60 protein-coding genes (1 of these 60 only partly in view) are annotated in these 56854 nt (G+C 49.8%); 46 read left to right on the plus strand and 14 right to left on the minus strand.

Features of this window, described 5'->3' with window-relative positions; translation table 11 throughout:
• Positions 1–56: 56 nt before the first annotated feature.
• The gene (locus A3849_RS30495; protein ID WP_306010725.1) at positions 57–1106 is read left to right on the plus strand and encodes a PocR ligand-binding domain-containing protein; all 1050 of its coding nucleotides are present in this window, start codon (positions 57–59) and stop codon (positions 1104–1106) included.
• Here A3849_RS30495 and A3849_RS30500 read toward each other — a convergent pair.
• Complete coding sequence (locus A3849_RS30500; RefSeq protein ID WP_074114815.1) at positions 1093–1698, minus strand: TetR/AcrR family transcriptional regulator; 606 nt, start codon at positions 1696–1698, stop codon at positions 1093–1095. The two genes, A3849_RS30495 and A3849_RS30500, sit on opposite strands and share 14 nt — an antisense overlap.
• Before the next feature lie 175 nt (positions 1699–1873).
• On the opposite strand from A3849_RS30500, the gene A3849_RS30505 reads away from it, so the two are divergent.
• The 13 genes from A3849_RS30505 (at position 1874) to A3849_RS30565 (ending at position 15813) form a co-directional block, all read left to right on the plus strand.
• Positions 1874–3874, plus strand: coding sequence for an oxidoreductase (locus A3849_RS30505; RefSeq protein ID WP_074114816.1), 2001 nt, complete (start codon positions 1874–1876; stop codon positions 3872–3874).
• 113 nt (positions 3875–3987) lie between these two features.
• Positions 3988–4410 (plus strand): MarR family winged helix-turn-helix transcriptional regulator, encoded by a 423-nt coding sequence (locus A3849_RS30510; protein ID WP_074114817.1) that lies wholly within the window; start codon positions 3988–3990, stop codon positions 4408–4410.
• A gap of 82 nt (positions 4411–4492) precedes the next feature.
• Positions 4493–5074, plus strand: a complete 582-nt coding sequence (locus tag A3849_RS30515; protein ID WP_074114818.1) for an NAD(P)H-dependent oxidoreductase — start codon at positions 4493–4495, stop codon at positions 5072–5074.
• Positions 5075–5306: 232 nt separating this feature from the next.
• Positions 5307–5948: a universal stress protein gene (locus A3849_RS30520; RefSeq protein WP_074114819.1), complete on the plus strand. Its 642-nt coding sequence runs from the start codon at positions 5307–5309 to the stop codon at positions 5946–5948.
• A 32-nt stretch (positions 5949–5980) separates the two neighbouring features.
• Positions 5981–8839 carry a Na+/H+ antiporter subunit A gene (locus A3849_RS30525; protein ID WP_074114820.1) on the plus strand — a complete coding sequence of 953 codons (2859 nt, stop codon included), beginning with the start codon at positions 5981–5983 and terminating at the stop codon, positions 8837–8839.
• 1 nt (position 8840) lies between these two features.
• A complete protein-coding gene (locus A3849_RS30530) occupies positions 8841–9176 on the plus strand; it encodes a Na(+)/H(+) antiporter subunit C (protein WP_074085169.1) in 336 nt (111 codons plus the stop codon).
• On the plus strand, positions 9173–10648 hold the full coding sequence (locus tag A3849_RS30535; RefSeq protein WP_074114821.1) for a Na+/H+ antiporter subunit D: 1476 nt from the start codon (positions 9173–9175) through the stop codon (positions 10646–10648). The genes A3849_RS30530 and A3849_RS30535 overlap by 4 nt, the downstream gene beginning before the upstream one ends.
• Positions 10649–10654: 6 nt before the next feature.
• Positions 10655–11134, plus strand: a complete 480-nt coding sequence (locus tag A3849_RS30540; RefSeq protein ID WP_074114822.1) for a Na+/H+ antiporter subunit E — start codon at positions 10655–10657, stop codon at positions 11132–11134.
• The gene (locus A3849_RS30545; protein ID WP_074114823.1) at positions 11131–11424 is read left to right on the plus strand and encodes a Na(+)/H(+) antiporter subunit F1; all 294 of its coding nucleotides are present in this window, start codon (positions 11131–11133) and stop codon (positions 11422–11424) included. The genes A3849_RS30540 and A3849_RS30545 overlap by 4 nt, the downstream gene beginning before the upstream one ends.
• The gene (gene mnhG, locus A3849_RS30550; protein ID WP_074114824.1) at positions 11408–11785 is read left to right on the plus strand and encodes a monovalent cation/H(+) antiporter subunit G; all 378 of its coding nucleotides are present in this window, start codon (positions 11408–11410) and stop codon (positions 11783–11785) included. The genes A3849_RS30545 and mnhG overlap by 17 nt, the downstream gene beginning before the upstream one ends.
• 76 nt (positions 11786–11861) lie before the next feature.
• Positions 11862–13097 carry a cation:proton antiporter gene (locus A3849_RS30555; protein WP_074114825.1) on the plus strand — a complete coding sequence of 412 codons (1236 nt, stop codon included), beginning with the start codon at positions 11862–11864 and terminating at the stop codon, positions 13095–13097.
• A 111-nt stretch (positions 13098–13208) separates the two neighbouring features.
• A complete protein-coding gene (locus tag A3849_RS30560) occupies positions 13209–13916 on the plus strand; it encodes a glycosyltransferase family 2 protein (protein ID WP_074114826.1) in 708 nt (235 codons plus the stop codon).
• A gap of 28 nt (positions 13917–13944) precedes the next feature.
• A complete protein-coding gene (locus A3849_RS30565; protein WP_074114827.1) occupies positions 13945–15813 on the plus strand; it encodes an LTA synthase family protein in 1869 nt (622 codons plus the stop codon).
• A gap of 66 nt (positions 15814–15879) precedes the next feature.
• Here A3849_RS30565 and A3849_RS30570 read toward each other — a convergent pair whose 3' ends face one another.
• Together A3849_RS30570 and A3849_RS30575 are read right to left on the minus strand one after the other, a co-directional pair.
• Positions 15880–16353 carry a MarR family winged helix-turn-helix transcriptional regulator gene (locus A3849_RS30570; protein WP_074114828.1) on the minus strand — a complete coding sequence of 158 codons (474 nt, stop codon included), beginning with the start codon at positions 16351–16353 and terminating at the stop codon, positions 15880–15882.
• A 276-nt stretch (positions 16354–16629) separates the two neighbouring features.
• Positions 16630–17400 carry a DeoR/GlpR family DNA-binding transcription regulator gene (locus tag A3849_RS30575; protein WP_074085178.1) on the minus strand — a complete coding sequence of 257 codons (771 nt, stop codon included), beginning with the start codon at positions 17398–17400 and terminating at the stop codon, positions 16630–16632.
• Positions 17401–17623: 223 nt separating this feature from the next.
• Here A3849_RS30575 and A3849_RS30580 point away from each other — a divergent pair, with 223 nt between their 5' ends.
• From A3849_RS30580 to A3849_RS30620, 9 genes are all read left to right on the plus strand, one after another.
• Complete coding sequence (locus tag A3849_RS30580) at positions 17624–19390, plus strand: L-fucose isomerase (RefSeq protein ID WP_074114829.1); 1767 nt, start codon at positions 17624–17626, stop codon at positions 19388–19390.
• A gap of 26 nt (positions 19391–19416) precedes the next feature.
• On the plus strand, positions 19417–20859 hold the full coding sequence (locus A3849_RS30585; RefSeq protein ID WP_074114830.1) for a rhamnulokinase: 1443 nt from the start codon (positions 19417–19419) through the stop codon (positions 20857–20859).
• 3 nt (positions 20860–20862) lie between these two features.
• Entirely contained in the window at positions 20863–21513 is a 651-nt protein-coding gene (locus A3849_RS30590) for a class II aldolase/adducin family protein (RefSeq protein WP_074114831.1), read from the plus strand.
• 15 nt (positions 21514–21528) lie between these two features.
• Positions 21529–21960 (plus strand): L-fucose mutarotase, encoded by a 432-nt coding sequence (fucU, locus tag A3849_RS30595; RefSeq protein ID WP_074114832.1) that lies wholly within the window; start codon positions 21529–21531, stop codon positions 21958–21960.
• A gap of 316 nt (positions 21961–22276) precedes the next feature.
• On the plus strand, positions 22277–23323 hold the full coding sequence (locus A3849_RS30600; protein WP_074114833.1) for an aromatic ring-hydroxylating oxygenase subunit alpha: 1047 nt from the start codon (positions 22277–22279) through the stop codon (positions 23321–23323).
• 359 nt (positions 23324–23682) lie between these two features.
• Positions 23683–24210: a GNAT family N-acetyltransferase gene (locus tag A3849_RS30605; protein WP_083613749.1), complete on the plus strand. Its 528-nt coding sequence runs from the start codon at positions 23683–23685 to the stop codon at positions 24208–24210.
• A gap of 74 nt (positions 24211–24284) precedes the next feature.
• Positions 24285–25193, plus strand: coding sequence for a hypothetical protein (locus A3849_RS30610; protein WP_074114834.1), 909 nt, complete (start codon positions 24285–24287; stop codon positions 25191–25193).
• A gap of 159 nt (positions 25194–25352) precedes the next feature.
• Positions 25353–27266, plus strand: coding sequence for an AAA family ATPase (locus A3849_RS30615; RefSeq protein ID WP_074114835.1), 1914 nt, complete (start codon positions 25353–25355; stop codon positions 27264–27266).
• On the plus strand, positions 27263–28273 hold the full coding sequence (locus tag A3849_RS30620; protein ID WP_074114836.1) for a hypothetical protein: 1011 nt from the start codon (positions 27263–27265) through the stop codon (positions 28271–28273). The genes A3849_RS30615 and A3849_RS30620 overlap by 4 nt, the downstream gene beginning before the upstream one ends.
• A gap of 166 nt (positions 28274–28439) precedes the next feature.
• Here A3849_RS30620 and thiD read toward each other — a convergent pair whose 3' ends face one another.
• The 3 genes from thiD to A3849_RS30635 form a co-directional block, all read right to left on the minus strand.
• Complete coding sequence (gene thiD, locus A3849_RS30625) at positions 28440–29252, minus strand: bifunctional hydroxymethylpyrimidine kinase/phosphomethylpyrimidine kinase (protein ID WP_074114837.1); 813 nt, start codon at positions 29250–29252, stop codon at positions 28440–28442.
• Between the two features lie 108 nt (positions 29253–29360).
• On the minus strand, positions 29361–30812 hold the full coding sequence (locus A3849_RS30630; RefSeq protein ID WP_074114838.1) for a DUF4850 domain-containing protein: 1452 nt from the start codon (positions 30810–30812) through the stop codon (positions 29361–29363).
• The gene (locus A3849_RS30635) at positions 30809–31345 is read right to left on the minus strand and encodes an RNA polymerase sigma factor (RefSeq protein ID WP_074114839.1); all 537 of its coding nucleotides are present in this window, start codon (positions 31343–31345) and stop codon (positions 30809–30811) included. Before A3849_RS30635 ends, A3849_RS30630 begins: the two co-directional genes overlap by 4 nt.
• Before the next feature lie 180 nt (positions 31346–31525).
• Here A3849_RS30635 and A3849_RS30640 point away from each other — a divergent pair, with 180 nt between their 5' ends.
• A complete protein-coding gene (locus A3849_RS30640; protein WP_074114840.1) occupies positions 31526–32638 on the plus strand; it encodes a glycosyltransferase in 1113 nt (370 codons plus the stop codon).
• 102 nt (positions 32639–32740) lie between these two features.
• On the opposite strand, the gene A3849_RS30645 is transcribed toward A3849_RS30640, so the two are convergent.
• A complete protein-coding gene (locus A3849_RS30645; RefSeq protein WP_074114841.1) occupies positions 32741–34093 on the minus strand; it encodes a glycoside hydrolase family 30 protein in 1353 nt (450 codons plus the stop codon).
• Positions 34094–34255: 162 nt separating this feature from the next.
• Between A3849_RS30645 and A3849_RS30650 the strand changes: the two genes are divergently transcribed.
• Positions 34256–35050, plus strand: coding sequence for an AraC family transcriptional regulator (locus A3849_RS30650; RefSeq protein WP_074114842.1), 795 nt, complete (start codon positions 34256–34258; stop codon positions 35048–35050).
• Positions 35051–35111: 61 nt separating this feature from the next.
• On the opposite strand, the gene A3849_RS30655 is transcribed toward A3849_RS30650, so the two are convergent.
• The 3 genes from A3849_RS30655 to A3849_RS30665 form a co-directional block, all read right to left on the minus strand.
• Positions 35112–35879: an SGNH/GDSL hydrolase family protein gene (locus A3849_RS30655; RefSeq protein ID WP_074114843.1), complete on the minus strand. Its 768-nt coding sequence runs from the start codon at positions 35877–35879 to the stop codon at positions 35112–35114.
• Between the two features lie 146 nt (positions 35880–36025).
• Positions 36026–37132 (minus strand): glycosyltransferase family 4 protein, encoded by a 1107-nt coding sequence (locus A3849_RS30660; RefSeq protein ID WP_083613738.1) that lies wholly within the window; start codon positions 37130–37132, stop codon positions 36026–36028.
• 158 nt (positions 37133–37290) lie between these two features.
• The gene (locus A3849_RS30665; RefSeq protein WP_256701117.1) at positions 37291–38067 is read right to left on the minus strand and encodes a sugar phosphate isomerase/epimerase family protein; all 777 of its coding nucleotides are present in this window, start codon (positions 38065–38067) and stop codon (positions 37291–37293) included.
• A gap of 171 nt (positions 38068–38238) precedes the next feature.
• Here A3849_RS30665 and A3849_RS30670 point away from each other — a divergent pair, with 171 nt between their 5' ends.
• Entirely contained in the window at positions 38239–39210 is a 972-nt protein-coding gene (locus A3849_RS30670) for an acetylxylan esterase (RefSeq protein ID WP_074114845.1), read from the plus strand.
• Positions 39211–39315: 105 nt separating this feature from the next.
• Here A3849_RS30670 and A3849_RS30675 read toward each other — a convergent pair whose 3' ends face one another.
• Positions 39316–40404, minus strand: coding sequence for a low temperature requirement protein A (locus tag A3849_RS30675; protein ID WP_074114846.1), 1089 nt, complete (start codon positions 40402–40404; stop codon positions 39316–39318).
• Between the two features lie 135 nt (positions 40405–40539).
• On the opposite strand from A3849_RS30675, the gene A3849_RS30680 reads away from it, so the two are divergent.
• Positions 40540–40920 carry a YkvA family protein gene (locus tag A3849_RS30680; protein WP_074114847.1) on the plus strand — a complete coding sequence of 127 codons (381 nt, stop codon included), beginning with the start codon at positions 40540–40542 and terminating at the stop codon, positions 40918–40920.
• A gap of 99 nt (positions 40921–41019) precedes the next feature.
• On the opposite strand, the gene A3849_RS30685 is transcribed toward A3849_RS30680, so the two are convergent.
• The gene (locus A3849_RS30685) at positions 41020–41403 is read right to left on the minus strand and encodes a winged helix-turn-helix transcriptional regulator (RefSeq protein ID WP_074114848.1); all 384 of its coding nucleotides are present in this window, start codon (positions 41401–41403) and stop codon (positions 41020–41022) included.
• Between the two features lie 315 nt (positions 41404–41718).
• On the opposite strand from A3849_RS30685, the gene A3849_RS30690 reads away from it, so the two are divergent.
• Together A3849_RS30690 and A3849_RS30695 are read left to right on the plus strand one after the other, a co-directional pair.
• Positions 41719–42129: a CidA/LrgA family protein gene (locus tag A3849_RS30690; protein ID WP_074114849.1), complete on the plus strand. Its 411-nt coding sequence runs from the start codon at positions 41719–41721 to the stop codon at positions 42127–42129.
• Positions 42126–42815 carry an LrgB family protein gene (locus A3849_RS30695; RefSeq protein ID WP_074103672.1) on the plus strand — a complete coding sequence of 230 codons (690 nt, stop codon included), beginning with the start codon at positions 42126–42128 and terminating at the stop codon, positions 42813–42815. Before A3849_RS30690 ends, A3849_RS30695 begins: the two co-directional genes overlap by 4 nt.
• A gap of 65 nt (positions 42816–42880) precedes the next feature.
• Here A3849_RS30695 and arfA read toward each other — a convergent pair whose 3' ends face one another.
• The gene (arfA, locus tag A3849_RS30700) at positions 42881–44389 is read right to left on the minus strand and encodes an arabinosylfuranosidase ArfA (RefSeq protein WP_074114850.1); all 1509 of its coding nucleotides are present in this window, start codon (positions 44387–44389) and stop codon (positions 42881–42883) included.
• 150 nt (positions 44390–44539) lie between these two features.
• On the opposite strand from arfA, the gene A3849_RS30705 reads away from it, so the two are divergent.
• The 14 genes from A3849_RS30705 (at position 44540) to A3849_RS30765 (ending at position 52715) form a co-directional block, all read left to right on the plus strand.
• Positions 44540–45442, plus strand: a complete 903-nt coding sequence (locus A3849_RS30705) for an ArsR/SmtB family transcription factor (RefSeq protein WP_074085200.1) — start codon at positions 44540–44542, stop codon at positions 45440–45442.
• An 84-nt stretch (positions 45443–45526) separates the two neighbouring features.
• Positions 45527–46066, plus strand: a complete 540-nt coding sequence (locus A3849_RS30710) for a hypothetical protein (protein WP_074114851.1) — start codon at positions 45527–45529, stop codon at positions 46064–46066.
• A gap of 96 nt (positions 46067–46162) precedes the next feature.
• On the plus strand, positions 46163–46336 hold the full coding sequence (locus A3849_RS33260; protein ID WP_167374635.1) for a hypothetical protein: 174 nt from the start codon (positions 46163–46165) through the stop codon (positions 46334–46336).
• 191 nt (positions 46337–46527) lie between these two features.
• Complete coding sequence (locus A3849_RS30715; RefSeq protein ID WP_074085202.1) at positions 46528–46713, plus strand: hypothetical protein; 186 nt, start codon at positions 46528–46530, stop codon at positions 46711–46713.
• Between the two features lie 230 nt (positions 46714–46943).
• Positions 46944–47252 (plus strand): PadR family transcriptional regulator, encoded by a 309-nt coding sequence (locus A3849_RS30720; RefSeq protein WP_306010727.1) that lies wholly within the window; start codon positions 46944–46946, stop codon positions 47250–47252.
• The gene (locus A3849_RS30725; RefSeq protein ID WP_074114853.1) at positions 47249–47596 is read left to right on the plus strand and encodes a DUF1048 domain-containing protein; all 348 of its coding nucleotides are present in this window, start codon (positions 47249–47251) and stop codon (positions 47594–47596) included. Before A3849_RS30720 ends, A3849_RS30725 begins: the two co-directional genes overlap by 4 nt.
• A gap of 12 nt (positions 47597–47608) precedes the next feature.
• Positions 47609–47959, plus strand: a complete 351-nt coding sequence (locus A3849_RS30730; RefSeq protein ID WP_074114854.1) for a DUF1048 domain-containing protein — start codon at positions 47609–47611, stop codon at positions 47957–47959.
• A 15-nt stretch (positions 47960–47974) separates the two neighbouring features.
• The gene (locus A3849_RS30735) at positions 47975–48742 is read left to right on the plus strand and encodes an ABC transporter ATP-binding protein (RefSeq protein ID WP_074114855.1); all 768 of its coding nucleotides are present in this window, start codon (positions 47975–47977) and stop codon (positions 48740–48742) included.
• On the plus strand, positions 48735–49496 hold the full coding sequence (locus tag A3849_RS30740; protein ID WP_074114856.1) for an ABC transporter permease: 762 nt from the start codon (positions 48735–48737) through the stop codon (positions 49494–49496). The genes A3849_RS30735 and A3849_RS30740 overlap by 8 nt, the downstream gene beginning before the upstream one ends.
• 177 nt (positions 49497–49673) lie before the next feature.
• A complete protein-coding gene (locus A3849_RS30745) occupies positions 49674–50201 on the plus strand; it encodes a putative ABC transporter permease (RefSeq protein ID WP_074114857.1) in 528 nt (175 codons plus the stop codon).
• 163 nt (positions 50202–50364) lie between these two features.
• A complete protein-coding gene (locus A3849_RS30750; RefSeq protein WP_074114858.1) occupies positions 50365–50820 on the plus strand; it encodes a DUF4362 domain-containing protein in 456 nt (151 codons plus the stop codon).
• 58 nt (positions 50821–50878) lie between these two features.
• Positions 50879–51352, plus strand: coding sequence for an NUDIX domain-containing protein (locus tag A3849_RS30755; protein WP_074114859.1), 474 nt, complete (start codon positions 50879–50881; stop codon positions 51350–51352).
• Positions 51353–51385: 33 nt separating this feature from the next.
• Positions 51386–51781, plus strand: coding sequence for a ribosomal maturation YjgA family protein (locus A3849_RS30760; protein WP_256701119.1), 396 nt, complete (start codon positions 51386–51388; stop codon positions 51779–51781).
• A gap of 142 nt (positions 51782–51923) precedes the next feature.
• On the plus strand, positions 51924–52715 hold the full coding sequence (locus A3849_RS30765) for a lipid II flippase Amj family protein (protein WP_074114861.1): 792 nt from the start codon (positions 51924–51926) through the stop codon (positions 52713–52715).
• A gap of 100 nt (positions 52716–52815) precedes the next feature.
• On the opposite strand, the gene A3849_RS30770 is transcribed toward A3849_RS30765, so the two are convergent.
• Positions 52816–53631, minus strand: coding sequence for a hypothetical protein (locus tag A3849_RS30770; RefSeq protein WP_083613741.1), 816 nt, complete (start codon positions 53629–53631; stop codon positions 52816–52818).
• 391 nt (positions 53632–54022) lie between these two features.
• Here A3849_RS30770 and A3849_RS30775 point away from each other — a divergent pair, with 391 nt between their 5' ends.
• The 3 genes in view from A3849_RS30775 to A3849_RS30785 are tightly spaced (each overlapping or abutting the next) and all read left to right on the plus strand, a layout consistent with a single transcriptional unit that may run on beyond the window.
• Complete coding sequence (locus A3849_RS30775; RefSeq protein ID WP_074114862.1) at positions 54023–55024, plus strand: beta-ketoacyl-ACP synthase III; 1002 nt, start codon at positions 54023–54025, stop codon at positions 55022–55024.
• Entirely contained in the window at positions 55014–56243 is a 1230-nt protein-coding gene (locus A3849_RS30780) for an ATP-grasp domain-containing protein (protein WP_083613742.1), read from the plus strand. The genes A3849_RS30775 and A3849_RS30780 overlap by 11 nt, the downstream gene beginning before the upstream one ends.
• Positions 56243–56854, plus strand: partial view of an NAD-dependent epimerase/dehydratase family protein gene (locus A3849_RS30785; protein ID WP_074114863.1) — the 5' portion only. 381 nt of this gene lie beyond the right edge of the window; the window shows 612 of its 993 coding nt (coding positions 1–612); it begins with the start codon at positions 56243–56245; its stop codon lies off the right edge, out of view. The genes A3849_RS30780 and A3849_RS30785 overlap by 1 nt, the downstream gene beginning before the upstream one ends.

The raw sequence follows: 56854 nt of genomic DNA on the forward strand, positions 1-56854 counted from the left end.
TCGATATAATTCAAGAATAGAACAGGTGTAATTCTGCCAGAGATGGGGACCGGATTATGATGCAGTCGAAATATGATCTAAAGTCAATTATTGATCTAGAGAAATGGAATGCGCTTCAGGATTCCCTGTCTCTTGTCACACAAATGGCTATAATCACAGTGGATTATAAAGGGGTTCCGGTCTCCCGGCACAGCCGCTGCCAATCCTTCTGTCAGGTGGTGCGCCAGGATGCGGAGCTATCCTCTTACTGTCAGAAATGTGATGCGCGCGGGGGACTGGAGGCCGTCCGGCTGAATGAGCCTTATGTGTATTTATGCCACTTCAATATTCTGGATATAGCGATTCCCATAACGGTTGACAACCAGTATGTTGGAGCTGTGATGGCGGGGCAGGTTAGGCTGGCCGGGAACGATGACTCGCGGCTGGAGCAAATTGTATCCCGTCCGGATACGCCGGGGAGCACTGGCACATTCGCAGCCTTAAGAGAGGAATATGCTCAGCTGCCCGTGATGCCATATTCACAAGTGGAGTCTATAGCCGGGATGCTGTCCCATCTGTGCAATTATATTGTTGAAGAAGCGAGCCGGAAGAATGAAATTATGGATTTGTACCAGCAGACCCAAGCTGCACCATCAGCTGATATTATGTCCAATAAGGCACTGGCAGATTCGGGGTATATAGCTGTTCAAGCGGGGGATAAGGAGCAGAGCGGTGCAGGTGTACTTACTGGAAGCGGAGTTCCATCATTAGCGACTCCAGCCGTTCCCATGGCAAGCTGCTCCAATCCAGTCCTGCAACCGGCCTTCGATTATATCTACAGCCACAAGCATGAGAATTTCACGCTGGAGAAGATGGGGCAGCTCTGCCATATCAGTCCCAGTTATTTTAGCCGGTTATTCGTTAGAGAGAGCGGAGAGAACTTCTCCGTCTATATCTCCCGGCTCAAAATGAATTGGGCCAAACAGCTTCTGGAAACGACGGAGCTGTCGATCAATCAGATCAGTGATCAGCTCAGCTTTTGCGATGCCGGATATTTCATCAAAATCTTCAAAAAACACGAGCAGCTGACACCGGCAGCCTACCGCTCATTAGTCAGGGCAAAGTAGGGACTTTTAACAAAACTACTACCAGCCGGGCCATGTATTCTTCCATTTTCCGCTCCAGATCGTAGCCGCCTTCATGCAGACACCAATTGTAGATGACGCCGCGCGCGGCGATGAACAGATACTCCGTCATTTCCTCGGCTGACATGCTGTCTATGAGCTGCCTGTGTGCTTGCCCTTTCTCCAGCAGCGCCTGCAGAACATTCTGCATATAGCGTCCCTTGGCGATGAACAACTTGTTGTTGCAGGTGTACAGTTGCTTTATCGTTTCGATGCCCACATTCAGATTGTATTCCGCATAGATTTTGAAATAGTCCACAATATCATTCTGTATTGAAGCCGAAGGCTCAAGTCCTCTGAATTTCTGGTCAAAAAATCCGTCAGCCTGCTCGTACATTTCAACGAGAATGTCACTTTTGGTGGAGAAGTAGTTATAGAAGGAACCTACGGAAACATTGGCACCACGGCAAATCTCAGCGATCGTAATGTCCTCCAGGGAGTGCTGCTGCATTAGCTTAACGGCACTTTCGAACAAGTTGCTTTTGGTCTGGATACTCTGCAGCTGCCTGGAGGTTAAAGGTTTATTCTTAAGCATTTTGGTACACTCCGTCCTGGATAATCTATTTTTAATGTAGGGGTTTGGCTTTCTTTTGTCAATTCAACTTAGTGAAAATAATCACATTATTTAGTGTGTTATGGATCTATAATGAATATATTCAGTGAATGCATTCACCGAAAATAACCTGATATGATTTCTGGGAGGACTTACAGTGAAGGACAGCCACAGAATTTTATTTGAACCGTTCAAAATCGGCAAGCTGGAGTTGAAAAACAGATTCGTGATGGCCCCGATGGGACCCGGCGGACTCTGCAATGCGGATGGAACATTCAATGAGCGCGGCGTGGAATATTATGTGGAACGTGCCAAAGGCGGCACCGGCCTGCTGATGACAGGTGTGACGATGGTCGAGAATGAGATTGAGAAATGCGCATTGCCGTCCATGCCTTGTCCAACGCTCAACCCGTACCATTTCATCAAGACCGGCAAGATGATGACCGAACGGATTCATGCCTATGGGGCAAAAATCTTTCTGCAGCTGTCCGCTGGCTTCGGGCGTGTAAGCATTCCTTCGATTGTAGGCAAGACTGCTGTAGCACCTTCACCGATTCCTCACCGTTGGCTGCCGGATGTAACCTGCCGTGAGCTCACGATTGAGGAAATCCATACCTATATAAGAAAATTTGCTGAATCTGCTGCGATTGCCAAAAAAGCCGGGTTCGACGGAATAGAGATTCATGCCGTGCATGAAGGCTACCTGCTCGACCAATTTGCTATTTCCTTCTTCAACCAGCGGACCGATGAATATGGGGGAAGCCTGCGCAACCGTCTGCGGTTCGCCACCCAAGTTGTCCAGGCGATCAAAGCGGAATGCGGTCAGGATTATCCGGTCTCGCTGCGCTACAGCATCAAGAGCTTCATCAAGGACTGGCGGCAGGGCGGGCTTCCCGGCGAGGAATTCACCGAGCAGGGCCGGGATATTGAAGAAGGGATTGAAGCGGCACTGATCCTGGAAGAAGCCGGATACGATGCATTTAACGGGGATGTGGGCTCCTATGATTCCTGGTATTGGGCGCATCCGCCTATGTATCAGGAGAAGGGACTCTACCTGCCATACAATAAAATTCTAAAAAGCATTCTTAAGGTTCCTGTAATCACCGCCGGAAGACTGGATGATCCGGACCGGGCCAGCGATGCCATCCGTGACGGAGCAACCGATATGATCGCGCTGGGCCGTCCGCTGCTGGCGGATGCCGATATTCCCAACAAGATCTGGGCGGGTCAAATCGAGCGGATTCGTCCGTGCCTGTCTTGCCAGGAGGGCTGTATGGGCCGGCTTGCTTCCTATGCTGCGATCTCCTGTGCCGTTAATCCGGCCTGCGGACGCGAGAAGGATTATGCCATCGGCAAGGCTGAGCAGCCGAAGCGTGTGCTGGTCATCGGCGGCGGTCCCGCTGGTTGTGAGGCAGCGCGCGTGGCTGCAACCCGCGGGCATCAGGTCACATTGCATGAGAAGAGCAGCCGTCTGGGCGGCAATCTGATCCCCGGAGGCGTACCAGGGTTCAAAGAGGATGACCATTTGCTGGCCGACTGGTATGGAGTTGAACTGAAGGCGCTGGGTATTGACCTTCGTCTGAACAGTGAGGTTACTTCGGACATTATCGCAGCGAGCGGTGCGGATGCTGTCATCTTTGCCACAGGCTCAACGCCAAAAAGCTTCACCATCGGAGATTCCTCCAACGTGTATACTGCGGAAGAGGTTCTGCTGGGTCAAAAGGATGCGGGAGATTCCACGATTATCATCGGCGGTGGACTGGTTGGCTGCGAAACGGCATTATGGCTCGAAGAGCAAGGAAAGAAAGTCACTCTCGTAGAAATGCAGGATGACATTCTGACGATTGGCGGCCCGCTATGCCATGCCAATGAAGATATGCTCCGTGATCTGGTGGCATTTAAAGATATCGAATTGCTTACGGATACCGTGGTAGCCGGCGCGGATGCAGGGGGCTTTGTGCTGAGAAATAAAGCAGGCGAGGAAAGAGTAGTTGCCGCAGATTCAGCGATTCTGGCCGTAGGCTATGCCCCACAGAAGAAGTTGTATGACGAGCTGAGTCAAGAGCTTCCGGAAACGTATCTGCTGGGAGATGCCAAGCAGGTTCAGAATATTATGTATGCGGTCTGGGATGCTTATGAAGTGGTCAAAAATATTTAATCGCCGAATTTAATGTGAAAGTAAGCTGAAGGACGCCCCCGCTGAGGAAGACGGGAAGTTCTTCAGCTTATTTTTTACTTGAAAATATATAGATATCTATGTATAATAGAGCCATGCCTAACTATAACGCACTGTCACTTATCGGCAAGATCCGCTCCGAGGCCCACAAGCTGATCGTCTCTGAGCTTGAGAAGCGCGGCATCAAGGATATCGTTCCTTCCCACGGAGATGTTCTGGTGCATCTGTATCAGCAGGACAGCCTCTCTATTAAGGAGCTTGCGCTTAAGGTTCATCTCACACAGCCTACAATAACAGTTCTGGTCAACAAGCTGGAGCGGCTGGAATATGTCTGCAGATTCAAGAACGGGGAGGATAGCAGAATTACTTTTGTTAAGCTTACAGATAAAGGCATTGCCTTACAGCAAGCGTTCCAGGAAATATCCGATACGCTGAATGAGGCGCTGTATGGAGGTCTGAATCCTGCACAGCAGGAAGATCTCGAATTTCTTTTGGAGCATATCTATAGAAGATTCTAAATTTTTTTGTATATAAATATAGATATCTATGTAAACTAAGAATAAGCCGTTCAACCCAACCATAAAACCGGAGGTAATCAAAATGAAACATTTAGTTGTCTATGCCCATCCTAGTGCTGAGAGCTTTAACCATGCAATTCTGGAAACCACTGTCCAGGCACTGAAGAAAAAGGGGCATGAAGTTGTTGTGCGCGATTTGTACGCCCTTAACTTTCAGCCCGTGCTGAAGCCTGAGGATACTGAAGCGATGCGTAACGGGAACACTCCAGTTGACATTCTTACCGAACAGAAGTTTATTACTGAGGCGGATGTCGTGACCTTTATTTACCCGATCTGGTGGACCGGGCTGCCTGCCATTCTCAAAGGTTACGTGGACCGGGTATTTTCCTACGGATTCGCATATGCCTATGGGGCAACTGGTATAGATAAGCTGCTCACTGGCAAGAAAGGGCTCATTATCAATACACACGGCACGCCAAAAGAAATCTATGACTCAATCGGAATGACAGCGGGACTCAAAATCACATCCGATACCGGGATTTTCGACTTTACAGGCATCGAAATGGTGGAGCATCTGCTGTTTGGCAGCATTCCTTCGGTCGGACAGGCCGCTCTGGATGAAATTCTGGTTCAGGTGGAGGAGACGGTAACCGCTCTGTTCTAATCTCTGAGTAACTCTATAATAGATCATAATTATCCGGGGAAAGGGTATATTACAGGCGTGGAAAGACAGCGACATCTGATCTTAAAGCTGGTAGCTGACCCGCCTGTTCCTTTACAATCATCCCAGTAACCTATATAATCAATGTAATTGTATACGGATATACCCGGAGGAGCCTGCCAACAGCGGGCTCTTTTTGCGTTTTTTATGGAAATTTAAGGCAGGAGGAAGAGGGATGACCCTTAGACCGAGCAGCGAAAGCATTATGGTATGTGTCCACTATGGCCCGCACGGACAGCGGCTGATTCAAAGAGGAAGCCATTTATCTAAGTTACTGAGCGCCCCTTTATGTGTGCTCACTGTAGATTCGTCTAAGGATAATGAGTACAACCTGGAGAAGGAGCGATATCTCTCCGGGTGGGAGACACTCGCCAAGGAAGCCGGGGGAGAATTTCTGGTCCGGAAATGCCAGGGGAGGAAACCCGCCGAAGTGATTATGGAAACCGCGCGGGAGCGGGGAGTCACGCAGATTATTATCGGTAAGTCTGGTCAGACTTTATGGCAGGAGATTACCCGGGGAAATTTTATCAATGATTTGGTTGAACTGCTTGGCCCTATTGATCTCCATATCGTCGCTGTACAGCGCTATCCGGATCTCTTGGAACAGTCCCACGAACAAGGCTTTACCGCTTATCTGGTGAAGCAGGGGGAAACGTATGTGCTTGCGGATGAGTCTGAAGGGGAAGAAACAGTTAAAGGCATGTTTTTCCGTGAACTGGATACCGATTTTAATAGCGGCCTGTTCAAAAGGGTCGAGGACGGTGAAGCGCAGTATTTGCGGATTGTGCAGGGTGTCTGGGTAAAGCCGGGCAAATAGATTACTTAAGTGAAGAGGGGGAGTGCTAAGCTGTGCTGCATGCTGTGATCTTGATTCCATTTCTGCTGGCTGTTCTGATCCCGCTCGTTAAACGTATTCCGCGTCTTCATACAGGCTGGGCGGTACTGCCAGTTCCAGCAGCTCTTTTTGTGTACTTCCTGATGAAGGTACCCGGCGTCCGAGCTGGAGACAATACGGTTGACACGGTATCCTGGATACCTTCGCTGGGAATGGATATTACCCTGGTGCTGGATGGACTGAGTCTGTTATTCGCCCTGCTAATCACAGGGATGGGTGCTCTCGTAGTTCTATATTCCATCTATTATCTAGATAAGCGGATGGAATCGATCCGTAACTTTTATATGTATCTGCTTATGTTCATGGGAGCAATGCTGGGCGTAGTGTTGTCTGACAACCTGATGGTGCTCTACGGGTTCTGGGAGCTGACCAGTATTACTTCTTTTCTGCTAATTGCCTTCTGGCACCGCCGGGAAAGATCCCGCTATGGAGCGCTCAAATCGATGCTGATCACCGTGTTCGGCGGACTGGCGATGTTTGCCGGGTTCAACCTGCTCTATGTGATGAGCGGAACCTACAGCGTCCGGGAGATTATCGGAGTTGCCAGCCAGCTGTCAGAAGAGCCGATGTTCCTGCCCGCCATGCTGCTGATCCTTTTGGGGGCTTTTACCAAATCGGCGCAGTTTCCGTTTCATATCTGGCTTCCTGACGCAATGGAGGCGCCGACTCCGGTCAGTGCATATCTCCATTCGGCAACGATGGTCAAAGCAGGCCTGTATCTGGTAGCGAGGCTTACTCCTGTATTTGCCGGACAACCGGAATGGTTCTGGCTGGTCTCACTGGTAGGCCTGGTTACTCTCTTATTTGGCTCGTTCAAAGCCATCAGGCAAACCGATCTGAAGGCCATGTTGGCCTTTTCTACCGTCAGCCAGCTGGGATTAATTATGTGCCTGCTGGGGCTTGGTTCTGCCGCAGCCTTTTTCTCCGGTACAGAGGAGTCAGTATTCTATGCGATGGCTACTGCGGCCGCTGTCTTTCATCTGATCAACCATGCCGTGTTCAAGGGTACCCTGTTTATGGTCGTTGGGATTGTAGACCATGAGACGAATACAAGGGATCTGCGCAAGCTGGGAGGCTTAATGTCCCTTATGCCGGTCACCTTTTCCGTTGCGCTCATTGGAGCCTTTTCCATGGCCGGGCTTCCGCCGTTCAGCGGCTTCCTGAGCAAGGAAATGTTCTTCACCGCCGTGATGGATATTCGTGAGCTGGATATTTGGAGTACACAGTCCTGGCTTGTGCTGTTTCCCGTCATTGCCTGGATAGCGAGCGTATTTACCTTTGTGTACAGCATGATTCTGGTCTTCAAAACGTTCACCGGCAAGCTGCAGCCCGGGAAGCTGGATAAAGTGCCGCATGAAGCTCCGCCGGGGCTGTTGTTCTCCCCGGTACTGCTTGTTTCCCTGGCTGTCTTCTTTGCCTTCTTCCCGGATCTGCTGAGCTCATCCTTAATTGAACCGGCAGTAGCTTCGATTCAATACGGGCTGTTGCCGCCGGAAGAGAGTCTACATGTCCCGATTCATTTCTGGCATGGCTGGACACCGGAAATCTTCATGACTCTGGGTGTGGTCGCTGCCGGTATGCTGTTGTATAGAGGCTATGGAAGATTGCGGATACTGGATCGTGAGTGGAGCGGACGGGATTCGCTTAACCGCATGTATGATCTTGGACTTCGCACCTTAGAAAGCGGGTCAGCCCGCCTCACTAATCTGTATATGACCGGGAGCAACCGGAATTATCTGTTGTATATCTTTGGGTTTTTCATTATTGCCCTCGGAAGTACACTGCTAGGAGCACAGGGGGTCACCCTGGGAATGAAGGACTACGCTCCCATCTCCATGTACGAAGTGGCAGTAGTTGCAGTCATGCTGGTTGCCGCCTTCGCTGTCCCTTTTGCGAAGTCGAGAGTCAATGCCATTCTGTTCACAGGTGCGGTCGGCTACATGGTGACCTTGCTGTTTGTGATCTTCCGAGCTCCAGATCTTGCCTTGACACAAATGATTGTGGAGACCGTATCAGTGATTCTGTTCCTGCTGTGCTTCAAATATTTGCCGAAGCTGAAGCAGGAGAAGGAGAAAGCTTCCTTCAAATGGCTGAATCTTATCATCGCTGCAGGTGTCGGATTGACGATGACACTGGTTGCACTGGCAGCCATGGGGAGCAGCCCCTTTACTCCGATTTCGGAATTTTTCCTGAATGAAAGCTATTCCCAGGCCGGCGGCAAAAATGTTGTGAATGTTATCCTGGTAGATTTCAGAGGCTTCGATACCCTGTTCGAAATTATGGTTCTTGGCATTGCGTCCCTTGGGATTTATGGACTGGTCCATCTGAGAATGGAGCCAGAGGCTATAATGCAGGCGAAGAAAACCAAACCGGCAGCCTATTGGTTTCCGCTGCGCAGCAATGATGTGATTCTGCGGACGATGTCCAAGGGAATTGTGTTAATCATTCTTACCTTCTCGCTGTATTTATTCTTTGCCGGACATAATCATCCGGGCGGCGGCTTCATTGGTGCTCTGATGACGTCTGCCGGCTTGATTCTGATGGCGATTTCACTGGGAATTGAACCCGTCCGCAAATTTCTTCCGGTCAATTACCGTATCCTCACAGCGGTGGGCCTGCTGGTCGCTATTCTGACAGCGGCTGGTTCCTTTGTTTTTGGAGTGCCATTCCTGAGCCATTCCTTTGGACATTTTGATCTGCCGCTGCTAGGGGATACAGAGCTTGCGACAGCCGTTCTGTTCGATCTCGGAGTCTATCTGGCGGTCGTCGGCGTGACGATGAACATTATCTTTACCATAGGAGGGGATGAGTAAAATGGAATGGATGATGGCTGTAGCGGTTGGTATTTTATTTACGGTCGGTGTGTATTTGATTTTATCCAAAACCCTGCTGCGGATTGTACTCGGTACTTCCTTGCTTACTCATGGCGTCCATCTGCTTCTTCTGACTATGGCCGGACTAAAAAAAGGGGCAGCACCCTTACTTGGTAACGAGGCGGAAGCCTATGCAGATCCATTGCCGCAGGCGCTGATTCTGACATCCATCGTGATCAGCTTCGGTGTAACAGCCTTCTTCTTTGTGCTTGCCTACCGTGCTTATCAGGCACACGGGACGGATGACATGGATTCTGTCCGGGAGGAGGAACAATGAATAATCTCCTGGTTCTGCCGATTCTTATTCCCTTGTGCACCGCTGTTATCCTGATGTTTCTGAAAGAAAAGGTGCTGCTGCAGCGGTTCATAAGCATATTCAGCGGCATTCTGAATCTCGTTCTATCCTGTGTACTGGTTTCCCGTATCCACGAGAAGGGCATACAGACTTTACATATGGGCGGTTGGGCTCCGCCATATGGTATTGTCCTGGTAGGAGATATGTTTGCAGCGCTGCTTGTACTGACGGCTTCAGCCGTGAGTCTGGGGATTCTGCTCTATTCATTCACCAGTATTGGCACGGAGCGGGAAAGGTTCTATTACTATTCTTTCTTCCACTTTCTGCTCGTAGGCGTATACGGTTCATTTCTGACAGGTGACATCTTCAATTTGTTCGTCTTTTTTGAAGTCATGCTGATCTCGTCTTACGCGATGATCTCCCTGGGCGGAACGAAACATCAGCTTCGGGAAACCGCAAAATATCTCTTGGTCAACATTGTCTCTTCAACGCTCTTTGTAGCGGCTGTCGCCTATCTGTATGCGGCAGTGGGTACACTGAATATGGCTCAATTGTCCCAGCGTATAGCTGAGACCGGACAAAGCGGTGTTCTGAATGTGATCGCTGTGCTGTTCTTGACTGTTTTCGCTCTGAAGGCCGGGCTGTTCCTTTTTTTCTGGCTCCCCGGTTCTTACAGTGCGCCGCCTTCCGCGGTCCGTGCCTTATTTGGAGCACTTTTGACCAAAGTGGGGCTGTACGCAATTATTCGGACGTTTACGCTTATTTTTACTGGTGATCCTCATTTTACGAACGGCTGGATGGCCTGGATGGCGGCGGCTACCATGATTCTGGGCGCAATGGGTGCTGTCGCCTATAATGATATCCCCCGCATCCTGAATTATAACGTCATTATCAGTGTGGGTTTTATTGCCTTCGGTTTATCCGCGGGAACACCGGATGCGCTCAATGGAATGGTCTATTATCTGCTGCATGATATGCTGGGCAAAGGTCTCATGTTCATTCTGGGCGGGTTAATCATTGCCGCTGCGGGCACGGATCGGTTATCCGGCATGGGGGGGCTGATCAAACGTTATCCGGTGCTGGGCTGGAGTTTTTTTGCGCTGGCACTAACGCTTGCCGGTATCCCGCCCTTCAGCGGATTTCCCGGCAAAGTGCTGATCATCCGGGGAGGACTGGATTCAGGTATGTTGATGTTATCCCTTATCGGACTAGGCTCCAGTCTGCTTGTGCTGTACTCACTGGTCAAAGTGTTCAGGCTGGCCTTCTGGGGCAACATGCCAGACAAGGAATTGCCCAAGGTGAATCTAAAAGGCGGAACGGCGGTAGCAGCCGGACTCCTCTTTCTGGTCATCGTTATGGGCCTTGGAGCGGAGTGGGTGAATTCCTATGTATCTCAGGCAGGGGAAGTGCTTGGTTCCCCCCGGCTCTATATTGAAGCTGTATTGAAGGAGTAGATGAAGATGGCTGTTCAAATCTTATTAAACCTGATGACTGCGTTTCTGTGGATGATGCTGACCGGCGACGGCTCAGGCTCAAGCTTTGGAATTGGCTATCTGCTGGGGTGCGGACTTCTGGTGGTGCTGCACAAATTCCTGCCCGAACCGCTCTATTTGAAACGCGTGTGGTCCATTGTGAAGCTGCTGGCGCTGTTCCTGCGGGAACTGGTGTTATCCAGCTTCGCGGTCATCCGGCAAATTCTCCGGCCCAGACTGACAGTCCGCCCGGGGATCTTCGCTTATGAAACCGCACTGAGCTCTGACTTTGAGGTTACGCTGCTGTCCTGCCTCATTTGTCTGACACCAGGGACGCTTACACTGGAAGTCTCGGGCAGCGGCCAGACTCTCTATATTCATGCCATGGATATTGAAGATGCCGGCCAGCTCTCCCGCCAGATCCAGGGAACCTTTGAAAAAGCGATTATGGAGGTGACCCGGCTATGATATCTGTCCTGCTTCAACTTGCGCTGATTATTCTGGCACTAGCCATGCTGGCCTGCCTGTACCGGCTGATTCTGGGACCGACCCGTTCAGACCGGATTGCTGCCCTGGACACCATCGGCATCAATCTGCTGGCGGTGATTGCGGTGCTGAGCATACTGCAGAAGACTGAGGATTATATTGAAATTGTCCTTGTGATTGGGATTCTGACCTTTATCGGAACAACGGCATTAGCAAGATATATTGAAAGAGAAGCGGTTATTGATCAGGGGGGTGATGAGCTTGATCGGTGAGCTGCTGATTGCGGTTCTGGTGCTGTTGGGTGCATTGTTTTGCGGGCTTGGCGCGTTTGGGCTGGTCCGGCTTCCGGATGTCTACTTACGGTCTCATGCCGCGACCAAGAGTGCTACGCTGGGCGTATTATGTGTGCTGACAGGAGCCTTTCTATTTTTTTTCTTCTATATAAATATAGTCAGTATTAAGCTGCTGCTGGCGATTGTGTTTGTCTTCATCACCTCCCCGGTAGCCGGTCATCTGAATGGCCGGGCGGCTTACCGCTCCGGTGTGCCTTTATGGAAGGGAAGCGTGCAGGATGACCTGAAGCCGGTACTGGAGAAGAACGGGACGAAGCAGTCCGGTTCTAAGGATAAATAAGTGTATGCTATAGAAGTACTGAAGTATAATCGAAGAAACTTGGTATGGGTTCGAAAATTGTAAAATGGGGTGCCGTATGAATCACTTCGATGAAACATTTATCCAGGTCCTGATCCTGCTTGCCATATCCATCGGCGTTATTGCGGTTGCAAAAAAGGTCAATCAACCATACTCTATTGCGCTGGTCATGGTGGGACTTTTTCTGGGGTTGGTTCGTGTCCCTGTACTGGAGGATGCAGAGGTTTTTATTACACAATCTCACGTGTTTCAGGCGATTATTATCTCATTATTCCTTCCTATTCTCCTAGGAGACGCAACCCTGAAGCTGCCTTTTTCCCATCTGATGGAACAGCGTAAGCCGGTGATGGCTTTGGCCTTTGGCGGAACCTTGTTGTCTTTTCTCATTATCGGCTTGTCGGTATATTGGGGCTTGGGACTTCCTCTAATCGTGTCCTTTACGTTTGCAGCGTTGATGAGCGCAACGGACCCCATCAGCGTGATTTCGATCTTCAAATCACTAGGCGTCCCCAAGAATATTGTGACCATCATCGAAGGGGAGTCGCTGTTTAACGACGGTATTGCGGTTGTGCTGTTCCAGATTTCATCCGTATACCTGCTGTCTTACATGGAGATGGGCTGGGCGGGAATCGGCAGCGGAATATTGCTCTTTCTGAAGTTTGCACTGGGGGGCATTCTCGTCGGTGCCATTATGGGCTATGTATTTTCCCAGCTGATCCGCCTCTATGATGATTTTCCGCTGGAGATTGGCTTTTCCATGCTGCTGTTTTTTGGGAGCTATTTCATTTCAGAGCATTTTGAGGTCTCGGGTGTTATTGCTGTAGCGGTAAGCGGGCTGATCTTTGGCAATTATGGAGCACGGGTCGGCATGTCCGAAACAACGAAGATGAACATTAATTCCTTTTGGGATGTGATCACCCTCGTAGCGAATTCCCTGATCTTCCTGATGATTGGCCTGGAAATTAAGAATATTAACTTCTCCGATAAGTGGTGGCTTATTCTCGCTGCGATTGTGATCGTACTGCTGGGTAGAACCATAGCGCTCTACGCAAGCCTTGCTGCTCTTAGAAACTTCCCGGGTTCCTGGAAAAGTGTGTTGAATTGGGGCGGCTTGAAGGGAAGCTTGTCCATTGCGCTTGCCCTGAGTCTGCCAATGTCCTTTGAAGGAAGGCAGGATATATTGGTACTGACGTTCAGTGTTGTGCTGTTCTCATTACTGGTCCAGGGACTGTCGATCAAGCCGCTGGTGAAAAAACTTGGATTAACCCAGGACGTCCATTCCACACAAAAATAGGTTGATAACCTAAGTACTTTGTGATTTAATGCAGTAGTGGTATTGATACCGTTGTCGGGGAAGTCCATGTGGTTAGAAAAATGAGAGATCCAAGTACCGGGGTGGTTCGGTTTGATCAGACTATCTGTAGTCGCAGCACTATATAATAAAGAGAACAGTATCCGTCAGCTCTATGACAGCATCAAGAATGCAATGGAGAGCCGGATGGAGAGCTATGAGATTGTGTTTGTCAACGACGGCAGCAGGGACCGCAGTGTTGGTATTCTGGATGAGATCGCCGGGTCCGATTCAGCGGTGAAGGTCATCCATTTCGAGAAAAATTGCGGCCAGACAGCAGCGATCTGGGCAGGAATGAAAGCGTCCGGCGGAGAGCTTATCGCTCTGCTTGATGCGGATATGCAGACTGATCCCCGGGACATTTTCCGGCTGATGCCTTTCATAGAACGGGTGGATTTCGTGAATGGCAAGCGGATGGACCGCAAAGGCCCGCTGCTCCGAAGGACACTGCTTAGGCTCGTTAACGGGATGCGGAATTTTCTCACCGGCGACAGCCTGTATGATGCGCAGTGCCCTATGAAGCTGATGAGACGTGAAGTGGCGGAGAGCTTCCATTTATACAGCGGGATGCACCGGTATTTGCCGACGCTTGCGAAGATGAACGGCTTTTCCGTGATTGAGGTGTCGGTGAGTCATCAAGGAGGAAAAGACGGAGGGTACCGTTATGGTGCTTTTAACCGTATCTTCGTAGGCTTTATGGACGCAGTTGTTATCGGCAGACTGCAGAAGAGGGTTATCCATTACCGCATCAAAGGCGATTAATTTTTTGTGAAAGGAAATGAATTTTTTCATGAGGAAATCATTGAATGGCATTTTAAATCGGCCGATTCTCTTGTTCAGCTTCGTGCTTCTGCTCAAAAGCGCCGTGGCCTGGTTTGTCGTGTTCAGCGACGGTCCGAACTGGAGTATGGTTTTTACCGAAATTCCTTTTTTTATTATTGTGTTCAGTCTGATTGAATGGCTGTCTTCCAAACGGAAGATCTTGTATTATATGATAGCCAATTTGTTCATTACGGTGATTTATTTTTCCGTCCTGATGTATTACAAGTATTATGGCGTGATCGCCACCTACCATGCGCTGCAGCAAGCGGATAAGGTTACCAAGGTCGGAGAGAGCACGTATTCTCTGATCACGCCGTATTATCTGTTTATTTTTGTAGACATTGTCTTCTTCCTGCTCTTGATGTTCCGTCCCAAATATATTGCCAAATGGAAGGAAAGAGGCACATACCGGATCAGCCGTCCTGTTCTGCTTGGTGCCACCGCCGTTTCTCTCGCGTTGTGCTTCTTCAATATCTGGCCCAACCACGCAAGCATGAACGAGATCAAAAAAGCGGAAAGCATGGGAATCCTGAATTACGAGGTGTATACGCTGTTTGCGGACAGCACAGAGAAGGAAGAGCTTATTGACAGCAAGGAGATTACCCAGCAGGCGGTAGATACGATTAAGGGTACTGAAACGCCGCAGTCACCGAAGTACCTGGGAGCCGATAAGGGCAAAAATCTGATCGTGGTCCAGATGGAATCGTTCCAGAACTTCCTGATCGGATTGACCATTGACGGTCAGGAGATTACTCCGAACATCAACAAGCTGGCGCATAGCAATACGTATTTCAACAATTTCTACACCAATGCGGGCCAGGGTACCACTTCGGATGCCGAGTTCGTGGTGAACTCCTCATTTTATGTACCGAAGAACGAACCAGCAACATCATCGCCCTATATGAAAAAATCCGTGCCCAGCCTGCCAAAGCTGCTAAGTGCGAACGGATATTATACGGCTACGTTCCATACGAATAGTGTGGAATTCTGGAACCGCAAAGACTTGTACAAAGCGATAGGCTTTGATAAATATTATGACCAGTCATTCTTTGGGGATGATGACCATATCGCGTTCGGTTCTTCGGATGAGGTGCTTTTCGCCAAAACGGTACCCGAGCTGGCCGTACTTGATGCCAAGGATCAGCCGTTCTATGCAATGGTCATTTCCATGAGTGCACATCATCCTTTCCGGCTTCCTGAGGAAAAGTTCAAGATGAAGCTGCCGGAACGTTATCAGGGGACGTTGCTGGGCGACTATATTCAGGCCCAGAATTATGCGGACTATGCGATGGGGCAATTTCTGGAGGAACTAAAAACAAGCGGACTGTGGGATGACAGCCTGATTGTATTCTACGGGGATCACCAGGGCGTGCCGATGTATACGCTTGGCAATGATGAGAAGGATCTGTTGAAAGAAATGATCGGACATGAGTACGGCTATACGGATATGTTCAATATTCCATTCATTGTTCACTCGCCAAGCGGCTCACTGCCTCCGGTCATTGACCGGACAGGCGGACAGATTGACATCCTGCCGACAGTGTCCAATCTGCTGGGAGTGCCACTGCAGAACCAGCTGCATTTCGGTGAGGATCTGTTGAACTCGACGTCCAACCTGATCCCGTTCCGGCATTTCCTGCCTACAGGTTCCTTCGTGAATAACACGAGCATCTATCTGACGGGGAATGATTACGAGGATGGAAGCAACTACAGTCTAAATGATAATTCGGTGACCCAAGGCGGCTCCACAGAAGCGCAGTTCGAAGCTGCGGAGCGACTGCTGAACATGTCGAACAGCTATCTGATGCAGCTTCCGGACCGGCCGGATCAGCAGTAACCCGGAACAGTAAGTATAGGGCTTGCCCTGTACTTGCTGTTTTTTTTGTGCTGAAAATATAGGTTATCAGTCCTCAAGCTGCCCGTTGATCTCTTCGAAATAGTGATAGACCCCGTTCAAAAGCTCGATAAGCGTTTCGCTCCGTTCCTTGCCGAGATAGTCAATCATCCCCTTGAACGTGTCGCGGATTCTGTCAACAGCCGCATCGGCACAACGTTCGCCTTTGTCAGTCAATGCAATCCCGCTGACCCTTTTATCCAGGGCATCACTGGTGCGGACCACATAACCCTGTGCGAGCAGACTGTTCACCATTTGGGTAATAGTGGGGGAGGTGACCTTATGCATTTTGCTGATATCAGAGATCGTAAGCACTGGCTTGCCGGATTTCTCGGTTCCTAATTTGATCGTGACCAGCACACGAATTTCACTGGGCTTCAGGATGGTGGGGTTGTTCTTCTGCCAGTTGATTTTGGAGAACTGCTGAAATACAGCCATCAGCTCATCAATATTATCATATTTGTCTTTTCTGTCTTCGTTCATCTGTACACCTCAAAGATCATCTTTCCCTTAATTATAGGTCATCATGTGAAGCAAAGGAATGGAAAGGACAAGAAACTTATATAAAAGCAACTCACATCTGGAAGTAAGCGCATACATAATGAAGAAGGCTAATCCGTTTTCTTGAACACAGCCCATATAAGCAGAATCAGACATACGCCCACGGCGGCGAGAACGAAAGGAAACCACTGCGGCGCGGAAGCTGCAGTCAGATGGATCGAGCCCATTACATTCACCTCCTTTCGCTCAGTAGCCGGATTATTCTGCGGGACTATGAAGAAGTGAGACCTGGTATTTGTTCAGGAACATGCTCCATTCCTCCGAAGGCTTCTCGTCAGTAACGATAAAATCTATCTCGTCAAAGCCGAACAATCTTATAAAAGCAATCCGGTCGAATTTGGAGTAGTCTGCGAGAAGCACCGCTTTGCTGGCCTGCTGGCGCATAAGAATCTTGAGTTCGCTTTCGGCTTCGTTGGAGTCGCTTAGTCCGCCTGTCATTGAAAGTGCCTTGCAGCTGAACAATGCGACGTCCACATTATACCTTTGGATGGTGTGGGAGGCGCTGGGCCCGACAAAGGAGTTCGTTTCAGCTCCCAGCACGCCGCCTGTAGAGATTAGCTTGTGCCCGGAATGCTGGAACTCGGACAGGACGACCAGTGAATTGGTGATAATCGTCAGGTTTTTTTTGACTTCGGTAATTTTCTTCAGTGCTTCAAAGGCGGTTGAGCTGGTGTCGGTCATCAGGCTGTCACCATCATTAATAAGCTCCAGGACGTTAGCGGCAATAGCCCGCTTGGCCTCGAGGTTGACCGCATGTCTATGGGAATAGGAAGGGTCCTCGTTGGTGTGAACATTCAGGATGGCGCCGCCATAGCTTTTCTTAGCGATGCCTTCCTTGTCCAGCTTCTCCAAATCTCTGCGGATCGTCTCTTCGGAGACATTGAAGTCCTGCGCCAAATCAGCGACATGGACTTTTTTGTTACGGTAGAGCTTATTGATAATGAGTTCACGGCGTTCAAATGCTCTCACTAAGGCGGACCTCCTGGCATGGTTGATCTTTATTTCTATTTTACTATAATCCGGGGGATAAATAAAAGGAAAATCCACATAACACTCCACAATTATATTATTAAAACCACATAAACTCACTATAAATGTGTGGATTTATGTTGACACACCTGGTTTATGATTTTATGATAGAGCATATGCAAACGCTTTTATTGTTCTTATCATTCGGAGGAGGTTATATGGCATGACAACTCATTATCCCAAAATCGGAATCCGCCCGACGATTGACGGAAGACGCCGCGGCGTTCGTGAATCACTGGAAGTCCAGACGATGGGTATGGCGGAGCGGGTCGCTGCCTTTTTGAAGGAAAACCTGCATTACCCTGACGGCTCACCTGTGGAATGTGTAATTGCGGATTCCACAATTGGCGGAGTGAAGGAAGCTGCAGCCGCTCAGGCCAAATTCTCAGGCGCGAATGTAGGCGTATCCATTACAGTAACACCCTGCTGGTGTTATGGCTCGGAAACGATGGATATGGATGCGGCGATTCCGAATGCGGTCTGGGGATTCAATGGTACGGAGAGACCCGGTGCAGTCTATCTTGCTGCTGTGCTGTCAGCGTATGCCCAGAAAGGCATTCCGGCTTTTGGGATCTATGGGGAGGATGTGCAGGATTCAGGAAGCGAGGATATCCCGGCTGATGTACAGACCAAGCTGCTGCGGTTCGCCAAATCGGCACTTGCCGTTGCTCTGATGAAGGGTACCTCCTACCTGTCGATGGGATCGGTATCAATGGGCATCGCCGGTTCAATTGTGAATGACCAGTTCTTTCAGGAGTACCTGGGCATGCGCAATGAATATATCGATATGTCCGAGTTCGTCCGCCGTTTCGAGGAAGGTATTTACGATCAGGAGGAATTTGCCCGCGCCCTGAAATGGACGAAGGAGAATTGCCGGATCGGCCCAGATAATAACCCTGGACATCTCCAGCTTAGCAGCGAAGAGAAGGAAGCCCAGTGGGAAACCTGCGTCAAGATGGCGCTTATCGGCCGTGATCTGATGGTCGGGAATCCGCTGCTTGCAGAGCTTGGATTTGAAGAAGAGGCTCAAGGCCACAACGCGCTTGCCGCCGGCTTCCAGGGGCAGCGTCAATGGACGGATCACTTCCCGAATGGTGATTTCATGGAGACGATCCTGAATTCCTCCTTCGACTGGAACGGCAAGCGCGCTCCTTATATTCTGGCTACGGAGAATGACAGCCTGAACGGCGTGACCATGCTGTTCAATTACTTGTTGACGAATACGGCGCAGATCTTCGCCGATGTCCGCACCTACTGGAGTCCGGCAGCCGTGAAGCGTGTCACCGGATACGAGCTGCAAGACCAGGCAGCTGGCGGCCTGCTCCATCTGATCAATTCCGGATCTGCGGCACTGGACGGTGCTGGTGAACAGACGAGAGATGGCAAGCCGGTAATCAAACCATTCTGGGAGATCACAGATGAGGAAGTGGAAGCTACTCTGAAAGCAACGGAGTTCCGGGCGGCTTCACAGGAATATTTCCGCGGGGGCGGCTTCTCTACCGATTATCTGACCAAGGGCGGAATGCCTGTAACAATGGCGCGGCTTAATCTGGTCAAAGGACTGGGGCCTGTCCTGCAACTGGTCGAAGGTTATACTGTGGAGCTGCCTGAAGAGGTGCACCGCACGCTGGATGAACGTACTGATCCTACCTGGCCGACCACCTGGTTCGCCCCTATTCTCACCGGAACCGGCTCTTTCAGCTCGGTGTATGACGTGATGAATAATTGGGGAGCCAATCATGGAGCAATCAGCTACGGTCATATTGGTGCAGATCTGATTACACTGGCATCCATGCTGCGCATTCCGGTCAGTATGCATAATGTGGAGGAGTCGCGGATTTTCCGGCCGCGTGTCTGGTCACTGTTCGGGACGGAGAGTCTTGAGGCTGCGGACTACCGGGCCTGCCGCAACTTTGGACCCCTATATTAATTTCTGGAAGCGGGCAGGTGAATGGAATGGGCAAGCGGGTACAACTGCTGGCAGTGGATCTCGGGGCAAGCTCGGGAAGAGTGATCCTTGGCACCTATAACGGAAGCAGCATTGTGACAGAGGAAGTGCACCGGTTTGCCAACTCACCGGTGCAGGACAGCGGACATTTATACTGGAATGTCCCGGCTCTGCTTCAGGAGATCAAGCAGGGAATCAAGCTGGCGTGCCAGGCTCACGGAGAAATAACAAGCCTCAGTGTGGATACCTGGGGAGTAGATTACGGCTACTTGGATCATGCCGGGAAGCTGCTTGATTCTCCGCATCATTACCGGGATCAGCGGATGGGGAAATACCGTAATCGCCTGGAGGAGCTGCTGCCGCCTGAGGAGCAGTTCAGGCTTACCGGCAATCAGCCGGACCCGATCAATACTCTTTATCAGCTGTTTGCGGATTTGCAGGAGAACCCGCTGCTTCAGGAGTGTGCTGACCATATTCTCATGATGCCTGACTTGTTCCTGTACCTGCTGTCCGGGACTGTTTCTGCAGAGAAAACCATTCTGAGTACGAGCGGACTGCTGGACGCCGGTACTGGCGACCCTTCATCTGTGGTTCTCGGCAGGCTGGGAATTCCGGCGGGTCTGATTCCGCTTCGTGTTGAGGCCGGAACGGCCATCGGCAGGCTGCTGCCGGAGCTCTGCGATGAGCTGGGCTGCGGACCCATCCGCGTTATTGCCGGTGCCTCTCATGATACAGCTTCCGCCGTAGCCTCCATTCCATATGCGGAGAAGAATGGGGCAGCGTTTATCAGCTGCGGTACCTGGTCACTCGTTGGCATGGAAACGAAGGCTCCCGTGCTAACCCCGGCAAGCTATAAATATGGCTTCACGAATGAAGGCTGTTATGGCAGCGGGAACCGGCTGCTTAAGAACATTACCGGCCTGTGGCTGCTCCAGGAAACGCGCAGGACCTGGGCGGAAGCGGGTGAAGTGCTGAGCTTCGGGGAGCTTTCCACACTTGCCGGTAATGAAGGGGCGGCACAATCTTTTATCCAACCGAATGATCCGGTCTTCAGTACGCCGGGAGACATGCCGGGACGTATCGCTGAATACTGCCGGAGTACCGGTCAACAGGTGCCGGAGACCAAAGGGGCGATGGTCCGCACGATTCTGGAGAGCCTCGCCAAGTCCTATGCGGCTGCGATCCAAGAGCTGGAAGAAATTACTGGTGAAAAGGTTCGTAAAGTTCATATGGTCGGAGGGGGGATTCAGAACAAGCTCCTCTGCCAGTTGACGGCGGACGCTACCGGAAGAGAAATTATAGCCGGTCCCGTCGAAGCCAGTGCGCTCGGCAATCTGCTGGTGCAGCTGGCAGCTTTGGACGAACTGGATTTCAGCCGGGCCGCAGCGATTGTAGCAGCTTCCGAGACCCTGACGGTCTATCGGCCAATAAATGATAATAGAGGAGAATAAACCATGGATGAGCTGGAAAAGAAATTGCGACTGCAGATTTGCGATATCGGAAGAAACTTGTTCAATAAGGATTTTATAGCCGCGAATGACGGCAACATCTCTGCCCGTTTGAGCGGAGGTGAAGTGTTAGCTACACCAACTGGGGTCAGCAAAGGCTATCTGGAGCCGCATATGCTGGTCAAAGTCAATCTCGAAGGAGAGATTTTGGAAGCACACGAAGGCTACAGACCTTCCACAGAAGTCAAAATGCATTTGCGGATATACCGGGAGCTCCCTGAGATGAATGGGGTTGTGCATGCGCACCCGCCGTTTGGCACTGCTTTTGCCATTAAAGGGGAAGCACTCGACAAAATGATGATGCCGGAATCCGTTATCGCTATGGGTGATATTCCTCTGGCTAAATACGGCACACCTTCTACGGAAGAGGTTCCTGATTCTATCATGCCGTTCCTGGGCAAGAAAACAGCCGTGCTGCTGGAAAGCCATGGCGCTCTGTCCTGGGGCAAGGATGTAATGGGTGCGTATATGAATATGGAGCGGCTGGAATACACCGCCAAGCTGACCTTTTTAACCCGGATGATTAACGGGGAACGTGAGTTGCCGCCGGACCGGATTGAAGAGCTGGTGGCGCTGCGGTCTTTCTACGGAATGTAAGGAGGGTATCTGAATATGCTGAAGAAAATCCCCAAGCTGCTCTCCCCCGAACTTGTGAAAATCATGATGGAGATGGGTCATGGTGATGAGCTGGTGCTCGCAGATGCCAACTTTCCCGGCCATGCGCTGCATTCCCGGGTGATCCGCTGTGACGGCTTAGGCATTCCTGAGCTGCTGGCTGCGGTTCTGGAACTGCTCCCGCTGGATCATTATGCGGATCATCAGGCTGCGCTCATGAGTGTCGTTCCGGGAGATCCTACAGTCCCTGTAATCTGGGATACGTATAAGGATATCATTTCTGGTTTTGATGAGGATGCGCAGATCTCCCATGAGGAACGTTTTGCTTTTTATACCCGCTCAAAAAGTGCTTATGCTATTGTTATCACCGGTGAAGAGGCGCTTTACGGTAATGTTATTCTTAAAAAAGGTGTGATTAAGAGCAGTTGATCCCTTTTTGACAGTTGGATATGAAGTCAGAAATAATCCTGTCAGTAATGGATTCTCCACGTGAGAATGTATTACCGGCAGTTTTTTTTTGATTATGCGGACTGCAGAAGTGACAGGTGAAAAGGCTCTTGTGTTATGTTTTATGTCACAATGCATAACGTTCGAATCATTTTTTTAGTCGAAAATCCAAAAACAAACGATTTATGATTGATTTTTTCAGCCGAACAAGATTAAAATATACACAATAAGTTATATAATCTAACATATAATATATTATCTTAACGGAGTTTATCGGGAGTGGAGAGGTGGAACGAACATGATAGAGGAAAACAAGAAATTGGTGCAGGAACTCGAGCTTCCCCGTGACTGCACATTCTCCCCTGAGGACTGGCGGGTCTTAGCTGAATATTGGTACCCGGTCGCCATAGCAGATGAGGTACAGGATAAGCCGCTCGCAGTGAAGCTGCTGGATATGAAGCTGGTGTGCTACCGAAGTGAAGGCAAAGTGGTAATTGCCCGTGACCTGTGCTTCCACCGGGGAGCACCTCTCAGCAAGGGGTGGGTGGAGAATGGCGAAATTGTCTGCCCGTACCACGGGTTCCGTTACAACTGTGAAGGGAAGTGTACCGCCGTTCCGGCTCATCCCAGCTCCAAGATCTCACCCAAGCTGAAGCTGATCGTATATCCGGCCGTTGAACGCTACGGCTTGATCTGGACCTGTCTGGGCTCATCACCTGAGCAAATTCCAGCCTTCCCCGGGTGGGAGGATCCGGACTATATGAATATTTTGCCGCCGAGCTTCGATATTGCGGGTTCGTCCGGCCGTCAGATGGAAGGATTTCTCGATGTTTCGCATTTCGCTTATGTGCATACGGCAACCTTCGGTGACCGCAACAACACTGAGGTTCCACAGTACAAGGTTAGACGGGAAGGCAACGAACTGGTTGCAGAATACTGGAGTACGGTCAGCAATTACGGAAAAGGCCAGGAGAACCCGGCACCGGAAGGCTTCATGTGGCTGCGCGAATTCCGCGTGTTCCCGCCGTTTGCGGCTTCGCTTACTGTCTATTTCCCGGATGAAGGCAGACTCAAAATTCTAAATTGTGCTTCTCCGGTATCTGCACGATATACCCGGCTCTTCTGTCCGATCTCCAGAAACTTCGACAAGGGCGCACCGGTACAGGATACGATCAACTTTAACCTGCAGGTCTTCGCAGAAGACGCAGAAATGGTGGAGTCGCAGACTCCGGAGGATCTGCCGCTTGATCTGCAGGCAGAAGCACATATTCCGGCGGACCGCACCTCAATTGCTTACCGCCAGCTGTTAACGGAACTTGGGCTTGGACGGTCTTATACTTCTTAATCATCGAGTGTAGTTTCATTGTATAATACGATTCCCAGAGTCGCAGTTTCCCCTTCCTGTGCCTGTTCTCCGGAGCAGCGCACCGGAAGGTTTTTTTGTAAATATAGAGTTGGAGCTAGTATGATGGCCTGATGGCTTGGAGTTAACGAAATGACTAGTCCGCCGGTGATAAAAAAACTGCATTTTTGACGGGAATTCGCTTAGACTTAAGCTGAACGATACCTGTGACCAGATGAAGCAGAGCATAGACATAAAAAAGGATAAAAATAGCTGCTAGCATGGGGCAGCCTCTTTTCTATTGGGATAGAATGTAGAGGGGCATAAACTTTAACGTGGAGGTAAGGAGCTTGAACAGAGGCATGGCAAATGATTACTGCATCGCAGCAATGAATGAACAGCAAGCTCGGAAAATTGTGAATTGGGTCTATGAACCGCCATATTCTATCTATAATATGACAGATGATCCCGAAGACATTCAAGAAATTTTGGACGGAACGTATTTCTCGGTGCTTTCCACTGAGGGTGAGCTGGTTGGATTCTTTTGTTATGGGCAAAATGCTCAGGTTCCAGGGGGCAGGTCGCAAGGTTTGTACATAGGCGATGATGTATTGGATATCGGGCTGGGGATGAGGCCGGATCTGACGGGAAAGGGGAAGGGGCTCGGCTTTGTGCAGGCGGGTTTGGCATTTGGTCAGGCGACGTATGCACCCTCGGGTTTTAGATTAACTGTTGCTGCTTTTAATCAAAGAGCGTTCATACTCTATACTCAAGCAGGCTTTGCGCGTACTACATCTTTCCTGAACAAGAACGGAGAAATGGAACGGGAGTTCATCATCATGGAGTCGACTGGAGAAAGTAGGTGCATGTCTGATAAAATAGAGAAGTAGAAACCATAACTATTCCAGACTGTTCCGGCAGCGGCGAAATGCAGGACCGGCATCAACCCAAAGGAGACTTGATTGTGAACGAGAAACTGAAACAAGCCTATGAAAGGTTAGGGTTGCCTGAGACCGTAACCAGAGAGGAATTGGACAAAAGATTCGATCTGCTGCTTAGACGGCGGCGCTCATTGACCAATGAAACGGAAATCGCAGCCTATGAAGAGGATTTTCAAGCCATCAAATTTATACTGGATTCCAGAGACCAGCAGGAAATTCAGGAGGCTGAAGATCAGCGGCTGGCTAAATACGGCAGTCTTGCCGGCGGAGCACGGAAATGGGAACGCTTTATGCGGCTCTATAAAACACATGTCATTATTTCTATTATCGCGGTAACCGTACTTGTGTTCGCTGGTAATGCGCTATATAACAATTGGCAGCACAGAAAGTATCTGGCTTCCCTGCCGCCGGTTGATGCACAAATCATGTTCATCGGCAATTTTGGTGTGAAGGACAAGGACGGCAAGATGGACGCTCTGAACCAGGCGATTATTGATGAGTATCCCCAATGGAAACGGGTGGACACCAGCATTGTGTACCTTCCCAAGACCGGCGAGGGTTCCGATACACTGGATATGAACTATATGCAAAAGGCTGTAGTCGAGCTGGCAGCGAACTCACCGGATATTCTGATTCTGGATGAAGCTACACTCAAATGGATCGGCGGCCAGGATGGTTTTCAGAATCTGGAGCCGATTCTGGGAGATGGCAAGATCGCCAAGGATGATCCCCGTCTGAAATGGGGGAAATTAGGGGAGAGCACCGTGGATGAGCTCTACGCTGTAGATATTACAGACTCAAAATTCGTATCTTCCCTGCCGATCAACCATAACACCCAATCGATAGAAATTGGAGTGCTGGGCGGAGATAAGCCTAAGGATAAGATCCTTCAATTCGTGAAGCATATTGCCGAGGAAAACGCCGGTAAATAATTTTTCACGATAAGTGGGCTATATGTGCAAGGAGGAGCGGCACCGCGGTGCCGCTTTTTTGATTTGTGATGGGAATCGCGAAATGAATGCAGGATAGTTTCGAACAGCTGTCGAAATATGGGAAAGGCTGAATGATTTTCAGAAAAAGGGGAACCGTCAATGGAGCTTATGTATATGTACATAGAGAATTACAGGAATACATTCGTGGAACAAGAATTTAATTTCAGTAGTGAATACAGGTTCAAATATACCAAGGCTACACAGGAGCTGAACGTAGAGAAGAACAACCTGTTCATTCCGGATTTTTTTCAAAGGGCAGGAGAATTGGAAGACGGCAGAGGCAGGATCGTCAATATTACAGGCATTATTGGTAAAAATGGTGCAGGTAAAACGACGGTGTTGGATTTTATTAAGGAGAATTTGGTATACGGAGCGGGAGGGCTGAATCAGAAGGCAATAATTATTATTAGGGATGAAAGGGGAACACAGCGCATATTTTCTCATGTGGAATTGGGGATTTCCAAAGGCAATTACCGCTATTTCAATCTGGAGGATCCTTTTGTATATCATAATGATATGGACACACTTACACAACTAGAAACAAATATCTTAGCAGAGACTTCTGTCATTTTTTACTCAACCATTTTCGATGCCAAGCAAGAATTTGAATGGATGGGTATGAGGAATATTTCTACCAATTATCTGGTGAAACAGATCAAAAGAAATGCGGTGGAAATGAAGCAGGTTGATCAGGATTTCAGTGAAATTGAGTTATATCGCAGAAGTGAAGTTAAGAAGCAATTGGAGTTTATAAGTTCTCAGCGTAGCGGTACAGTTGATCTTCCGATGAAAATGCCTGAATATGCTACTATCACTCCTCGCCTACTCAATCCTGTACTTATTTCTAAAGGGAAACAAGGGGGGCAAGATATAGGCTTTGATAGTTTTGATGCTGAGATTAATTTTTGGTTGAGAAATTTAGAGCACAGCATGATTGGTGATGAGCGGGTGAAGATGCTATTCAAAAGAGCGATTATTGGTAACTTTGTGTATGATCTTATGAATTTCCGCTCAATTCACCTGAGTAGTAATTATTTTTATGAACACGGGTTAGATATGAAGAACATACAAGATCCCTTTGTTCAAATTGATAGATTTGTTATTATCATTCGGGATTTCATAGAATCCATGCCTATCCTAGATGAGGGCTTATTAGAGCTGATCCAAAATATTGTGCAATTACTCAACAAAATTGATGTTCTGATCAGTACATACAGTGATGTAGTTTACAGTTCACTCCGATTGCCTTTAGTTCACGGTCTGGACTCGGCAATGACTATTTTGGAGGTTCTGGAGCTCCATAATGCTGCAACCCTTTTTAGCGAATACTTTGAATTTGATTGGGTGGATCTAAGTTCCGGCCAGAAGGCGCTTCTTAGTATGTACAGCAGTTTTTTTTCATTATGTGATGAACAAGAGCGGGCAAGTAATATGCATTTGTCCAACAATCTGCTCATTCTCATCGACGAAGGCGAGCTGTATTTGCACCCAGAGTGGCAGCGGAACTTTCTTAATAACTTGATCGAATACCTGCCGAAAATCTATAAAGGTAAAAATATACAGATCATTTTCACCTCCAATTCACCTGTCATTATCTCTGATCTTCCGAATTCGAATCTAATATTTATTGATCGTTCAGAGAAGGGGTGTGCCGTCATTGACGGTTTGATTGAGCATAAACAAACCTTTGCCGCCAACATACATACGCTTTATTCAGATGCTTTTTTTATGGAGAAGGGCCTGGTCGGTGAATTTGCCAATAAAAAAATATTGAATCTGATCCGCGCCATTCATTCAATTGTTGAGAAGGAAGAATTTATTGAAGTGGAGAAGGAACTGGATATATTGATTAGTCAAATAGGGGAGCCGGTTTTGCGGGGGAAACTGCATAGTCTGATGAAAGAGAAACGCGAAAAATTTATCAGGTCGGATCGTACGAATCAAGAGCTGATGAATATGATTAGGAACATGCAGCAAGAAATTGATCAATTAAAGCAGGAACGCTCCAAATGATCATCATTAATGCGGATAAAAGTGTGAAAATGGACGAAGTTGGGCATAAACATTTATCTTCACTGGAAACCAGGATTAGACGCCTGTTACAAGAATGCCTCCACAAAAAGAAAGCGCACTTTAAGAATGTCTACAGCTATTTGCTGCTTAACGTGGATAAGCTACTTGTAGGTGAACCGGAAGAACTGGACAGGATCATCACGCATATGACAACTAAGCTTAATGTTAATTTCACAAATAAAGGGAATAGAGGCGTACTATACAGAAACTTGCAGCGGATATTTAATTATAAAGCTTTTGCTGAGCGCAGTCTTCCGGCATGGGGAGCATACGCGTTGGTAACGCAGCTGAACGTAAAGATTTGCCCTTACTGCAATCGCCAGTATATTTTTACCGTAAGTAAGGAGCCTAATAAAAAAGGAAAGACCCGGGGCAGGCTGGATCATTTCTATGACAAAGCAACTTACCCTTATCTGGCGCTGTCCCTGTATAACCTGATTCCTTGCTGCGATATATGCAACTCCGACTTGAAAGGTTCTGTGGAGTTCACAACAAGCACACATCTGCATCCATACAAGGAGGAGTTCGGAGATTATTTTAAATTTAGTCTGCAAATGAAGTCCGGAGATACATTACGGCCGGGTGATCCCAGCCAGCTCAATTACTTGAAAGGGATCGGCGATGAATTTGATATTGTAATTAAAGGCAGCAGCATAGATCCCGGGTTAACGCAGCGTGTAGAAAATAATCTGGATATCTTTAAAATCAAGGAACTTTACAATATGCATAAAGATTACATCGTCGATCTGATTAAACAGCGTGTAATGTATTCCGATTCCCGGATTGATGAACTGTATAACCAATACCAGGGCACACTTTTTTCCAGCAGGGAGGATGTAATTCAATCCATTGTTTCTAATTATGTGGGATATGACAATCTGGATAAAAGAGTACTCGCTAAGCTGACCAGAGACATCGCGGAGGAATTGAATCTGAACATTACATAGCGAACTTCCAGTTGAGATTGAGGAAGGACTTGATAATAAGAATGGCGGAACTTCAAGGGCATTGCCCTTATGTCCCGCCATTCTTTTGTATTGCAAAATCCGAATGCTGTGCAGAATAATACGCTGCAACACATAGGTAAAGAGCTAGTGAATTCCTGTCCGGGTGTTAACGCTCCAGCCGGTAGCCGCCGTGAAAGACAGGGCCGACATATTGGTTGAATGCGTAACCGCTGCGGATGGCTGCAGAGACGAAATCCTTGGCTTTTGCGACAGCATCATGCACAGACAAGCCGCCCGCCAAGCCGCCCGTGATGGCAGCCGCAAAGGTGCAGCCTGCACCGTGGTTATAGGCTGGTTCGATTTTGGCTGTTTCCAGTACGGTAAACTCGGAGCCGTCGAAGAATACATCGATTGCCAGGTCGCCTCCCAGTGCTTTACCGCCCTTAACGACGACATTCTTCGTGCCAAGCCCATGTATCAGGCGCGCTGCTTCTTTCATTTCGTCAATAGAGGTCAGCTTGCCCAGCCCGGAAAGGACACCGGCTTCGAACAGATTAGGTGTTGCCACCGTAGCCAGAGGGAGCAGCAGATCGCGGATGGCATTTGCGCTTTCCGGGTTGAGAACTTCATCTTCACCCTTGCAGACCATAACCGGATCAATGACCACATTGGTCTGAAGGTTGTCCTTGATCGCTTTTTCCGCAACCAGCACAATATCTACACTGCCCAGCATTCCAGTCTTCATGGCGTCTACAGGACCACCTGCGAACACTGTTTTCAACTGCTCCGCAACGATAGCTGCATCAATCGGATAGACATTGTGATGCCAGCCTTTATCCGGGTCCATCGTAACAATAGTCGTCAATGCGCTGAAGCCGTAGGTGCCATACTCCTCAAAGGTTTTGAGGTCGGCCTGGATACCGGCACCTCCGCTGGAGTCACTTCCGGCAATGGTTAGAGTCTTAATAATTTTTGACAAAGCGAACGTCCCCTTCTGGTATATGAATAGGTACTGCGCAACTCTACGACATTATAACAAAAATCATTCCCTGTGTCCGCACTCCGTGTAAGGTTTTGAGCGACAAGCCTATTCCTTGTCACTGTCGACGCTGCTTAGCGCTGTCTTGATGGCTTTGTCATATTGGTAAGGCTCAGCATTGTCGCCGCCCATCCAGTACACCACAAGAAATTTCCCGCCTCTGAAGGCATGAGGGTAAATCCGTGCTCCACCGTCGTAGGTCGTCCGGTTAATCGCAAGCTTCAGTGCATCCAGTCCAGCGGCGCATTCCTCGGCATTATCGTAGGTATAGACGGACAGGCGGTCCGGGCGGACCGGAGTATCGGTCTTGTCGATCAGCAGCTCATCCGGCCATCTGCCTGCCAGCTCTTTTTTGAACAAATGCTCCTCGGTGTCCAGTACACGGCTCAGCCTCATCCCCCGCTGTTCCAGAGCCAGATATAGAGACTCTGTTGTATTTCCCGCACCCCCTGCGGAAGATTCTGTATTCTGGACAGCAGGAAGGAGAAGAGGACCGTGATAAGTTGTGAAATAACTCAATATAGTATCGATCATGTCCTGTCCGAATGAGCCGGGTGGGGCGGCCAGCTCCAGCTTACGGAAAAGGTAACCCCATTCCCCCTCCTCATAGTAGGCAGCCCCATCCGCCTGATCCCCTTTTGCTTCCGCAGCTACTGTATACCGCACGGTCCGGGCATCCGGACCTTTGGTTCCCATTACCTGCTGACGGGTGAATTCCTTGGGGGCAATGGTCATACCATATTCACCTGCCCAATCGGCTTTGCCGGGGATATATGTGCCGATATCACCCACGGCGCAGCCTTGACAGCCCCAGGCGTTATCCGAATATTGCAAAGTCCGCTGCGGATCTTCCGGATCTTCAAAGGTGACACCATAGGAGCCGTTGGCTCCGGTGATAGCCGATGCTGTCCAGCCTGCAGGTGCCAGCAGGATATATGCACTGCCGGTATCGGCCCGGAAGACGAGTGCGGCCTGAAGTTTGCCTTCCATGTCCGGAGGAAGCGGGTAAGTCATATCTGGCAGCGGCGGTAAAGTTTCATGTGTCTCTCCGCCCTCCAGAGCTGAAACGGAGAACATAGCAGTTAGCGGGAGGGCTATTTCTGCATGCCCCTCTTCCGAAGAAGGGAAGGAGACCGTTGCTGCATAGTTGCTGGCAATACCAACTGCCCGGTCCTTTTTAGGGCTCCAGTGAGCGCTGCCACCCGGGGCGTCCTCCAGCATTCCGTTGTCCTGTGAATTAACGGCTGGAGTGACAGCCGGAGTGACAGCCGCAATGGAGGATTCGGCAGATTTGCCGGGTTCCCAGCTGCTGTAACCCAGCCATAAGATTATTACGGCTAGCGGCAGCAGCACAGCTGCGTAGCCCCAGCTCCTGAACCGCTTGGGTTGCTGTATTCTCAGGTGTTCTTCGACATTCCGTCTCATTTGCGGCGTGAATTGTGTACCGTCAAAAGGCTTCTCCTTCAATTGTTTTTCCCAATCCTCAGGTGATGTGCTCATGATCTTCCCAGCTCCTTCTCCCAGCATTCGTTCGCTTGTTGCCTTGCCCGGTGCAGCCTCGATTTGGCCGCAGAGAGCGAGATCCCCAGTAATCCTGATAGTTCCTCCATACTCAGCCCATAGTGGGCGTAGAGCATTAGCACCTCTCTATGCTTGCGGGGCAGCTTCAGGACTATCCTCCATACCTCACTGCTCAGGGATTGTTGCAAAAACACCTCTTCGGCAGACGGGCTGGAAGAATCTTTGCCAATGTTATCCTGCAGGGTTACCCGCCGGAAAAAGCTGCTGCTCCGGTAAGACAGCCAACGGGTACGGGTAATCTGCAGCAGCCAGGTTCTGACCGAGGCTTCACCGCGGAAGGTATTCATATATTTGTAGGCCCGGATGAAGGTCTCCTGGGCAATATCATCGGCGGCGCTTCTGCTGCGTGCCAGGTAATAGGCATAGTTCCATACATCCTCGCCATAATGCTCCATCAGTGTCTGTAATGCGGCGGCGGTCATGGTGGCTGATTCAGTCGTTACGATAGACATGCTGTCCCCCCTTGTTCTCTACTGTATTGACCCCTGCATTCCCGGAAAAGTTTCTTTTTTTGGTAAAAAATATTACGCGGAAAATTTGGCGCAGGCGAAAGGGAGCTGTGGGTTAGAGGAGGGGTTCCAATTGGCTCCATCCGCATATCCATATAGAAGTATAACGTTTAGGAGGCTGCCATGATTGAAATCAGCTTATGCATGATCGTCCGCAACGAAGAGAACAGCCTGTCCCGCTGCTTAACTTCGGTAGCATCCATCGTGGATGAGATCATTATCGTTGATACGGGGTCAACAGACCGGACCCAAGAAATCGCCGCGTCCTTTGGTGCGGTAATTTATGATTTTACCTGGATTGAGGATTTCTCGGCGGCCCGTAACTTTGCCTTCAGCATGGCTTCCAAGGACTATATTCTGTGGCTGGATGCCGATGATTATCTGAAGGACAGAGATCAGGAGCTTTTCAGAGCACTCAAGCACAGCCTTCCGGAGCATGTCGACAGTGTAAATATGCAGTATAATCTGGCTTTTGATCCCGCAGGCCATGTGATTACGTCACTCCGCCGCAACCGGCTGGTCCGCCGCAGCTGTAATTTCAAGTGGATAGGGCCGGTGCATGAGTATCTGGAGGTCTACGGGCCATCCTTCAGTAGTGATGTCTGTATCACTCACGACAAAGACAAAGCCTTTACGGACCGCAATCTGCGGATCTACCAGAAACGGGCCGCTGCCGGGGAGGTATTCTCACCACGCGATCAGTTCTACTACGCCAATGAGTTACGCGACCATGGGAGGAATGAGGAAGCTTGCGAGTACTACAATCTGTTTCTGAAAGGGGGCCGGGGATGGATCGAGGATAATTACCAGGCCTGCCTTCGTCTGGCTGAGTGCATGGAACGGCTGGGGAATAAGGAGGGGGCTGTTGAAGCACTTTGCCTGACTCTGAAGGTTGACAAGCCACGGCCCGAATTCTGCTGCAGGCTGGCGGCCTGGCACCTGGAGAAGAACCAGCTACTGCAGGCAATCTACTGGTATGAGCTGGCTGTGATGCTGCCACGGAACAGTGATTCCATGGGGATGCGGAATGAAGCCTATAGCACCTGGCTCCCGAATCTGCAGCTGGCCTTATGCTATGATCGGCTCGGAGAACATGAGAAGGCGAACCGGTTCAATGAAACGGCACTTCGTTATCACCCCACCCATCCCAGCATGCTGTTCAATCGGAATTATTTCAAAAACCTGCTCGGTGACAAATATGCCGGGCTTGAGACATTTTCAGATCAGGCCGAATAAGAGCGGCTTGCCTTCCTGAAGTGCTCCGCCCAACCTGGCTGCCGATTTCCCCAAACACACAAATCCCACTTGAGATCAGGCCTCAAGTGGGATTGTTGTGTTTTACTGGAATAGCAGTGTCTGAATCGCGTGGGCCGGGATAATGTTCTCAGCCAGCTCACCCTTGAACCGCAGCGTGAACGGTAATTCGCTGTCCGTGCGGTTCAGCACAATAACGGCATAGGTTCCGTCCGGATTGCGGAAGGCAGTGGTCTCCAATTTGTCGGTATATTTGGAGCTGCCGACCCGGATCGCGCCTGGACGGATATATTTACTGAAATGGCCGATGTAGAAGTAGGAGCTCTCGTAAATCACTTCATCCTTGATGGTGTCCCCGATAATCGGAGCATCGCAGAAGTTGCTTACATGGTTCGGACCTCCTTGTTCATCCAGGACGATATTCCAGTCGGTCCAGCAGGACATCCAATGATTCAGGTTGCCGATGATGTCATGACCATAACGTTCTCCTGTATTCCAGGAGCCAAGATGAACGCCGCCTTCCTGGCAGCCTTCGCTGAAGAACAGCTTTTTATCCGGGAAACGGTCATGAACGGCACTGAGTGCTTCAAAATGATCACCGGAATACCAGTGGAAGCAAATGCCCCAAATGTACTTGGAAGCAGCCTGATCTTCAAAAGCGGCCTTAGCCCGCTCGTATACGCGTTCCTTATTGTGATCCCAGACCAAAATTTTGACATGGGACAAGCCGGCTGCTTCTAAGGCAGGACCGAGATCATCGCGCACGAAATCCTTTTCCTCTTCAGCAGTGTAAATACAGGAGTCCCAGATCTGTGCAGCCTTGGCTTCATTCTGCACGCTGACCGCCCAAATATCGATTCCTGCTTCAGCATAGGACTGGATGTATTTGACAAACAGATTGGCCCAGGCTTGTCTATACTCCGGCTTCAGCTTGCCCCCGTTATTCATCTCACCATTGGTTTTCATGAATGCCGGAGGACTCCACGGGGAGGAGAACAGCCGGAAGCTGTCACCGACAGAAGAAGCTGCCCGCTGAATTAGTGGCAGGATCGATTCCTGGTCTCTGGAAATATTGAAGGAGGTGAGCTCAGGATCGGTGCCTTCGACATATGCATAGTTACCTTTGGAGAAGTCACAGCTCTGGATATGCGAACGGCACAGAGTGTAACCGATCCCATGTTCGGGGTGGAAATAAGCATCGATGATCTCCTGCTGCTTCCCTGGACTGAGCTTGGCCAGAGTTACAGCGGAAGCTTCGGTCAATGCTCCGCCGAACCCCTCGATAACCTGGTATTCCAGATCCTCATAAATATTAATGAGCTCATTTTCCTTCTCTGCGGAATCCGGCTGAAAGGTCAGGGCTTCCAGTTCGGATAACCGGTCTCCGGTCTCCTTGGCTGTCTGAATGACGCGAACGGTTGAATGGGTTATAGTCATAACTGTACAGAACCTCCTGAAAGTATTGTTGATTTTTGATTTAGGACGGCATCGCCGTATCTTCTTGATTATAGAAGGTATTCTAGTGGTATTTGAAGAAACTATATGGTTAAGAACCTCAACGATCTGGTCGTTAGGCGTATAACTGAAAGGAGAAAGACCATGGAATCACCCGGTGTTCATATTCAACTCAGCTCCTTCTCCCGGCATATCCAGCCCTTCTGGCAACCCTTCCGTGAGGGACTGGATACTTATATCATAAGGCTTCAGGCCGAGGGGGAGTCGGAGGCGCTAATCGATGGTAAGATGGTTACCGTGCTTCCCGGAGACCTGCTGCTGTTCCGTCCCGGTGAAGTATACGATCTGAGAATAGGCGAGAAGGAGAGTCCGCTGGGTTTCAGCGCGGATTATTACGTTATGTGCACAGGGGAGTGGGTGGACCACTGGTGGAATAAGCAGGAGCGGGCCAAGAAGACGCGAATCGCTGAGGACGGCAAGCTGCAGAGCGTCTGGAAGCAGCTGATTCTGGAGAAACGGCGGCTGGACGGAGGCAGCCCGGAAATTCTCGAAGCCCTGTTCCAAGCACTTTGCCTTCTGCTGGACCGCGCAATTGCCGAAGCGCCCGTGGGTCCGTCCGCATCGCTGCTGCTCGGATTGAAGATGAAGAATTACATAGAAGAGCATGCCACTTCGCTGATCAGGCTGGAGGATGTTGCGCGCCACGCGGGTGTAAGTGTCACCCGGGCGGTTCATCTGTTCAAAGCGAAGTTTGGCTATTCGATTATGCAGTACACCGGGCAAATCCGCCTGGCGATGGCCCTGCAGCTGATGGACAACAGCAACTATACGCTGGAGCGGATTGCGGAGGAAACGGGCTTTGGCAGTTATACTTATTTTCATAGAGTTTTTCGAGAACGATACGGTGTAGCTCCCGGAGTGTACCGTAAACGTTCCTGAACGCAAAAAAAACCGCAGCCTATTCGATTATGCTGCGGGCCGGGCCTTGTCTATGGTTTTTCTAATGACTGTGCAGAGCCTGTCCCTTGCTGTCAAGCAGGAGCTGAGGTTCGCTGCTGGAGATGAACTCCAGAACCTTGTCATAGATAATACGGTGTCCTGCCCGGTTGGGATGAATCCCGTCGCGGCAGATGAATTCCGTATAATCCGGCTGCTGAAGGAAGGCGCCGCGGACATCAATAATTTTCGTCTTCGTACTCTCCGCGACCTTGATGATTGTGGAATTGTATCTTTCCTGCCACCAGTAGATCTTCGTGACACTGCCAAGGAATTTCAAAATGCTCTCTTCCGAAGCCGGATTGTTTCCACTGACCCATTTGAAATAGTTATCTGCATTTAGAGGTGGCAGGCTCATTAGAATCGGCATGATCCCTTGATTTCTCAGGAAGTCGATCATATCCCGGAGCATACTTTCGAATGCCGTAAAATCGGTCTTGGGATTATGCTCGGCCTCCGGATGACTTACAATGTCCTGCCAGTTGAAATCGCAGTCATTCCCCCCGTATTCAATGAGCACCATATCCGGCTTCTCCTTCAGCACATCCCGTTTCAGATTCCCGAAGCCTTTGAGCAGCGTATTGCCAAACCTGGCGGTGTTGCGCAATGCTCCCTTGAGCTTCCCTTGCAGCAGTGAGACGTAGTTATCCTCCAGGATAACATATTTGCTTCTGCCTTCATCATAGACTACACCTTTTGAGATGGAGTCTCCGCTAACCATATATTTATATTCCAACCCTGCAGCTGTCAAAAGACCTTCATTCCTGTGCATGGTCTCACCTCCGAAACTATATTGTACTTAATCTTAGTGTAAACCATTCATCAAGGCATTGCCTATGTATAAACGTCACGGGTTACGCCAAACAAGCAGCTGCGAAATCCGTGAAACCGGACGCAGCTGCTACAATTTAGTTTGGGCTACTGGCCTTTGTGCAATCTATAGCCGGCCAATCGGCGCAATAATGGAGTTCGGGTTGACTCATTTTGTGGAATATCCTGTACAAACCGCATTACCGCCTGCTCCAGACATGTTACACTGTGATCCCAGGTCCAGGCCAGGGAATCAGCCTCCCCTTGTTCCGCTAACCGGGCTCTGAGCGGAGGGTCATAGATCAGGCGCACCACATCCTGAGCAAGCCGGTTCTCATAGCGGTAGGAGAGCAGGCAATTATCACCGTGACGGGCATACTGGAGATTTCCCCCGGAATAAACGGATACCAGAGCAGCCCCGCAGCGCATGGCTTCCAGTCCTGGGAGAGAACCGGCATCGAAGGCGCTGGCGCTGACAAAAATATCAGCTCCGTTATAATGATAGCAGAGCTCTTCATCATTCTTCGGGGTAAAAAAGCGGTATTTTCCCCCAACATTCATCTGCTGCAAGGATTCCGAGCTATAGAATTCATCCGGCGGACAGATGAAGTTGATGTTCACCTGTGGCGCGTTATGCTTGACGATGTCAAGCTGTTTCAACAGATAGTCCTGCTCACGGTGCGAGGCAAATCCATTCTCTTCCTTGCGCAGAATGGCTGTAATATTGAGCGGCTCCTGCAGCATTTGGCGGATATGCTGGTTGCGAAACGCTGTGCTGATGCCTATTGGTACAATGCTCCCGGTTATGCCATGGCTCAGCGCTATTAATTCCTGCTGCCACCGGGATAAAACAAGCAGCTTGTCAGTGATATGATAGGTAGGGAAAGATACCTCGTTCTCCGGCAGAAAAAGCGGTTCGTAACATAAAGATAGACGGATATGCATGCCTTTACCTTTTTGACTTGCAGCCTCCGATACCGGGACAGTCGTATAGAAGTTAGATACGATCATATCACTGACGGGAAAATCAGACTCTCTCAGCACCGTGTGATCCGTGCGCAGCACCTGGGAATGGACATTATAGGAGATGTCGCCACCGGAAGGCATGAGGATCACGACTTCATGGCCCCGGGCGGTGAGCCCGTTGGTGAGTTCTACCAGCATGCGCTGGGCTCCGCCATGGCACAAGGTTAGAATGGGAAATGTAAACCTCATCGATGATCTCTTCCCTTCTACAATGAAGCTGCAAAATAGCGAATACAGATTATGTATACTATTTTATTCAGCGGAAACTGAAAAGTACCAGGTCTGAAGGTACTAATTCTTCAGCCGACATTAAGAAGAGAATGCAGACCGCTACTGAACTGGAAGCATTAGGAGGGATGCCTGCTCAGGCTCTGCAGCAGGGCCACCGTATTGCGGACTTCCGGGCCTTGAATATCCTCAAGTGAGACATCGATCATCGGCTTGCGGGCCTGGAGCTTATTCAGGAACTCAGCCGTATGGAATAATCCCCGGCCGGGCTGGCCATGACGGATACGGGAACCCTCGGCATACATATCTTTCAGATGGGCAAGGATGATCCGGTCTCCGAACAGGCTGAATGCTTCGTCTACAATTTCATCCTGCTGCTCCACCTGATCTCCGATCAGGTTGCAGGGATCAAAGACTACGCCTATGGAGCTGGAGGGGACTTCGTCGAGAATCCTGCGCATTTTGGCCGGAGTGGATAAGGTATGGGTTCTTACAGGCTCAAGCCCAAGGAACACTCCCCATTTTTCTGCTTCCTCAGCCAGTTCAAGAACGGTGGCCCGGAGAGTCTCCCAGCCCAGTTCCTCATACCGGTGGGGCTCAAATTTTGCAAAAGTGGTTAACTCACCAGTCTCCGTAGCGACCATCGGTGCGCCGAACAGCCGGGCATACCGCAAATGCTCCTTGAAGCGTTCGATCTCCTGCCGGCGGATAGCCGGGTCGGGATGAATCGGATTGATGTAACAGCCAAGCACACCGATACGGATTCCCGCCCGGTCAAACTGTTCGCCGATATAATTGGCAAGCCCCGGACTAAGCTTTCCGGTGGAGGTGTCGATATCCTGTATGGCTTTGGACAAAGCCAACTGGACAAAACTGATTCCGTAATCTTGAAGCACAGCTGTAAGCTCTTTAAGCGGCAGACAGCCTGCGGTGTGGGCTAAAGTTCCGTAACGGATGAAAAACAACTCCTTTTGAAAAATATGGATTTGTATTAGTATTAACTTTATATTAATAGCGCTTTCAGTTACTTGCAATGGTAAAGCGCTGACAGAATAGGAGAGAATGTAATGAACACGATAGAGCAGCGCAAGCAGGAACTGGAGAACTGCCGGCCTGAACCGACTTTGGAGCTGGGGAAAGTCAATGAATTTTGGGATGGCATCCTTGCGGAGTATGCGGGCAAACCTCTGGATATGATTTCAGTTCCTGAAGCGACGCCGTATCCGGGAATGCGGGTGGACAAAGTCAGCTTTCAGAGCTTTGACGATACGAGGGTCAATGCGTGGCATATTCAGCCTGCCCAGGCTGGAGAGAGCGGGGAGCGGCGTCCTTGTATCGTTACGTTCCCCGGTTATACCGGTGATAGAGGATATCCGGAGCGGTACGCCTCATGGGTGCTGTTAGGATATTCCGTTCTGGCCGTGGATGTAAGGGGACAGCTTGGAGAGACCGGCAACCGGCTGCCGATGGAGAGCGGTGTGGTAAAGGGCTGGATTACCCAGGGTCTTCTGGAGAAGGAACGCTCCTATTATTTGGGGGTCGCCATGGATACCATCAGGGCTTTGGAAACGGCGGCACAGCTTCCGGGAGTAGATCCGTCCCGCATTGCGATTACGGGCAGCAGCCAGGGCGGGGGGATTGCACTGCTGGCAGGTGCGCTAAGTACCCGGGTCGCTGCTGTTGCCGCAGATATTCCTAACCTGTGCCGGCTGGATTTTGGGGTGTTGAATTCAACCAGCTCCCTAACAGAAATCGGCGCTTATGTAAGAAGGTATCCTGAGCATCTTGAGCAGGTGCTGGATACGCTTGCTTACTTCGATATCGTGAACCTGGCACCGCGGATCACGGCTCCGGTTCTTATCTCTGTCGGCTGGAAGGATACGGTGTGCATGCCCGAAAGCGTCTATGCCGCTTATAACCGCCTGGAGACGGATAAGCAGATTATGGACTATCCATTCTCCGGACATGAAGTGAGTGAATACCATAACCGCCAGAAGGTTCTCTTCTTGCAGAAGCATCTGGGTCTGGCCGAACGCTAGAACGGGAAGCGGATAGTATGAGAACTAAGGGGCGCCACAGCAGATGCAGCTGTGGCGCCCCTTTTCATTTGAGAAGCTATTTAACCGGTTAAGGAGGACATGACTTTAGGTTGTGATTTTGGCATAGACGGCAAAGAACAGCGCCAGCTCTCCCATAATCATTACATTCGACACATGAACCACCACGTCCAGAATGTAAAAGCAGACGAGGATCGCTGTCAGCACCCCCAGATGAACGATTCCCAGCTGATGCTGCTTATGACGGTAGACGTGAAAGACCATGGTTGTGGAAGCAAAATAGAGCAGCACAGAGCCAAAGATCAGATTCAGCATCAGTTCATAATGCAGTGTGTTCAGGAACAGCAGCTGGATCGAGGCAGCCAGTATACAAAGCGACAGAAAGATGAACAAATGTCCGTAAATGATCGTCTGTCCGGCGGTATGGACATTTTTATCCACTTTTTTCTCCAGGTTGTCATAGTACTGCCACCACATGGCGATGATTAGAACAAAGGTCAGGGCTGCGAAGCCGACAGATTGCAGGGTCCAGACGCTCGACTGCAGCACAGCGAGAATGCTGACCACAGACTCTCCTAGCAGAATCAGTGCAAACAGGGAGAAACGCTCCAGCAGATGATGAGTATTGGCCGGAGTTTTGACCAGTATTTTTCGGCCCAGTAATGGCAGGAGAATGTCGAGGGCGATCCCCGCGTACAGCACCAGGTAACGGACCCAGGAATCAAAGAACAGGGAACAGGCAGAAATCACCAGCCCCACCCAAAAACGGGTACCCAAATAATGAGCGGTCGCCCTCAGATGCCCATTCTCCTTGGTACGAACGAAAAGATACTGTACTGCAGTCATTGCACGGAGTCCAACGTATCCAATCAGAAACGAATAATAGGTCTGATCGAAATCCAGAGACAGGCTGGCCGTCATAATTAACACAAAGAATAGCTGGATAATCAGAAAAATCCGGTGAGAGATAATATCCTGCCCATAGCGGTTGACAAATAGTGTCTGTCCCACCCAGGCCCACCAAATGGGGATAAAAATCAGCACGAATTTGCCCAATGTCTGAGGTGAGAGCGTTTCGTCCTCTACATGCAGCAGCACATGGCTGGCTTTGGACACAGCGGCTACAAACAAAAGATCATAGAAGAGCTCGAGCCAGGTTACTTTTTTTGCAGTCATATAACGCTCCTTTGCTGATCGGATGATTTCGGGTCTGTCGACTGTATACAGGGAAAGTTCCGGGTTATATGTTATAATAAAGGCTCTTTCCGGGTGAACGCAAGGCAGTCTGAGACTTAGAGGAGGAATTAGCAGATGGAGAAGGACAGTAACAAGCTTCCTGCAGAACTAGCAGTGGATAATTTCAAATACAGTGAGAAGAATGAACAGCTTGTCAAAAAAAGCTTCTGGAGCAAGACCCGAAAGTTTGCTGGTAAAATACCGTTTACCAAAGATGCGGTGGCCATGTATTACTGTGCCATTGATGCCAAAACCCCTTTGTGGGCTAAAGGAATTGCCTTCGGGGCGCTGGCTTATTTCATTTCCCCCATAGATGCGATTCCGGATGCGCTGATTGGCCTGGGATTTACTGATGATGCGGCAATTATTGCTGCGGGGGTAAGAGCTATAGCCGGACAGGTAACCGATGAACACCGTCAGAAGTCAGAGGCATTCTTTGAACAGGAAACCTTATAATCCCCCCGCACATTGGGGCAATGGCTGCATAGCTTGTTCATGACCTTTGCGGGCACACGATATAGATGTTACGAAAAAAGGTGCAGCCAAAGCTGCACCTCACAGACTCTCCACCGGACAGCTTTCTTTGGAGAGCTGTTTGCTCTGGTATTCTTCGCCCCAATCCTTCATTAGCCGGATAATAGGAACGAGCGTGCGGCCAAACTCCGTCAGGGAGTATTCCACCTTTGGGGGAACCTGCTGGTAGACTTCGCGGTGGACAACGCCATCCTCTTCCAGCTCGCGCAGCTGCAGGGTCAGCATGCGCTGGGTGATTCCCGGACAGATCCGGCGGAATTCACTGAACCGTTTCTTATCCTCCATCATGTGGTACAACAGCACACCCTTCCATTTGCCGCCGATAACATCAAGAGTGAACTCAACAGGGCAGGCTGCCTTATCGTCCCCTGGACATTCACCGAATCCGCCTTTACGGTCACGCATAAATAGTGCCACTCCTTCAGTATCATTTTGTATACTACATCACAATAACGTGTGTACTTCCTAAGCGTTAATATGTCTCTTAATATAACCGTGTGAACTTCACACAGTCAATCATGTACGGGATGTAAAAAACTGCTCTGCGGGTGGCTGCGTTCTGCAACGTGCCTTCCTGCCAAGCAGTTTTTGGTGTGCGATAGTCCTGAAAATACATAAAAGCTTCGAAAAAGAATTGAAAACTTGCTGAAAATTCTGATAGTCTAATGAAGTGAGCTTTTTAACGGATTATCATTTCAAGATTGAAGGGATTCCTGCAGTATGAAAATCATTCGTATTATTGCCCAGGTTGCAGTATTGTACATATTCTTTCTTGCCGGAGATTACTTGCAGAAACTGCTGCATTTACCGGTCCCGGGCAGCATTGTCGGGTTGCTGCTACTTTTTGTTTTATTGCTGTTCAACATTGTGCCAGTGAAGCTGATTGAAGAAGGATCCTTGTTCATTCTGGCCTATCTTCCGATGTTCTTCATCCCGGCGACTGCCGGAATTATGAACCACCTGGATATATTCAGCGGCCGCGGGCTGCTGATGATTGGCATACTGGTTGTAAGCAGTGTACTGACCATGGTTGTGACGGCGCATGCCAGCGAGTGGATTACGGGCCGCCGTGCAGCCCGCAGCCATCACACTCAACTAACGGTTGTACGCGAAAAGGGGAGCGAAGCATGAATATTTTGCTTGCTGCCGGCTTCGTTCTAATGAATGTTGGGATCTATCTGTTTATGTCCATGCTCTACAAACGGTTTCGACTTCCCGTGCTTCTGCCGGCACTGACTGCAACGTTTACAGTAGTAGTTCTCCTGCTTGGCTTCCATATTTCTTATGATACCTATATGATCGGCGGAGAATGGATCAACCGCCTGCTCGGGCCGGCAGTTGTATCTCTTGCCTATCCGCTCTACAAACAGCGCCATGTGCTGTGGCAGAACCTTCCGGCCATTCTTGGCGGGACGGTCATCGGCCTGCTGGTAGGAATGTTCAGTGGACTGCTGATGGCCGCGGGCCTGGGCTTTTCCAAGCTGTATGTGCTCTCGATATTGCCCAAGTCCATTACGACAGCCGTAGCGATCCAGATTTCCAGCAACCTCGGCGGTGACTCGTCCTTAACCTCCGTATTCGTGATGATTGCCGGATTTACCGGAGCCATTGGCGGACCTTATATTATCAAGCTGTTCAGAATCCGCAGTGAATCCGGTATCGGGATTGGCCTGGGTACTGCCTCTCACGCCCTGGGTACAGCAAAAGCCCTGGAGTATGGTGAGCAGTCAGTGTCTATGAGCTCGGTAGCTATGACGGTCTGTGCGATCGTAGGCTCCATAGTGGGGCCTTTAGTGGCCTGGGTCATGTACCACTAAAGCCCACTAAAGCTCCATTAAAGAATTTCTGAAAAATACGAAAAGTTGCCTCTTATAGTTGCCTCTTAATTTTCTACACGGAGCCGGATTACATTCCACGAAGCTTTGGACAGCAGGGCGGTGATACGGCCGTCCTCTGCCGAAGCTGTTCCCTGGTCATGCGGAAGCACGTTGCCCGGACTTGCCTTGGTGTTTGCCGCCTGAAGATCTTCATGATCCATAACGGTATGCTGGATGACTGTAGTCTTCCCGAAGCTGCGGAGATCCACGGTAAACTCCATCCCTTCAGTCAAATGGCGGTTCACAGCAAAAACTGTAATCTCGCTGAGCTCCTCGTTATATACACTCACTGCTTCCAAGTAAGGGACATCTGTAAAATCCTTGGAATCATATTTCGGACTGGAAATGAGCGGATGAAGCACCGTTCCCCGGCCGTAAAGAGAAGCATGCATGTAAGGATAGTAGGTGGTCTGGAGCCACAACGGGCCGCCGTTTTCAGTCGAAATCGGTGCGATGGTATTGATTAGCTGGGCGATGCAAGCCATCTTCACCCGGTCTGCGTGCTTCAGCAGGCTGATCAGGCAGCAGCCCACAACCAGCGCATCCTCCATGTTATAGACATCCTCGAATTCCGGCGGGGCAACCTGCCAATGCGTCTCCATCCGGCTTTCTCCCTGTGATTTCCACACATTCCATTCATCCAAAGACAGATGAATTTTCTTTTTGCTCTTCTTTTTCGCTTTGATATAATCGCAAATCGCTGCCACGCTGTCGATGAACTGGTCGAGATCCAGTGACTTGGCCAGGAAATTGGGGGTGTCACCCACATTATTGTTGTAGTAAGTATGCAGCGACAGGAAATCCACATTGTCATAAGTCAGATCAAGAACAGTTGCTTCCCATTCGGCAAAAGTGCTCATACCACTTCCCGAGCTTCCGCATGCAACGAACTCCAGCGAAGGGTCCACCCAGCGCATAGCTTTGGCGGTTTCATTGGCAAGCCGTCCGTATTCTACAGCGGTTTTGGCACCGATTTGCCAAGGTCCGTCCATTTCATTGCCGAGGCACCAGGTTTTGAAACGGTGAGGCGCTTCTACCCCGTGGGAGATCCGCAGGTCGCTCCAATAAGAGCCGGAAGGATGGTTGCAGTATTCAACCAGATTTCTGGCAGCGTCAATGCCGCGGGTACCCAAATTCACAGCCATCATGACCTCGGAACCGGCTAGCTTGGCCCATTCTGCGAATTCATTCGTGCCCATTTGATTGGTTTCGGTGGTCCACCAGGCCAATTCCAGCGATTGCTTGCGTTCTGACTTGGGGCCAACTCCATCTTCCCAATTATAGCCGGAGACAAAGTTACCGCCCGGGTAACGGATAATCGGAACATTCAGTGCCTTGACAGCATTCAGAACATCTTGCCGAAATCCATTCCGGTCTGCCGTAGGGTGTCCGGGTTCATAGATTCCGCCATATACAGCCCGGCCCAGATGCTCGATGAACGAACCGTAAAGGCGGGGGTCAACCTCTGCCAGCTGGAGGTCTTTGTCGACAATCATAGATGCTTTAATAGTCATAAATGAATTGCTCCTTTGCGGAATTAATATAAATATTAATTGAGTATCTATTTTATTAATTACATCATACGAATCATACGGTATACTTAGCAATATAAAAATTCAGGATTAATAAATTCGCTAATCCTTATGGTTTGGAGGCTGCTGAGTATGTACTTAACAACGAATGCTGAATCGCTAAAGGTGTATGAAGCCTTGGCCAGCGAAGTAAGGTTACGGATAATTGATCTACTTAGTGTCCGGGAAATGCATATCAAGGAGCTTGCTTCTACCCTCTATCTGAGCAGTGCGATCGTAAGCTCTCATGTCGCCAAGCTGCAAAGGGCCGGGATCGTCAGCTCGCAAATGAAAAGAATCGGCAGCGGAACCTACAAATATTGTTCCTTGTCGGCAAATTTTTTACAGATTAAGCTATCAGGCTCACGCGGAATTTCCAGAAAAGTAGTGGAGGTGTCGGTGCCCGTCGGACAATATACGGATTTGCAGGCAGCACCTACATGCGGCATCGCCACAACGGAGAAACTGATCGGCTATTATGATGACCCGCGCTATTTTCTGGACCCGGAACGGGTGGATGCCGGGATTCTCTGGTTTGCCAAAGGCTACGTCGAGTACAAGGTGCCAAATTATCTTTTTATGGATCAGACGGTGCAGGAAATTGAAATTTCGATGGAGATGGGTTCGGAAGCTCCGCATGTGAACGAGAAATGGCCTTCGGATATTACCTTTACCCTCAACGGGGTTGAATTAGGCAAGTGGACCAGTCCCGGTGACTTCGGCATGATGCGGGGGCGCTTGACCCCATCCTGGTGGAATGCAGAGGTGAATCAATATGGACTGCTTAAAGTGCTGAGGATCAATAAGGGCGGCAGTTACATAGACGGACAGCAGATTTCAGCAGTGACTCTGGACGATGTGTGCTGGCAGCAGGATCAGTGGAGTTTCCGGTTGACCGCGGAGGACAGCACCCGAAGACGTGGCGGATTAACTCTGTTCGGGCATGGCTTTGGAAACTATGAGCAGGATATTGTATTCAGGGTGTATTACGAATAAACGCTTGCTCCTCCATAACCTTTCATATATTGTTAAAAAATGGTGCGTGTGCGCTGTTCTTTTCAGAATATGGAGGTGGCACAGGTGAGAAAATGGCTATACGGCATCATTGCTGTCCTCGCCCTGACGGGAATTATAGTATACGGTTTTGTCAGCGCCCCCAAGGTATTTCATGTGGACCGCAAGATTACAGTTACTGCCTACAAGGAGAAGAATCCGGAATATTCTCAGCCTGTGACCCTGCTGCTCAAGGGAGTATTTGATGAGAAATCCAAAAGTTATATAGGTAAAATAACAATGAACGGCAAGGTACTGGAGAGATGCAGGTTGTCCCCTGAATATGGCTTAGCGACTTGTGCGGAAGTGAAGGGCGATCCTTCTTCAGTCATCGGAATGGTGTTTGCCAGCGCAGACTATAAGCAATGGAGCTTGTTGATCGGTCCCTCATACACAGTTCAGAGTTCCTACAGTGAGTTGTATAACATGTTAAATACAGGGGATTCTACAGGTTCAGCGGGGGACATCATTATGACTTTTTCTGCTGACGGCCGTGAGGCTGCCTTGAAGGAGTCACACGCTCTGGTTGAGCGCTGGCAGGACCGGATGGCAGACCGGAATCCCTGATCTTCACAGAAAGCATGTTTGCAAAACAGTTCAATGGGTAACTATAACTGAAGTAACCCATTAACCTGCAAAGCATTATGCAAAGGAGGATTTCACATGTCAGATCAACTCGAAAATGAAGCGGACATCCGCAATAAAGAAAGCAAACAAGGCGATTCCCTTGCGGAACGCAAAAAGATGGAGAATGGCGTGGACATTGAGCCGGAGGCCGATGACTGGGTAGCCAAACCTGCGGAAACCTCTCATCCTGATCCGCTTCCCAAGAACTAAAGACAGAATGCTGTCTTCTGACAGACTACGCGTAGCTGGTAGTCTGTTTTTTTGATGCGGATTCATGTTGAGAACCAAATGGTAAATAACGTATACTGAAAATAGGTACAACAAAGTCATGCTTTCATTCTCCAGTTCATTACAGATTTCACAGGTCTCTGGGCAATCCATTTTGCGGGGAGGAATCGTTAATGCGGAGTCGGAACGAGAACGGACGGTATCGGCAAAAGCGCGGAGACGCGCTTGTAGGCAACCTTGAGAAAAAGTACGGCTCGGACTTTGGCGTACGAAGCGACATGAAGCTGGAGACGTTAAGAAGGCAGCATGATGGACAGTCGTTGACACAACTGCTTAAGGAACAGCAGGACAAAAACTAATCCATAGGGAGCGCAACTGAAGGCTTCCGGAATGATAAACATAACCTGTGGGTTATGTTTTTTTTGTTATTATTCCTTACCGGGCAGCATAATTGAATATCAAATCCGTTTCAGAGCAAATGTTATTGACAATTTAACTACTACGTGTTACTTTATAGCGGTAGTAAGTAATACTACATACCAGTGATACAGAATAGCAAGGAGTGATTGTGCTGGAAAATCTAACGGAAATGCTCAAAGGGTCGCTTGAAGGCTGTGTTCTTGAAATTATAAGCCGCAAAGAAACTTACGGTTACGAAATTACGCGGCAGCTGAACGCTCTCGGCTTCACAGATGTTGTGGAGGGAACGGTGTACACCATTCTGATCCGGCTTGAAAAAAATAAGCTGGTGGAGATCACCAAGAAACCCTCTGAACTGGGACCGCCGCGAAAGTTCTTTGCGATCAACGATGCGGGGCGAGAGGAACTTCAGAAGTTCTGGGAAAAGTGGGAGTTCGTATCCTCAAAAATTAACGAGTTAAAGGAGAGAAAACAATGAACTTTTGGGAAAAAATCACCGGAAGCGACATGACTAAAGAATTCAAAATGTTTGAAGCGCGAACCCAAAAACTGCCGGCTGATTATCAGGCGGCATGGGAGAAAATTAAAGCCAATCTTTGGACGCACTCCGATTTCACCGGTCGCAACCTCATGCCAATTCTTGACGGTGTGCTTGGCCTGCTTGAAGAAACAGCGGCGGACGGTCAGAGTGTCCAAGAGGTGTTGGGTGACGATATCAAAGGCTTCTGTTCTGCGCTGGCCGGTGAAGAAGAGGCAAAGTCTTATCGTGACAAATGGCGCGAGCAGCTCAACAACAATATCGCTAAAAAATTACGTGAATAGGAGGAGGAACCCATGAAAATACGGGATATCATCGAAGGTAAAAAAGAGTGGCGGGCGCACGTGGCCCGTGTCAAAGCCCTCCCTAAGGATTATCAGATTGTTTATAAAGAGATTCAACGATATTACTTTAAGGTCGGTCCTGTCGAATTAACCGAAGATACGGGGCTGCTTTCGGGGATTGTCGATCTTTTTGAAGAGGGTGCGGCCTTGGGAAAAGGCGTGCTCCAAGTGACTGGCAATGACGTAGCCGCTTTCTGTGACGATCTAATCAAAGATTCAAAAACCTATGCCGACATCTACCAGGAATCTGCTGACCAAGAAGTGAACAAGTCCATGAAAAAGTGGACGGATAAAATAAAGTAAAAGGGGGATATCGGGATGGAAAAAGCAATTGAGGTGAAAAGTCTGCGAAAATCCTTTAAGGGCACAGAAGTCCTTAAGGGCATCGATTTTGAGGTGAAGCGGGGTGAGATTTTCGCCCTGCTCGGCTCTAACGGCGCGGGCAAAACGACGATTGTCAGTATCCTCACTACGCTGCTCAAACAGGATGGAGGCACTGCCACCGTTAACGGATTTGACGTTGCGTCAGATCCCGAGAACGTACGGCATGCCATCAGTCTAACCGGGCAATTTGCCGCCGTGGACGAGATTTTGACCGGGCGGGAAAATCTTATCATGATCGCCAGACTGCGACACCTCCCCAATCCGCGTCAAGTGGCTGACGATCTGCTGATACGCTTCAGCTTGACTGAGGCCGCCGACCGCAGGGCTTCCACCTATTCGGGCGGTATGCGCCGAAGGTTAGATATTGCCATGAGCCTGATCGGCAACCCGCAGCTCATTTTCCTCGACGAGCCAACGACAGGGCTAGACCCCGAGGCACGCATTGAGGCATGGAAGATGGTCAAGGAGCTGTCGGACGGTGGCACGACGGTATTCCTGACCACTCAGTATTTGGATGAGGCTGAACAACTTGCCGATCATATTGCCATTTTGCATGAGGGCAGAATTATAGCAGGTGGCACACTTGAGGAACTGAAAAAGCTCTTCCCGCCCGCAAAGGTGGAGTATGTGGAAAAACAACCTTCATTGGAGGAGATCTTCCTCGCAATCATCGGGAAAAGGGAGGTGAGTAATCATGAATAATTACTTTTTCAGCGACATGAGCGTTATGCTTGGACGTTCCATGCGTCATATTTTCCGCAGTATGGACACAATCATCACGGTCTGCATTACTCCGATTGCGATGATGCTGCTGTTTGTCTATGTATTTGGCGGCGCCATCCAAACCGGTACGGATAATTATGTGAACTACCTGTTGCCCGGTATCCTGCTCATTGCGATTGCTAGCGGGATATCCTATACGGCTTACCGACTGTTTCTGGATAAGCAAAGGGGCATCATTGAGCGGTTCCACTCCATGCCAATTGCACGTTCTGCCGTGTTATGGGGGCACGTGCTGACCTCGCTGGTATCCAACGTCATTTCTCTTGTAGTCATCATTCTCGTAGCACTTCTTATGGGCTTTCGCTCATCGGCAGGCGTCCTCCCCTGGCTCGCTGTTACCGGTATACTTGTGCTGTTTACGCTGGCGTTGACTTGGGTTGCAGCGATTGCCGGGCTGTCCGCGAAATCGGTGGAAGGGGCTAGCGCATTCTCCTACCCGCTTATCTTCCTGCCGTTTATTAGCTCGGCCTTTGTGCCGACCGAAACGATGCCTTCAGCCGTACGCGCCTTTGCCGAAAACCAGCCGGTGACCTCTATCGTCGAAACCATCCGTGCTCTATTGTCAAGTCAGCCGGTAGGCAATGATATCTGGCTCGCTCTTGCGTGGTGCTTAGGGATACTGATGGTTGCATATCTATTTGCGGTACGCGCATACAAACGGAAAGCAGCTTAAACCGGCAGAAAGAGCTTGAAGCCATCCCAACTGGTTTTGCCTAAAATAACCAAAAATTACCTTGATGGTTCCCGTCCCGTACCGGGCATACTACTTCCCAATAAAACCTAAAAAAGGGTGGGGGCGGGAACCATTTCGATATCACAGCTGCTTTCGCTGGGAGATTCCCCAGGTGTGATGCTGGCGGGAGAATATTTTTTCTATTTTATGCTGTATTCTTTTTTGGGTTGGGTGCTGGAAGGAAGCTATAATCTCTATAGCCAGGGGGCTTTCCGCAAGGAGGGCTTTCTCAAGGGGCCTTTCAAGCCAATGTATGGTTTCGCACCGTTGCTGCTGGTGGCACTTAAGGACCTTAGCCTTCCGTTGCCGCTCCTAATTGCTCTGGCTTTAATCATCCCTTCCGCCGTTGAGTATGCCAGCGGCTGGCTGCTGAAGTATGCTTTTCATAAGCAGTGGTGGGATTACTCGGGTATGGCCTATCAATTGCGGGGACATATCTGTCTGAAATTCTCATTATACTGGTGGGGGCTGGCGACTTTATGTATTTATGGTCTGCAGCCGTTTGTAGAGATGCTGTATCAGCCTATATCAGCAATATGGATGCTGTTGCTGCCGCTCATGGCTTTGATGCTTACTGCTGATCTGCTCTGGACCTGCCGAACCTGGCGGCGTGGTGCGAAAGTGATGGAGCTTGGGGAAGGTTGAAACTTGCGTATAGTAGTATGCGAATGAATATAGAGAATCAAGGGACATTGTCAGCCTTCGGGCCGATAATGTCCCTTTGCTGTTTGTGGAGACAAGGAATACATGCTAATGTTGTCAAATATAGTGAGAGAAGTCCACAAAAGCACGTATGGCGGGAGGGCAAATGCGCAGAATTCCAAAGATTAGTACCGTTGTTATTGTCCTGGAGACCTTCATCATCGGGGTGTTGGCGGGCTTGCTGCTGTTTTCAGCGGGTAAGCAGGAGGACAGAGATCAGCCGGATTTGATTACACATTTTGACCAGGCCGACCTGACCCGGATGCAAGAAGCGATTGCCAGATTTGGCGACGGTAAAGGGGATAATCTGACCTTGCTGCAGTGGGGAATAGACAGCGGACCCTTTATTCATGATTTCTATAACGACGGTAAAGTGATCCACTGGATCGTGGACAATTCCAGAGACGGCATGGCCGTAAGTGCGGGGAAAACGGAATATGTATGCAGGGCAATCGGACTTGCTGAGGCTGCTGGATTTTACAAGGTTGAATTGTCAGACTGCGACGGCTATGCGAAGGATGAGAAAATCACCGTAATTTCTTTCCGCAAGGGTGAACGATAAAAGTGATTCAGAACCGCAGCGGATAAAATATTGCTAATCCACAAACAGGAGGGATACTATGCCAATATCCGAGTATTACCGGGGTCTACGGGAGAAGGTTGGGAGTGAACTGTTAATGGTGCCGTCTGTCGCGGCAATTATTAGAAATGAGGAAGGTGCGGTTCTTCTGCTCCGCAAGGGTGGGGAACAGCTGTGGGGGTTGCCTGCAGGTGCCGTTGAACCAGGAGAGACACCATCCAGGGCACTGCGTAGGGAGGTATATGAAGAGACAGGACTGATGGTGAACCCGCTTCGGATTATCGGGGTATTCGGTGGAGAGAAGTTTACATATGAGTACAACAATGGTGACCGGGTTCAATATTCGGTTATTGTGTTTGAATGCTCTATCGTCAAGGGAACGCTCCGAAGTATCGACGGGGAGGCGGAGGAGCTGATGTTTTTCAGCGAAGAAAAGCTACCTGGACTGGCTATCCCGTTCCCAACGGAGATTTTTAAGCGGGATTCTGCTGAAGAACGGGTCATTTTCGAATAATACCTGCCATTATGATTATTGGGGATGAAAGTAGTGAGAGCCAAAATTGTATACGGTTGTGCTGTTCTTATATGCATTGTATTGGGACTCAGCTCGAGAGTATGTGGTGACTGGATACCACTATTTGCCGCCAAGCATCTGGGAGATGTGCTGTGGGCATCAATGATTTATTTTATTTGTCGTGTGCTGTTTACCCGGCGGCAACGATGGTTGTCGCTGGTCCTGAGCCTGTGTTTCAGTTTCGGGATTGAATTCAGCCAGCTCTATCAGAGTGAATGGATCAACGTGGTTCGTGATTCTGTGCTTGGGGGATTGATTCTCGGAAAAGGGTTCCTGTGGATCGATCTTCTGCGGTATACGGCAGGGATAATGTCCGCTTATGCGCTGGACCACATTTGTTCGCCCCGCATGGTACGCCTGGATAAGTAACTAACAAGCAGAGCAGGCCACTTGTGTGATGAAGTATTTCGATGAACCATTCTATAAATCTTACAAAATTGCTTCTGGATTATAGAGGTTAAAGAATATATATTTAGGGAGATGCTGCCAGATATGGAGATGAGATCCCCTAATGACGAATAACCTAATCATAGTGTGCGTGCTGACCATGATCATTCACACGGCCGAAACGTTGTCTTATTCGGTGCGCTTTGCCGGTGTGAAGCTGAACAAGATTGCCATTGCATTATCGCTGACCGGAATCATCGTGCTGGTGTCCAGAACGGCCAATATGGTTCAAGCCCCCCTTACTGCCAAATTTGTTGATCTTGCTAAGATTGATCACACCTTTCCTCTGGAAAATTATCTGCGGATCATCATGCTGGCCTCCTCACTGGGTACATTGCTTGCTATTGCCTTATTCCCCACCTTCGTGGGGCTGTCCGGCAGAATTATCTCCAAGCTGGAGATTGAAGGTTCCATACCCAAGCTGCTGACCAGTGTGACGATCAGTCAGCTTAAGAACACCCGCAAGTACATCCGCAAGCCCAAAGTGAAGCTGCGCAGCTTCCGTTATCTGGGCATTCCGAAGCGCTTTATTGTCATGAATATATTTGTTACCGGATTTTATACGGTCGGTGTGCTGTCATCATTGATGGCGGCGCATCTGGTACCAGCTTTCAGTACAACAGCCTCCCAGGCATCAGGGTTGATCAATGGTCTTGCTACCATCATGCTGACCATCTTCATCGACCCTCAGCTTGGCATTATCACCCATAAGGCTACTGAAAATGCGGATTCCAGGGATCAGCTGGGCAAAATATATGTCCTCCTGATGGGCTCACGGTTTCTTGGAACCTTGCTTGGTCAGGCTGTGCTTGTGCCTGCAGCCCATTCGATTATCTGGCTGGTGCAGCTGATCTGATGATGCCCCAAGCGCAAAAGAAACACTACCCCTATACATAGAAAAGCTGTTGTATCAGCGGCTTCATGGCTTCATTCTTCTGGCGCATTCAGCCGCCGGCTCATTTAGGCAGCTTGGCTTCCGCTGCCCTGAGTGCAAGCGTGATCTTCTGCTCCCAGGCATACGATTGCTGCCCGAACGTACGAAGCTCGCCCATGCGGGCATAAGACAATTTCATCGCCGCCGCAGCGGTGATGGCGTCGCCCGCTGCGATAGCGGCTTTGTATCGTTTATCTGCCTCTGCACGCTCTGCCTGCGCAGTGCTGGCCGTTTTATTCTGAGCTGCAATTTGCTTCTTGAGACCGGCTATGGGAGCCAGGGCATCCTTGGCCGGTTTTAACTTGGCTGCTGTAAGTGCCCGGGCTTCCGCTAGCAGGGTATTCTTCGCCTTGACTTCGGACCGGGCAGCGGTTGCAGCGGCCTTCAGTTTGTTCCTTTTAATCTCCAGCAGGGTTGCCGACTTCAGATTACCGGCCTTGCGGGCTGCGGTGATCTGCTTGCCGAGTGAACTGTATTCCTCTAATAGCGGTGAATGTTTCTTCTTTATCGCTTCAGCTTCCGTCTTCAACCGGTTCAGCAAGACGGAATCAACGGTCTTCAGCTTCAGATTTATGGCTGCGAGATCCGCATTATTCTGCTTGCGGAGTGTCTGGGTTCTCGTACCCTCAGACTTCAATGTCACCTGGAGTCCGGTATAATCGCTGTACATCGTATGAATCTCTTCCAGAGCGGAGTCCCAGTCAGTTGCAGCTTCAGCATGAGGAAGATATACGCAGAACATTGCCAGCAGAACCAGCATTCCTATCCATTTGCGGTAAAAGCCTGCGCCGTTCCATTGTTCAGAAGCAGCATTCCATTTCCGTATTCCTGCTTTCATTCTCATCATCTCCTGTAATATAGTCGATAATAGACGCAAAAAAGCACCCCCAAGAAAGGCGCAAAGGCCTGTCCTGCGAGGTGCTTCTCCCGCTTATCGTATGGAATTTGTCCTTTAACTATAGCTTGTAATCAAGGGATCGTCAACAAAAAAAGAACGCAGGTTCGCTTATTTGATTATCTATTGCTATTTTTAAAAATATAAGAATTTATATGCTTCGCGCTATAAATTATCCTTCTATTTCTCGCTGAAACGGTGCCGTCCTTAAAAAAGGACGGCGTAGGCGTTTCTACTTGTGTAACTGGTTCAAGAAATCTAGTAGAATAGTTCTATAGTTTACAATATTGGATAAAATCCGCAGCAGAAGCAGTATAGACAGGGAGATGACATCGTGCAGCTTAGACATGTGAAAATTTTGGGGACCGGCAAGTATTTACCCGCAAGGAAGGTGACGGACGAGGAATTGGACATGATACTCGGCACACCTGCTGGCTGGGTCGGCAAAATAACGGGTGTAGGCGTACGGCATTATGCCGGAGAGGGTGAAACGGCCTCTAGTATGGGTGCCAAGGCCGCTGAAGCTGCGCTTGCAGCAGCGGCCTTGAGCTTTTCCGATATCGATTGCCTGGTATGCACGAGCGGAACTAAAGAGCAGCCCCTGCCCAGTACGGCAGTGTTTATCCAGCAGGCGATGGGACAGGAGGACTCCGGTGTCCCGGCATTTGATATTGACTCAACATGCCTCAGCTTTCTGGTGGGTCTGGATATCATGTCTTATATGGTGGAAGCAGGCAGATACCGGAACGTGCTTCTGGTAGCTACGGAGATTGCCTCGGCTGGACTTAATTATGAGGACAAGGAAAGTGCGGCGCTATTTGGCGACGGGGCGGCTGCAGTGGTCATCGGTCCTAGTTCAGCCGGAGATGCTTCGAAGATTCTTCATGCCTCGCTCAAAACTTACAGCAGCGGTGCGCGTTACTCGGAGATTGCCGGCGGAGGTACCAGGCTGCATGCCCAAAAATACACCAAGGAGAATAGCCTGCCTTATTTATTTCATATGGACGGGCAGGCTATTTTTCGAAAAGCTTCCAAGCTTCTTCCGGAATTTATCAGTGAAATGCTGACGCAGACAGATACGCAAATGAATGATTTCCGTCTGGTTATCCCCCATCAGGGAAGTGCAATGGCGATGCGGCTGCTCCGCAAAAAGCTGGGTATTGCTGAGGAAAGATTCCTTGACAATACTCCTGGACATGGGAATACTATCGCAGCTTCGATCCCCATGGGGCTGCATGAAGCAATCGTTCAAGGACGGGTGCAGCGCGGGGACCGCATATTGTTCGTTGGTACTGCGGCAGGCCTGTCACTGGGAGGCATGGTTATTGACTACTGATCCGACCGGCAATCCGGCAGTGAAGAATGTGCTCATTACCGGGGGAAGGGCACCTGTGGCACTGGAGCTGTCCCGGCTGCTGCGGGACGCTGGACACCAGGTATATGTTGCTGAAAGCGCCAGATATCATCTATGCCGGGTTTCTTCGGCCGTGGAACGCAGCTATCGTGTACCCCCGCCAAGGCATAATCCGGCGGCGTATATTGATGCGCTGGCAAGGCTGGTTGAGGAACTGGATATTGATGTGCTGATTCCGCTGTGCGAGGAAATTTTTTATATCTCGGCCAGTCTTGACCGCATCATTGGCTGCCGCGTACTCTCTGCGGGACGGGAGATGCTGGCCCGCTTGCATCACAAGGCCGACTTCATTATATGGGCCCGGGAACTGGGATTTACTGTCCCTGCGACACGGCTGCTCAGCAGCCCTGAGGAATGGAATAACCAGATGGATGAAGCTGCACGTATGGGCGAGGCCTGGGTATACAAGCCGGCATATTCAAGGTTTGCTTCCAAAGTCATTTTGCCTGGTAAGTTCACGGGAGATCGGGAAGGCCTTGCCGGATCACGCAGTCTTGCTGCTCCTCCAGGTCTTTGTCCCGCCGCTCCCTGGGTGGCGCAGCAGTTTATCAAGGGAGCGGCCATATGCACTTACAGTGTCGTGCATCAAGGTGAGCTGGCCGCGCATGCTGCTTATGGCAGCGGGTACCGGACCGGCAAGGCGGGAGCAAGCGTGTATTTTGAACCATTGGAGCATCCGGGAGCTTTTGAGTGGATACAGTGTTTTGTCCGTGCCACCGGATTTAGCGGCCAGATCGGCTTCGACTTCATCCAGGCGGAGGACGATATTTTGTACCCGATCGAATGCAACCCGCGCGCGACCAGCGGAATTCATCTGTTTGCTCCTGAGGATGGGCTGGTGCAGGCTTTGCTGAGTCCAGAGCTGCTTGCGCAGCACGGAAACGTCAATATACCTCGTTCAGGCAAAAAAGCCATGCTTACACTTCCCATGCTCGCCTGCGGCCTGCGGCCCGGACCGGGGGGCCTGAATAGGTGGAACAGGTCGTTTCGTGCTGCTGAGGATGTGATCTGCCGCAAGCAAGACATGCGTCCCTTCCTCGAGCAGTTTCGCGCCGTCTACCAAGCCTATCGTCTTGCCAGACGGAATAAGATATCGGTTACTGAAGCCCTGACTGAAGATATAGAATGGAACGGTGAGTGATGGCTAGAGCACTTGTAACAGGCGCGACCGGCTTTCTTGGCCGTCATACGGTTCAGAGGCTTGTAGAACTGGGCTGGGAGGTATACGGTCTTGGGCGAAACCGGGAGGCCGGCGAACAGATTGAACAGGCTGGTGCTGTGTTTCTACGTGAGGATTTGCGGGAGCGCGAAGCTACGGTCCGTGCGTGCACGGGTATGGAGATAGTATTCCATTGTGCGGCACTTTCTTCGCCCTGGGGCAAATATAGTGAATTTTACACATGTAATGTAGAAGCTACACGGAACATAGTTGAGGGCTGCAAGCGGCATAGGGTCCAGCGGCTGATTCATATATCGACCCCAAGCCTATATTCCAGCCGCAAAAGCCGGTTCGGCATTCGGGAAACAGATCCGCTTCCGCCGAAACCGGCTAACAGCTATGCAGCAACCAAACGAATAGCGGAGCAGGTAGTGGAACAGGCGGTAAGTAAGGGGCTGACGGCATTTATACTGCGTCCGAGAGCAATCTTCGGCCCTATGGACAATGCCTTGTTTCCGCGGTTGCTGGAGGCTAATGAAGGTAAAGGGGTACCGTTGCTTGACGGAGGAGGCGCAATAATAGATGTGACTTGC

This window comes from Paenibacillus sp. P46E (assembly GCF_001909095.1).
Classification (GTDB): Bacteria; Bacillota; Bacilli; order Paenibacillales; family Paenibacillaceae; genus Paenibacillus_AQ; species Paenibacillus_AQ helianthi.

Bases quoted from the DNA above. Each gene is read 5' to 3' on its own strand.
- A3849_RS30495 (WP_306010725.1), top strand. From the start codon at position 57: ATGATGCAGTCGAAATATGATCTAAAGTCAATTATTGATCTAGAGAAA.
- A3849_RS30500 (WP_074114815.1), bottom strand. From the start codon at position 1,698: ATGCTTAAGAATAAACCTTTAACCTCCAGGCAGCTGCAGAGTATCCAG.
- A3849_RS30510 (WP_074114817.1), top strand. From the start codon at position 3,988: ATGCCTAACTATAACGCACTGTCACTTATCGGCAAGATCCGCTCCGAG.
- A3849_RS30515 (WP_074114818.1), top strand. From the start codon at position 4,493: ATGAAACATTTAGTTGTCTATGCCCATCCTAGTGCTGAGAGCTTTAAC.
- A3849_RS30520 (WP_074114819.1), top strand. From the start codon at position 5,307: ATGACCCTTAGACCGAGCAGCGAAAGCATTATGGTATGTGTCCACTAT.
- A3849_RS30530 (WP_074085169.1), top strand. From the start codon at position 8,841: ATGGAATGGATGATGGCTGTAGCGGTTGGTATTTTATTTACGGTCGGT.
- A3849_RS30535 (WP_074114821.1), top strand. From the start codon at position 9,173: ATGAATAATCTCCTGGTTCTGCCGATTCTTATTCCCTTGTGCACCGCT.
- A3849_RS30540 (WP_074114822.1), top strand. From the start codon at position 10,655: ATGGCTGTTCAAATCTTATTAAACCTGATGACTGCGTTTCTGTGGATG.
- A3849_RS30545 (WP_074114823.1), top strand. From the start codon at position 11,131: ATGATATCTGTCCTGCTTCAACTTGCGCTGATTATTCTGGCACTAGCC.
- mnhG (WP_074114824.1), top strand. From the start codon at position 11,408: ATGAGCTTGATCGGTGAGCTGCTGATTGCGGTTCTGGTGCTGTTGGGT.
- A3849_RS30555 (WP_074114825.1), top strand. From the start codon at position 11,862: ATGAATCACTTCGATGAAACATTTATCCAGGTCCTGATCCTGCTTGCC.
- A3849_RS30565 (WP_074114827.1), top strand. From the start codon at position 13,945: ATGAGGAAATCATTGAATGGCATTTTAAATCGGCCGATTCTCTTGTTC.
- A3849_RS30570 (WP_074114828.1), bottom strand. From the start codon at position 16,353: ATGAACGAAGACAGAAAAGACAAATATGATAATATTGATGAGCTGATG.
- A3849_RS30580 (WP_074114829.1), top strand. From the start codon at position 17,624: ATGACAACTCATTATCCCAAAATCGGAATCCGCCCGACGATTGACGGA.
- A3849_RS30585 (WP_074114830.1), top strand. From the start codon at position 19,417: ATGGGCAAGCGGGTACAACTGCTGGCAGTGGATCTCGGGGCAAGCTCG.
- A3849_RS30590 (WP_074114831.1), top strand. From the start codon at position 20,863: ATGGATGAGCTGGAAAAGAAATTGCGACTGCAGATTTGCGATATCGGA.
- fucU (WP_074114832.1), top strand. From the start codon at position 21,529: ATGCTGAAGAAAATCCCCAAGCTGCTCTCCCCCGAACTTGTGAAAATC.
- A3849_RS30600 (WP_074114833.1), top strand. From the start codon at position 22,277: ATGATAGAGGAAAACAAGAAATTGGTGCAGGAACTCGAGCTTCCCCGT.
- A3849_RS30605 (WP_083613749.1), top strand. From the start codon at position 23,683: ATGGCAAATGATTACTGCATCGCAGCAATGAATGAACAGCAAGCTCGG.
- A3849_RS30615 (WP_074114835.1), top strand. From the start codon at position 25,353: ATGGAGCTTATGTATATGTACATAGAGAATTACAGGAATACATTCGTG.
- A3849_RS30620 (WP_074114836.1), top strand. From the start codon at position 27,263: ATGATCATCATTAATGCGGATAAAAGTGTGAAAATGGACGAAGTTGGG.
- A3849_RS30630 (WP_074114838.1), bottom strand. From the start codon at position 30,812: ATGAGCACATCACCTGAGGATTGGGAAAAACAATTGAAGGAGAAGCCT.
- A3849_RS30635 (WP_074114839.1), bottom strand. From the start codon at position 31,345: ATGTCTATCGTAACGACTGAATCAGCCACCATGACCGCCGCCGCATTA.
- A3849_RS30640 (WP_074114840.1), top strand. From the start codon at position 31,526: ATGATTGAAATCAGCTTATGCATGATCGTCCGCAACGAAGAGAACAGC.
- A3849_RS30645 (WP_074114841.1), bottom strand. From the start codon at position 34,093: ATGACTATAACCCATTCAACCGTTCGCGTCATTCAGACAGCCAAGGAG.
- A3849_RS30650 (WP_074114842.1), top strand. From the start codon at position 34,256: ATGGAATCACCCGGTGTTCATATTCAACTCAGCTCCTTCTCCCGGCAT.
- A3849_RS30655 (WP_074114843.1), bottom strand. From the start codon at position 35,879: ATGCACAGGAATGAAGGTCTTTTGACAGCTGCAGGGTTGGAATATAAA.
- A3849_RS30660 (WP_083613738.1), bottom strand. From the start codon at position 37,132: ATGAGGTTTACATTTCCCATTCTAACCTTGTGCCATGGCGGAGCCCAG.
- A3849_RS30670 (WP_074114845.1), top strand. From the start codon at position 38,239: ATGAACACGATAGAGCAGCGCAAGCAGGAACTGGAGAACTGCCGGCCT.
- A3849_RS30675 (WP_074114846.1), bottom strand. From the start codon at position 40,404: ATGACTGCAAAAAAAGTAACCTGGCTCGAGCTCTTCTATGATCTTTTG.
- A3849_RS30680 (WP_074114847.1), top strand. From the start codon at position 40,540: ATGGAGAAGGACAGTAACAAGCTTCCTGCAGAACTAGCAGTGGATAAT.
- A3849_RS30685 (WP_074114848.1), bottom strand. From the start codon at position 41,403: ATGCGTGACCGTAAAGGCGGATTCGGTGAATGTCCAGGGGACGATAAG.
- A3849_RS30690 (WP_074114849.1), top strand. From the start codon at position 41,719: ATGAAAATCATTCGTATTATTGCCCAGGTTGCAGTATTGTACATATTC.
- A3849_RS30695 (WP_074103672.1), top strand. From the start codon at position 42,126: ATGAATATTTTGCTTGCTGCCGGCTTCGTTCTAATGAATGTTGGGATC.
- arfA (WP_074114850.1), bottom strand. From the start codon at position 44,389: ATGACTATTAAAGCATCTATGATTGTCGACAAAGACCTCCAGCTGGCA.
- A3849_RS30705 (WP_074085200.1), top strand. From the start codon at position 44,540: ATGTACTTAACAACGAATGCTGAATCGCTAAAGGTGTATGAAGCCTTG.
- A3849_RS33260 (WP_167374635.1), top strand. From the start codon at position 46,163: ATGTCAGATCAACTCGAAAATGAAGCGGACATCCGCAATAAAGAAAGC.
- A3849_RS30715 (WP_074085202.1), top strand. From the start codon at position 46,528: ATGCGGAGTCGGAACGAGAACGGACGGTATCGGCAAAAGCGCGGAGAC.
- A3849_RS30720 (WP_306010727.1), top strand. From the start codon at position 46,944: ATGCTCAAAGGGTCGCTTGAAGGCTGTGTTCTTGAAATTATAAGCCGC.
- A3849_RS30725 (WP_074114853.1), top strand. From the start codon at position 47,249: ATGAACTTTTGGGAAAAAATCACCGGAAGCGACATGACTAAAGAATTC.
- A3849_RS30730 (WP_074114854.1), top strand. From the start codon at position 47,609: ATGAAAATACGGGATATCATCGAAGGTAAAAAAGAGTGGCGGGCGCAC.
- A3849_RS30735 (WP_074114855.1), top strand. From the start codon at position 47,975: ATGGAAAAAGCAATTGAGGTGAAAAGTCTGCGAAAATCCTTTAAGGGC.
- A3849_RS30740 (WP_074114856.1), top strand. From the start codon at position 48,735: ATGAATAATTACTTTTTCAGCGACATGAGCGTTATGCTTGGACGTTCC.
- A3849_RS30745 (WP_074114857.1), top strand. From the start codon at position 49,674: ATGCTGGCGGGAGAATATTTTTTCTATTTTATGCTGTATTCTTTTTTG.
- A3849_RS30750 (WP_074114858.1), top strand. From the start codon at position 50,365: ATGCGCAGAATTCCAAAGATTAGTACCGTTGTTATTGTCCTGGAGACC.
- A3849_RS30755 (WP_074114859.1), top strand. From the start codon at position 50,879: ATGCCAATATCCGAGTATTACCGGGGTCTACGGGAGAAGGTTGGGAGT.
- A3849_RS30765 (WP_074114861.1), top strand. From the start codon at position 51,924: ATGACGAATAACCTAATCATAGTGTGCGTGCTGACCATGATCATTCAC.
- A3849_RS30770 (WP_083613741.1), bottom strand. From the start codon at position 53,631: ATGAAAGCAGGAATACGGAAATGGAATGCTGCTTCTGAACAATGGAAC.